The sequence below is a fragment of the Pleomorphomonas sp. JP5 genome (assembly GCF_023721815.1).
Taxonomy (GTDB): Bacteria; Pseudomonadota; Alphaproteobacteria; order Rhizobiales; family Pleomorphomonadaceae; genus Pleomorphomonas.
The window spans coordinates 227,520-282,735 of the sequence record NZ_JAMDLI010000021.1; the positions used below are offsets into that span (position 1 = coordinate 227,520).

At 64.3% G+C, this 55,216-nt stretch carries 56 protein-coding genes, 1 tRNA gene, 1 pseudogene and 1 riboswitch (2 of these 59 only partly in view); of the genes and pseudogenes, 27 read left to right on the top strand and 31 right to left on the bottom strand.

Annotation, left to right across the window (positions count from 1 at the left end):
* From M4J40_RS18990 to dapF, 6 genes are all read right to left on the bottom strand, one after another.
* On the bottom strand, positions 1-204 hold the 5' end (the start) of the coding sequence (locus M4J40_RS18990) for a DsbE family thiol:disulfide interchange protein (protein WP_251755978.1). It extends 381 nt beyond the left edge of the window; 204 of the gene's 585 nt are visible here — the first part of the coding sequence; the start codon lies at positions 202-204; the stop codon falls past the left edge of the window.
* The gene (gene ccmD / locus M4J40_RS18995) at positions 201-425 is read right to left on the bottom strand and encodes a heme exporter protein CcmD (RefSeq protein ID WP_251755979.1); all 225 of its coding nucleotides are present in this window, start codon (positions 423-425) and stop codon (positions 201-203) included. The genes M4J40_RS18990 and ccmD overlap by 4 nt, the downstream gene beginning before the upstream one ends.
* Positions 422-1,150, bottom strand: a complete 729-nt coding sequence (locus M4J40_RS19000; RefSeq protein WP_251755980.1) for a heme ABC transporter permease — start codon at positions 1,148-1,150, stop codon at positions 422-424. The genes ccmD and M4J40_RS19000 overlap by 4 nt, the downstream gene beginning before the upstream one ends.
* Positions 1,151-1,274: 124 nt before the next feature.
* On the bottom strand, positions 1,275-2,306 hold the full coding sequence (gene ftsY / locus M4J40_RS19005; RefSeq protein WP_251755981.1) for a signal recognition particle-docking protein FtsY: 1,032 nt from the start codon (positions 2,304-2,306) through the stop codon (positions 1,275-1,277).
* A gap of 18 nt (positions 2,307-2,324) precedes the next feature.
* Positions 2,325-3,581 (bottom strand): tRNA (N(6)-L-threonylcarbamoyladenosine(37)-C(2))-methylthiotransferase MtaB, encoded by a 1,257-nt coding sequence (gene mtaB, locus M4J40_RS19010; RefSeq protein WP_251755982.1) that lies wholly within the window; start codon positions 3,579-3,581, stop codon positions 2,325-2,327.
* 193 nt (positions 3,582-3,774) lie between these two features.
* Positions 3,775-4,626 carry a diaminopimelate epimerase gene (gene dapF, locus M4J40_RS19015; protein WP_251755983.1) on the bottom strand — a complete coding sequence of 284 codons (852 nt, stop codon included), beginning with the start codon at positions 4,624-4,626 and terminating at the stop codon, positions 3,775-3,777.
* A 305-nt stretch (positions 4,627-4,931) separates the two neighbouring features.
* On the opposite strand from dapF, the gene ffh reads away from it, so the two are divergent.
* The 7 genes and pseudogenes from ffh (at position 4,932) to M4J40_RS19050 (ending at position 9,984) form a co-directional block, all read left to right on the top strand.
* Positions 4,932-6,488: a signal recognition particle protein gene (gene ffh / locus M4J40_RS19020; protein ID WP_251755984.1), complete on the top strand. Its 1,557-nt coding sequence runs from the start codon at positions 4,932-4,934 to the stop codon at positions 6,486-6,488.
* Positions 6,485-6,778: a chorismate mutase gene (locus M4J40_RS19025; protein ID WP_251755985.1), complete on the top strand. Its 294-nt coding sequence runs from the start codon at positions 6,485-6,487 to the stop codon at positions 6,776-6,778. The genes ffh and M4J40_RS19025 overlap by 4 nt, the downstream gene beginning before the upstream one ends.
* A gap of 61 nt (positions 6,779-6,839) precedes the next feature.
* Positions 6,840-7,199: a 30S ribosomal protein S16 gene (gene rpsP / locus M4J40_RS19030; protein WP_251755986.1), complete on the top strand. Its 360-nt coding sequence runs from the start codon at positions 6,840-6,842 to the stop codon at positions 7,197-7,199.
* Between the two features lie 75 nt (positions 7,200-7,274).
* The gene (gene rimM / locus M4J40_RS19035; RefSeq protein WP_251755987.1) at positions 7,275-7,820 is read left to right on the top strand and encodes a ribosome maturation factor RimM; all 546 of its coding nucleotides are present in this window, start codon (positions 7,275-7,277) and stop codon (positions 7,818-7,820) included.
* Positions 7,817-8,527 (top strand): tRNA (guanosine(37)-N1)-methyltransferase TrmD, encoded by a 711-nt coding sequence (trmD, locus tag M4J40_RS19040; protein WP_311134166.1) that lies wholly within the window; start codon positions 7,817-7,819, stop codon positions 8,525-8,527. The genes rimM and trmD overlap by 4 nt, the downstream gene beginning before the upstream one ends.
* Positions 8,528-8,684: 157 nt before the next feature.
* A pseudogene (rplS, locus tag M4J40_RS19045) lies at positions 8,685-9,077 on the top strand (50S ribosomal protein L19); the annotation flags it as partial.
* A 94-nt stretch (positions 9,078-9,171) separates the two neighbouring features.
* Entirely contained in the window at positions 9,172-9,984 is an 813-nt protein-coding gene (locus M4J40_RS19050) for an exodeoxyribonuclease III (RefSeq protein ID WP_251755989.1), read from the top strand.
* Positions 9,985-9,996: 12 nt separating this feature from the next.
* Here M4J40_RS19050 and M4J40_RS19055 read toward each other — a convergent pair whose 3' ends face one another.
* Positions 9,997-10,458 carry a Crp/Fnr family transcriptional regulator gene (locus tag M4J40_RS19055; protein WP_251755990.1) on the bottom strand — a complete coding sequence of 154 codons (462 nt, stop codon included), beginning with the start codon at positions 10,456-10,458 and terminating at the stop codon, positions 9,997-9,999.
* Positions 10,459-10,617: 159 nt separating this feature from the next.
* Positions 10,618-11,301 (bottom strand): response regulator transcription factor, encoded by a 684-nt coding sequence (locus M4J40_RS19060; protein WP_166903377.1) that lies wholly within the window; start codon positions 11,299-11,301, stop codon positions 10,618-10,620.
* Positions 11,302-11,477: 176 nt separating this feature from the next.
* Between M4J40_RS19060 and M4J40_RS19065 the strand changes: the two genes are divergently transcribed.
* Positions 11,478-12,029, top strand: a complete 552-nt coding sequence (locus M4J40_RS19065) for a L,D-transpeptidase (RefSeq protein WP_251755991.1) — start codon at positions 11,478-11,480, stop codon at positions 12,027-12,029.
* Positions 12,030-12,032: 3 nt separating this feature from the next.
* On the opposite strand, the gene M4J40_RS19070 is transcribed toward M4J40_RS19065, so the two are convergent.
* Complete coding sequence (locus M4J40_RS19070; protein ID WP_251755992.1) at positions 12,033-13,262, bottom strand: ubiquinone biosynthesis hydroxylase; 1,230 nt, start codon at positions 13,260-13,262, stop codon at positions 12,033-12,035.
* A gap of 404 nt (positions 13,263-13,666) precedes the next feature.
* On the opposite strand from M4J40_RS19070, the gene M4J40_RS19075 reads away from it, so the two are divergent.
* From M4J40_RS19075 to holA, 10 genes are all read left to right on the top strand, one after another.
* On the top strand, positions 13,667-14,005 hold the full coding sequence (locus M4J40_RS19075) for a P-II family nitrogen regulator (RefSeq protein ID WP_251755993.1): 339 nt from the start codon (positions 13,667-13,669) through the stop codon (positions 14,003-14,005).
* A 101-nt stretch (positions 14,006-14,106) separates the two neighbouring features.
* Positions 14,107-15,453 carry an ammonium transporter gene (locus M4J40_RS19080; RefSeq protein ID WP_311134167.1) on the top strand — a complete coding sequence of 449 codons (1,347 nt, stop codon included), beginning with the start codon at positions 14,107-14,109 and terminating at the stop codon, positions 15,451-15,453.
* A gap of 247 nt (positions 15,454-15,700) precedes the next feature.
* A complete protein-coding gene (locus tag M4J40_RS19085; protein WP_251729470.1) occupies positions 15,701-16,039 on the top strand; it encodes a P-II family nitrogen regulator in 339 nt (112 codons plus the stop codon).
* A 123-nt stretch (positions 16,040-16,162) separates the two neighbouring features.
* A complete protein-coding gene (locus M4J40_RS19090; RefSeq protein WP_251755994.1) occupies positions 16,163-17,359 on the top strand; it encodes an aminotransferase class I/II-fold pyridoxal phosphate-dependent enzyme in 1,197 nt (398 codons plus the stop codon).
* Between the two features lie 8 nt (positions 17,360-17,367).
* Positions 17,368-20,199 (top strand): DNA translocase FtsK 4TM domain-containing protein, encoded by a 2,832-nt coding sequence (locus M4J40_RS19095; RefSeq protein WP_405030770.1) that lies wholly within the window; start codon positions 17,368-17,370, stop codon positions 20,197-20,199.
* 61 nt (positions 20,200-20,260) lie between these two features.
* Positions 20,261-20,788, top strand: a complete 528-nt coding sequence (locus tag M4J40_RS19100) for a DUF523 domain-containing protein (RefSeq protein ID WP_251755995.1) — start codon at positions 20,261-20,263, stop codon at positions 20,786-20,788.
* 57 nt (positions 20,789-20,845) lie between these two features.
* The gene (locus M4J40_RS19105; protein ID WP_251755996.1) at positions 20,846-21,688 is read left to right on the top strand and encodes an NAD(P)H-binding protein; all 843 of its coding nucleotides are present in this window, start codon (positions 20,846-20,848) and stop codon (positions 21,686-21,688) included.
* 180 nt (positions 21,689-21,868) lie between these two features.
* Positions 21,869-24,487, top strand: a complete 2,619-nt coding sequence (leuS, locus tag M4J40_RS19110) for a leucine--tRNA ligase (RefSeq protein ID WP_251755997.1) — start codon at positions 21,869-21,871, stop codon at positions 24,485-24,487.
* Entirely contained in the window at positions 24,474-25,007 is a 534-nt protein-coding gene (gene lptE, locus M4J40_RS19115; protein ID WP_251755998.1) for an LPS assembly lipoprotein LptE, read from the top strand. The genes leuS and lptE overlap by 14 nt, the downstream gene beginning before the upstream one ends.
* Before the next feature lie 4 nt (positions 25,008-25,011).
* On the top strand, positions 25,012-26,055 hold the full coding sequence (holA, locus tag M4J40_RS19120) for a DNA polymerase III subunit delta (protein WP_251755999.1): 1,044 nt from the start codon (positions 25,012-25,014) through the stop codon (positions 26,053-26,055).
* A 4-nt stretch (positions 26,056-26,059) separates the two neighbouring features.
* Here the strand turns inward: holA and M4J40_RS19125 are convergent, their stop codons facing one another.
* From M4J40_RS19125 to rplU, 15 genes are all read right to left on the bottom strand, one after another.
* On the bottom strand, positions 26,060-26,632 hold the full coding sequence (locus M4J40_RS19125) for an RNA pyrophosphohydrolase (RefSeq protein WP_251756000.1): 573 nt from the start codon (positions 26,630-26,632) through the stop codon (positions 26,060-26,062).
* A complete protein-coding gene (locus M4J40_RS19130) occupies positions 26,629-27,135 on the bottom strand; it encodes an RNA pyrophosphohydrolase (RefSeq protein WP_251756001.1) in 507 nt (168 codons plus the stop codon). Before M4J40_RS19130 ends, M4J40_RS19125 begins: the two co-directional genes overlap by 4 nt.
* 12 nt (positions 27,136-27,147) lie before the next feature.
* Positions 27,148-28,269, bottom strand: a complete 1,122-nt coding sequence (locus M4J40_RS19135; protein WP_251756002.1) for a divergent polysaccharide deacetylase family protein — start codon at positions 28,267-28,269, stop codon at positions 27,148-27,150.
* Positions 28,270-28,407: 138 nt separating this feature from the next.
* Positions 28,408-29,739 (bottom strand): S41 family peptidase, encoded by a 1,332-nt coding sequence (locus tag M4J40_RS19140; RefSeq protein ID WP_251756003.1) that lies wholly within the window; start codon positions 29,737-29,739, stop codon positions 28,408-28,410.
* Positions 29,736-31,091 (bottom strand): murein hydrolase activator EnvC, encoded by a 1,356-nt coding sequence (locus tag M4J40_RS19145; RefSeq protein WP_251756004.1) that lies wholly within the window; start codon positions 31,089-31,091, stop codon positions 29,736-29,738. The genes M4J40_RS19140 and M4J40_RS19145 overlap by 4 nt, the downstream gene beginning before the upstream one ends.
* 100 nt (positions 31,092-31,191) lie before the next feature.
* Positions 31,192-31,674 (bottom strand): 23S rRNA (pseudouridine(1915)-N(3))-methyltransferase RlmH, encoded by a 483-nt coding sequence (rlmH, locus tag M4J40_RS19150; protein WP_251756005.1) that lies wholly within the window; start codon positions 31,672-31,674, stop codon positions 31,192-31,194.
* A 163-nt stretch (positions 31,675-31,837) separates the two neighbouring features.
* Complete coding sequence (gene rsfS, locus M4J40_RS19155) at positions 31,838-32,257, bottom strand: ribosome silencing factor (RefSeq protein WP_257235293.1); 420 nt, start codon at positions 32,255-32,257, stop codon at positions 31,838-31,840.
* 117 nt (positions 32,258-32,374) lie between these two features.
* Positions 32,375-32,980 (bottom strand): nicotinate-nucleotide adenylyltransferase, encoded by a 606-nt coding sequence (locus tag M4J40_RS19160; protein WP_251756006.1) that lies wholly within the window; start codon positions 32,978-32,980, stop codon positions 32,375-32,377.
* Positions 32,977-34,254: a glutamate-5-semialdehyde dehydrogenase gene (locus tag M4J40_RS19165; protein WP_251756007.1), complete on the bottom strand. Its 1,278-nt coding sequence runs from the start codon at positions 34,252-34,254 to the stop codon at positions 32,977-32,979. The genes M4J40_RS19160 and M4J40_RS19165 overlap by 4 nt, the downstream gene beginning before the upstream one ends.
* A gap of 2 nt (positions 34,255-34,256) precedes the next feature.
* A complete protein-coding gene (gene proB, locus M4J40_RS19170) occupies positions 34,257-35,429 on the bottom strand; it encodes a glutamate 5-kinase (protein WP_405030771.1) in 1,173 nt (390 codons plus the stop codon).
* Positions 35,392-36,486, bottom strand: coding sequence for a GTPase ObgE (gene obgE / locus M4J40_RS19175; RefSeq protein WP_251756008.1), 1,095 nt, complete (start codon positions 36,484-36,486; stop codon positions 35,392-35,394). The genes proB and obgE overlap by 38 nt, the downstream gene beginning before the upstream one ends.
* Before the next feature lie 167 nt (positions 36,487-36,653).
* Positions 36,654-37,256 carry a GNAT family N-acetyltransferase gene (locus tag M4J40_RS19180; protein WP_251756009.1) on the bottom strand — a complete coding sequence of 201 codons (603 nt, stop codon included), beginning with the start codon at positions 37,254-37,256 and terminating at the stop codon, positions 36,654-36,656.
* A gap of 151 nt (positions 37,257-37,407) precedes the next feature.
* The gene (locus M4J40_RS19185; RefSeq protein WP_251756010.1) at positions 37,408-38,106 is read right to left on the bottom strand and encodes a GNAT family N-acetyltransferase; all 699 of its coding nucleotides are present in this window, start codon (positions 38,104-38,106) and stop codon (positions 37,408-37,410) included.
* A 129-nt stretch (positions 38,107-38,235) separates the two neighbouring features.
* Entirely contained in the window at positions 38,236-38,505 is a 270-nt protein-coding gene (gene rpmA / locus M4J40_RS19190; protein ID WP_251729490.1) for a 50S ribosomal protein L27, read from the bottom strand.
* Between the two features lie 112 nt (positions 38,506-38,617).
* Complete coding sequence (rplU, locus tag M4J40_RS19195; protein ID WP_251756011.1) at positions 38,618-38,932, bottom strand: 50S ribosomal protein L21; 315 nt, start codon at positions 38,930-38,932, stop codon at positions 38,618-38,620.
* Positions 38,933-39,246: 314 nt separating this feature from the next.
* Here rplU and M4J40_RS19200 point away from each other — a divergent pair.
* A tRNA-Ser gene (locus tag M4J40_RS19200) sits at positions 39,247-39,336 on the top strand.
* A gap of 118 nt (positions 39,337-39,454) precedes the next feature.
* Positions 39,455-40,426: a LysR family transcriptional regulator gene (locus M4J40_RS19205; protein ID WP_251756012.1), complete on the top strand. Its 972-nt coding sequence runs from the start codon at positions 39,455-39,457 to the stop codon at positions 40,424-40,426.
* A gap of 7 nt (positions 40,427-40,433) precedes the next feature.
* On the opposite strand, the gene M4J40_RS19210 is transcribed toward M4J40_RS19205, so the two are convergent.
* Positions 40,434-40,922 (bottom strand): nucleoside deaminase, encoded by a 489-nt coding sequence (locus M4J40_RS19210; RefSeq protein WP_251756013.1) that lies wholly within the window; start codon positions 40,920-40,922, stop codon positions 40,434-40,436.
* 192 nt (positions 40,923-41,114) lie between these two features.
* Here M4J40_RS19210 and M4J40_RS19215 point away from each other — a divergent pair, with 192 nt between their 5' ends.
* The 4 genes from M4J40_RS19215 to M4J40_RS19230 all read left to right on the top strand — a co-directional run bounded on the left by M4J40_RS19215 (position 41,115) and on the right by M4J40_RS19230 (position 45,031).
* Positions 41,115-42,197, top strand: coding sequence for a PotD/PotF family extracellular solute-binding protein (locus M4J40_RS19215; protein WP_251756014.1), 1,083 nt, complete (start codon positions 41,115-41,117; stop codon positions 42,195-42,197).
* A gap of 115 nt (positions 42,198-42,312) precedes the next feature.
* Positions 42,313-43,389 (top strand): ABC transporter ATP-binding protein, encoded by a 1,077-nt coding sequence (locus M4J40_RS19220; protein ID WP_251756015.1) that lies wholly within the window; start codon positions 42,313-42,315, stop codon positions 43,387-43,389.
* A complete protein-coding gene (locus M4J40_RS19225) occupies positions 43,386-44,246 on the top strand; it encodes an ABC transporter permease (RefSeq protein WP_251756016.1) in 861 nt (286 codons plus the stop codon). The genes M4J40_RS19220 and M4J40_RS19225 overlap by 4 nt, the downstream gene beginning before the upstream one ends.
* Entirely contained in the window at positions 44,243-45,031 is a 789-nt protein-coding gene (locus M4J40_RS19230; RefSeq protein WP_251756017.1) for an ABC transporter permease, read from the top strand. The genes M4J40_RS19225 and M4J40_RS19230 overlap by 4 nt, the downstream gene beginning before the upstream one ends.
* Positions 45,032-45,035: 4 nt before the next feature.
* Here the strand turns inward: M4J40_RS19230 and M4J40_RS19235 are convergent, their stop codons facing one another.
* The 5 genes from M4J40_RS19235 to M4J40_RS19255 form a co-directional block, all read right to left on the bottom strand.
* Positions 45,036-45,857, bottom strand: a complete 822-nt coding sequence (locus tag M4J40_RS19235) for a creatininase family protein (RefSeq protein ID WP_251756018.1) — start codon at positions 45,855-45,857, stop codon at positions 45,036-45,038.
* Positions 45,854-47,371 carry a class I adenylate-forming enzyme family protein gene (locus tag M4J40_RS19240; RefSeq protein ID WP_251756019.1) on the bottom strand — a complete coding sequence of 506 codons (1,518 nt, stop codon included), beginning with the start codon at positions 47,369-47,371 and terminating at the stop codon, positions 45,854-45,856. Before M4J40_RS19240 ends, M4J40_RS19235 begins: the two co-directional genes overlap by 4 nt.
* A 145-nt stretch (positions 47,372-47,516) precedes the next feature.
* The gene (locus M4J40_RS19245; RefSeq protein WP_251756020.1) at positions 47,517-48,386 is read right to left on the bottom strand and encodes a YjjW family glycine radical enzyme activase; all 870 of its coding nucleotides are present in this window, start codon (positions 48,384-48,386) and stop codon (positions 47,517-47,519) included.
* Positions 48,379-49,917 (bottom strand): YjjI family glycine radical enzyme, encoded by a 1,539-nt coding sequence (locus M4J40_RS19250; RefSeq protein WP_251756021.1) that lies wholly within the window; start codon positions 49,915-49,917, stop codon positions 48,379-48,381. Before M4J40_RS19250 ends, M4J40_RS19245 begins: the two co-directional genes overlap by 8 nt.
* Before the next feature lie 141 nt (positions 49,918-50,058).
* Positions 50,059-50,802 carry a potassium channel family protein gene (locus tag M4J40_RS19255; protein ID WP_405030772.1) on the bottom strand — a complete coding sequence of 248 codons (744 nt, stop codon included), beginning with the start codon at positions 50,800-50,802 and terminating at the stop codon, positions 50,059-50,061.
* Positions 50,803-51,265: 463 nt separating this feature from the next.
* Here M4J40_RS19255 and M4J40_RS19260 point away from each other — a divergent pair, with 463 nt between their 5' ends.
* Both M4J40_RS19260 and M4J40_RS19265 read left to right on the top strand, forming a co-directional pair.
* On the top strand, positions 51,266-52,036 hold the full coding sequence (locus tag M4J40_RS19260; protein ID WP_251756023.1) for a 2-keto-4-pentenoate hydratase: 771 nt from the start codon (positions 51,266-51,268) through the stop codon (positions 52,034-52,036).
* A 155-nt stretch (positions 52,037-52,191) separates the two neighbouring features.
* Entirely contained in the window at positions 52,192-52,335 is a 144-nt protein-coding gene (locus M4J40_RS19265) for a hypothetical protein (protein WP_251756024.1), read from the top strand.
* 228 nt (positions 52,336-52,563) lie between these two features.
* Here M4J40_RS19265 and dps read toward each other — a convergent pair whose 3' ends face one another.
* Positions 52,564-53,037, bottom strand: coding sequence for a DNA starvation/stationary phase protection protein Dps (gene dps / locus M4J40_RS19270; protein ID WP_251756025.1), 474 nt, complete (start codon positions 53,035-53,037; stop codon positions 52,564-52,566).
* Positions 53,038-53,322: 285 nt separating this feature from the next.
* Positions 53,323-53,521, top strand: a riboswitch (cobalamin riboswitch).
* Positions 53,522-53,633: 112 nt separating this feature from the next.
* Between dps and M4J40_RS19275 the strand changes: the two genes are divergently transcribed.
* On the top strand, positions 53,634-55,216 hold the 5' portion of the coding sequence (locus M4J40_RS19275; protein WP_251756026.1) for a ribonucleoside triphosphate reductase. The gene runs 436 nt beyond the window's last position; 1,583 of the gene's 2,019 nt are visible here — the first part of the coding sequence; the start codon lies at positions 53,634-53,636; its stop codon lies off the right edge, out of view.

The following is a 55,216-nucleotide window of genomic DNA, read 5'->3' on the forward strand; positions in this document are numbered from 1 at the left end:
ACCGGGAACCGGCACTCCGTCCCGCATCAGGCCGGCGATCGGTTCGAGTTGGAACTCCGGCACGGGTTTGTCGATCAGCGCCGAGGGTATCTCCGATGGATCGCCTGCACCGAGTTTCGCGTAGAAGAGGACCGCGAGCGCCAGAAACAAGGCGAGGGGGACGAGCGCCAGAAGTTTGGCGCGGCGGCGCGTTGGTTGGCTCACGCCTGCGTCTCCAGCTTGCCGTCCACGGGAGTTTCGGGCGCTATACGGGCGGCGGCGCGCGCCGAGCGGCGGGTCAGGCCGCGCGCTTCGAGGGCCGAGAGCGTATGTCTCAGCCTGCGGTGATCCAGAACCACCCAAAGTGTGAGGCCGAGAGCTGTGAGTGTCGCCGCGCCGTAGCTCAGAAGAATGAAATCGGCGTAGGGGCCGAGAGAAGTGATCATCGGGCGGCTCCGGCGGCGGTCAGGCCAAGGGCGCGAATGCGTCGGCGCAGAATCTCGTTGCGCATCGCGGCCAGATGCAATGTGACGAGAAGCGCCGTGAAGGCCAGGGCCATGGCTGCGAGCGGCAGCAGCATGGTGGCGTCTATGGTCGGGCCGTCCATGCGGAACACCGATGCCGGCTGATGCAACGTGTTCCACCAATCGACCGAAAACTTGATGATCGGCAGGTTGACCGAACCGACCAGAATCAGGATCGCGGCAGCCCGTGCGCCGCGCGTCGGGTCCTCAATGGTGCGCCAGAGCGCGATGAGGCCTAGATACATGATGAACAGAACCAACACCGAGGTCAGGCGCGCATCCCACTCCCAATAGGTGCCCCACATCGGCCGGCCCCACAGCGAGCCGGTCACCAGCGCCAGCGCCGTGAAGGTGGCGCCGATCGGAGCTGCGGCTCGGGCCGCCACGTCGGCAAGCGGGTGCCGCCAGACCAGCGTACCGAGCGCGGAGACGGCCATGATGCCGTAGGTCAGCATGGAGAGCCAGGCAGCGGGCACGTGGATATACATGATCCTGACCGTCTCGCCTTGAAGATAGTCGGCCGGCGAACGGACGACCAAGACGAGGCCCGCAGCAAACAAGGCGACTGTGAGGCCGGCAAGCCAAGGGATCAGGCGGCTCGCAAGAACCAGGAAACGTGAGGGGTTGGCGAGATCGGCGAGGAGCATGCTTGCCTCGAGGCGTGGTGCGCGACCGCCAGTCGCGGCTTCGACGTATTCCAGACTGCACAAATAGCGGCTTCGTCGGCGACCGGCAATCCACACCAGCGAGAAGGGTGTCTCGCGCGAGCCGTCAGTCGCCAAGCCCGGCGATGGCGCGGGCGAAGTCGCGGGCGGCGAACGGCTCGAGATCGTCGATCCCTTCGCCAACGCCGATGAAGTGGACCGGCAGGCCGAACTTTTCGGCGATGGCGACCAGGATGCCGCCGCGCGCCGTACCGTCGAGCTTGGTCATGACGAGACCAGTAACACCGGCTGTCCGGCCGAAGGCTTCCACTTGCGAAACGGCATTCTGTCCAGTCGTGGCGTCGAGGACCAGGAGCACGTCGTGCGGCGCGGTGGGGTCGATCTTGCGGATGACGCGGATGACCTTCTCGAGCTCGGCCATCAGTTCGGCCTTGTTCTGAAGGCGCCCGGCCGTATCGATCATCAGGACGTCGACACCCTCGGCCTTGGCCTTGGTCAGCGCATCGAAGGCGAGGCCGGCCGAGTCGGAGCCGACGTCGCGGGCAATGATCGGCACATTGGTGCGCGCTGCCCAGACCTTCAACTGGTCGATGGCGGCGGCACGGAAGGTGTCACCTGCCGCCAACATGACCTTCTTGCCCTCGGCAGTGAACTTCGAGGCAAGCTTGCCGATGGTGGTGGTCTTGCCCGAACCGTTGACGCCGACCACGAGAACCACCTGCGGCGTTTCGTTTGGCTTCAGCGCAAAAGGAACGGCGACCGGAGCTAGAACCTTCTCAACCTCGTCCGCCAGAATGGTTTTGACCTCTTGGTCGGTGACGTCCTTGCCGTAGCGCTCGGACGACAGGCGATCGGTAATGACCGAGGCGACGGCGACGCCGAGATCGGCCTGAATCAGAACATCTTCGAGTTCTTCAAGCGTTTCGGCGTCGAGCTTGCGCTTGGTGAAGATGGAGACGATTCCGCCGCCAATCGCCTGCGAAGATCGAGACATGCCGGAAGTGAGGCGATGGAACCAGGACGGACGGTCGGCGGCGACGGGTGCCTCCGGCTCGACCGTTGATTCACGTGTATCCGGCGCTTCGCGTCCACCACCAAACCAACGCCCGATGAGGCCAGGCTTCTTGTCGTCCGACATGCTCGTTGGTCCTTCGCCTCAGGCGGCCTTGGAAATAAGGGTGCGGTCGGTCCGGCCTATGACGACGGCCGGGACGATCTCGCCCGGTGCGCCCCGGTCGATCTCGGTGAGCGTGAACTGTTCGGTGCGGCCGAGCCCGTCTTTCTCGACGAGTACGGCGTGATGCCGACCGGTCTCGGCGTCAAGATGGGCGCGGAATGCGAGGTCGCCCTTCTCTCTCAATCTAGACGCGCGAATCTTGATATCGGCTCGCTCTACTTGTGGCATGCGAGCGGCCGGCGTACCCGGGCGAGGCGAATAGGGAAAGACATGGAGATGAGTAAGGCCGCAGTCATCGACGATGGCGAGAGAGTTGCGGAACATGTCCTCGGTCTCGGTGGGGAAGCCGGCGATGATATCGGCGCCGAACACCATGTCGGGTCTGAGGCGTCGCGCTTCGTCGCAGAAGCGGATGGCATCCGCCCGCAGATGGCGGCGCTTCATGCGCTTCAGGATCAAATCGTCGCCATGCTGAAGAGACAGGTGCATGTGCGGCATCAGCCGCTCTTCCTCGGCGATCGCCGCCATGAGGTCCGGGTCGGCTTCGATCGAGTCGATCGAGGAAATGCGCAGGCGGGAGAGCTCAGGCACCTCCTTCAGGATGGATCGGGTCAGGCGACCGAGGCGCGGGTTGCCCGGCAGATCGTCGCCGTAGGAGGTGAGGTCGACGCCGGTCAGCACCACCTCGGCGTAACCGTTTTCCACGAGGCGGCGCACCTGGGCGACCACATCGCCCATCGGGACCGAACGGGAGTTGCCTCGACCGAAGGGGATGATGCAGAAGGTGCAGCGGTGGTCGCAGCCGTTTTGCACCTGAACGAAGGCCCGGGTGCGCCCCTCGAAGCCGTCGACCAGGTGCAGTGCGGTTTCGCGCACGCTCATGATGTCGTTGACGCGGGTCTTTTCCTCTGCCGACACGCCGAAATCGGGGATCGCCTGATAGGCCGCCTCGGTGAGCTTGTCGGCGTTGCCGACAACGAGATCGACCTCTTCCATGCCGGCGAACAGTTCGGGCGTGGTCTGGGCGGCGCAGCCCGTCACGACGATACGGGCCTCTGGATTGGCGCGACGGGCGCGACGGATCGCCTGCTTGGCCTGTCGCACCGCTTCCCCGGTGACGGCGCAGGTGTTGACCAGCACGGCCTCGGACAGGCCTGCCTCGGCCGCTTTTCGCCGCATCACTTCCGATTCCGCCGTGTTGAGGCGGCAGCCGAAGGTGATCACCTCGATTGCCATGCTTTCGTTCCGATGCTGATGTTCAAACCGGCTATATGGCGGAAAGGCGCGAAAATTGCCAGAGCGGAAACCAAGCGTCCGTTGTCGCGATCCCGGCGTCGGACGCCAAGCCAGTAAGGCCCGAAGTCACCATAGCCGGTTGAGGCACCGCCAAGACAACGCCAACCGAGCGTGTCCGGACCGACGAGGCGCCTCAGGCAGCGGCCGAGACGAAGATGTCTTCCGGGAGCAGGCCGTCGTGCTCGAACTCGGTGGCGCCGGTCATCATAATGCGGTTCTCCGCCGTCCACTCGATGACGAGATCGCCGCCCGGAAGCGTCACGCGGACCTTGCGCCCCGTCCGTCGTGTGCGAGCAGCCGACACGGCGGCGGCACAGGCGGCCGAACCGCAAGCGCGGGTCAGGCCAGCCCCGCGTTCCCATACCTTCAGCGTCAAGGCGTCGGGCGCCGTCACATGGGCAAGCGAGATGTTGGCTCGCTCGGGGAAAATGGGGTGATTTTCCAGCATCGGCCCTATTGCGGCCAGATCGTAGGCCTCGACGTCGTCCACCCAGAAAATGGCGTGTGGGTTGCCGATGTTGGCGACCGAGGGGGAATGAAGGATCGGCGCGTCGATCGGTCCGATCTGCAACTCGATGGCGCGGGTGTCGGCAAAAGGCTCGGCGAGCGGAATGTCGTTCCAAGCGAAACGCGGCTCGCCCATGTCGACGGTCACCAGACCACCGTCGGCCTTTTCGACGCGCAACAGGCCGGCGCGTGACTCGAGACGGAAAGTTGAAGGGGCGCCGCCCTCGAAGAGACGCGTGCCAACGCAACGTGTGCCGTTGCCACACGCAAAGCTCTCAGACCCGTCGATATTGAAAATGCGCATGAAGGCCAGTGTATCGGGCCGACGTGGCGCATAGAGCACCATGAGCTGGTCAAAGGGTTCCTTGGCTCCGATTGCACGAGCCGCCTCGGCCGTCACCTTTTCCGGGCGATCCCGCAGATCCAGCACGACGATCTCGTTGCCGATGCCATTCATCTTGACGTAGGGGATGCTCATTGCGGCCTCGTTCTTTCGATTCTTCATAGACGATCGGAGGCGGTGGCGGAAGCGGTCGGCGGGGACAGAGCCGCGAAAGAGCCTTTCGGGTCAGGCAAAAGCCGGTTTTCCTTGACTTGGAGCCGCCGTGCCGCTAATGGCGCTTCATTCTCGTCCTGTTGCGACAGCCGAGCCGCCGACCGGGGCATGATCCCGGAGGTCAACATCCGCCAGCGCGTTGCGCCCGCGGATGCGCGTGGCGCTTGGGTTTCGTGGCGGGTGGGGCCATATGAGCGGTTCGACAGACCGTTCGACGAGGACCGCCGATGTTTGAAAGCCTTTCCGATCGCCTTGCCGGCATTTTCGACAAGCTGACCCGTCGCGGTGCGCTGTCGGAAGCCGACGTCGCGGAAGCCATGCGCGAGGTACGCCGGGCTCTGCTCGAGGCCGACGTGGCGCTCGACGTCGTCAAGTCCTTCACCGACAAGGTGAAGAACCGCGCTGTCGGCGTCGATGTGGTCAAGTCGGTCACGCCTGGCCAGATGGTGGTCAAGATCGTCCACGATCAGCTCGTGGAGACGCTGGGGTCAGATGCCCAGCCGATCGATCTCGAAGCGCCGGCACCGGTCGCCATTCTGATGGTCGGTCTCCAGGGCTCCGGCAAGACGACGACGACTGCCAAGATTGCGCGCCGCCTTACCGAGCGTCAGCGCAAGAAGGTGCTGATGGCGTCGCTGGATACCCGGCGTCCGGCTGCCATGGAGCAGTTGAAGGTTCTTGGGCAGCAGAATGGCATCGATACGCTGCCTATCGTCGCCGGGCAGTCGGCGCAGGAAATCGCTGCGCGGGCGATGACCGCGGCTCGTCTCGGCGGTTACGACGTGGTTCTGCTCGATACCGCCGGTCGCGTCACCGTCGACGATGCCCTGATGAACGAGGCTGCCGACGTCAAGCGCATTGCCCAGCCGCACGAAGTGTTGCTGGTCGCCGACGCGCTGACCGGCCAGGACGCCGTCAATACGGCGCGCGCCTTCGACGGACAGATCGGCATCACCGGTATCGTGCTGACCCGCGTCGACGGCGACGGTCGTGGCGGCGCCGCGCTGTCCATGCGTGCCGTCACCGGCAAGCCGATCAAGCTGATGGGTGTCGGCGAAAAGGCCGATGCCCTCGAGGATTTTCATCCGCAGCGGGTGGCCGACCGCATTCTCGGCATGGGCGACATCGTGGCGCTGGTCGAAAAGGCCGCTGCCAACCTCGACGCCGAAAAGGCGGCCCGGATGGCCGCCAAGATGGGCAAGGGCGAGTTCGACATGAACGACCTCGCCGAACAGCTCGGGCAGATGCAGAAGATGGGCGGCATGAGCGGCATCCTCGGCCTGATGCCCGGCATGGCCAAGATGAAAAACCAGCTCGCCACCGCCGGCTTTGACGATCGCCTGCTGAAGCGACAGCTCGCCGTCATCCAGTCGATGAACAAGAAGGAACGGGCCAAGCCCGCCGTCATCGATGCCAAGCGCCGCAAGCGTATTGCAGCCGGCTCCGGCACCGAGGTCTCCGACGTCAACAAGGTGCTGAAAATGCACCGGCAGATGGCGGACATGATGAAGGCGATGGGCAAGCAGAAGGGTGGCCTGTTCGGCGGCCTTGGCAAGCTTGGCGCCATGATGGGCGGCGGGGGCATGCCCGACCCGTCCAAGATGGATCCGGCGCAGCTCGAGAAGATGGCCCGCGACATGGGCATGGGTGGTGGACTTGGCGGAAAGGGCGGCTTGCCGCCTGGAGCGCTGCCGCCCGGTCTTTCCGGCCTTCCGGGTCTGCCAGGCGGCCGCCTTCCGGGATTGCCGGGTCTCCCGGGCTTGCCGAAGGGACCGAAGAAATGACGACCCCCGATCCGGTGATGGCCGAACTCCTGGAACTGCGCGGTTCGATCGACAATATCGACGCGGCGCTGGTCCATCTTCTCGCGGAACGCTTCAAGTGTACGCAGAAGGTCGGCCAGCTCAAGGCCGAGCACCGTCTGCCACCGGCCGATCCCTCCAGGGAGAAGGTCCAGATCGAACGGCTGCGGGCCCTTGCCGCCGATGCCCGTCTCGATCCCGATTTTGCCGAGAAATTCCTGAACTTCATCATCACGGAAGTGATCAGGCACCATGAGGCGCTCCGCCTCTAGGCGGCGCTCCATTCCCACCCAAGACAGCCAACCTCAAGACAACCAAGCTGGAGTAATCACAATGTCCCTCAAGATCCGTCTCGCCCGTGGTGGCGCCAAGAAGCGCCCGCACTACTCGATCGTCATCGCCGACGCCCGTTCGCCGCGCGATGGCCGCTTCATCGAGAAGATCGGCACTTTTGACCCGATGCTGGCCGACGACGCCGAAAACCGCGTCGTGCTCGACGCCGACCGCGCCAAGTACTGGCTCGATCAGGGCGCCCAGCCGACCGATCGCGTGCTGCGCTTCCTCGACAAGGCCGGTCTTGCCAACCGTCCGACCCGCAGCAACCCGAAGAAGGCCGAGCCGGGCGACAAGGCCAAGGAGCGCGCCGCCGAGCGTGCCGAGAAGGCCGCCGCCGTCGAAGCTCCGACCGAGTGATTTCGGCCTGAGATCATCTCATAATGGACCGTCCCGTCCCGCGGGGCGGTCCTTTTCGTTGATGGAGGCAGGCCCGTGGCCGAACCGCAGAAGTCCGTTGTCATTGCCGAAATCGGCGCCGCCCATGGCGTGCGCGGCGAGGTGCGGGTCAAGTCGCATACAGCCGATCCCCTGGCCGTGGCCGACTACGGCCCTCTGTACGACAGCCGTGGGGCTGTCTTTCGCGTCAAGTCGATGAGGCACCTCAAGGACGACATGCTGGTCGTTTCCTTTGAGGGACTGACTGACCGAACCGCTGCCGAGAAGCTCAACCGCACCAAGCTTTACGTCGATAGGTCGGCACTGCCGCCGCCGGACGAGGAGGAGTTCTACCACACCGACCTCATCGGTCTCGCGGTTGAGACGACGGCCGGCGAGGCGGTCGGCACGGTGGTTGCGGTGGCCAACTTCGGAGCTGACGATCTTCTGGATGTGCGGCGTCCGGGACGCGCGTCGGTCTATGTGCCGTTTACGCGCGCTGTCGTGCCGACCCTGGACTTTGCCGCAGGCAAGGCCATCATCGAACCGCCGGAAGGTCTTCTGGACGAGCCGGGCGAACCGGAAGGGGAGGGCGCATCGTGACCGGCTTTGCCGCCGACGTGCTGACGCTCTATCCGGAGATGTTCCCCGGCCCGCTCGGAGCCAGTCTTGCTGGCCGCGCGCTAGCCGACGGGGGCTGGTCCCTGAAGGCGACACAGATCCGCGATTTTGCCGAAGGACGGCACCGCAACGTCGACGACACGCCGGCCGGCGGCGGACCCGGCATGGTGATGCGCGCCGACGTGTTGGCGCGCGCCATCGATGCGGTGTCGCCGGCGGATGATCCCCGACCGCGCCTTTTGATGACGCCGCGCGGGGCGCCGCTCAAGCAGGCGCGCGTACGCGAACTCGCTGCCGGTCCTGGCGTCGTGATCGTCTGTGGCCGTTTCGAGGGCGTCGATGAACGGCTGATTGGTCGCCGGCGGCTCGAAGAAGTCTCGATCGGCGACTATGTGCTGTCGGGTGGAGAGGTGGCGGCCATCGTGCTGCTCGATGCGGCGGTTCGACTGCTGCCCGGCGTCATGGGCAACGACCTCTCGGGCGTCACCGAAAGCTTCGAGGAAGGCCTTCTCGAGCATGCCCAGTACACCCGGCCGCCGGTCTTTGAGGACGAGCCGGTCCCGCCGGTTCTTCTGTCCGGCGACCATGCGAAAGTGGACGCTTGGCGCCGTGACGATGCCGAACGGGTAACGGCCGAGCGGCGTCCCGACCTCTGGTCTGCGCATCTTGCCGCCAAAGGCCGGAAATGAGCAGTTTCCAGCAAAGAATCTGGCGGGAAGTGGTCGACAAACCTGTCCGCCTCGTGTAGGAACCCCGCCCATAGTTGATTGACGTATCCGCCCCTTCGCTCCGCTGTGACGATGTCCGGGCGCTCTGGTCGGCTCAGGAAGAAGAAGGAATCCAAAGATGAGCAAGATCATCCAGGAGCTCGAGGCCGAGCAGATGGCCGTGGTCAAGGCCCAGCGCGAGCTGCCCGAGTTCTCCCCCGGCGACACCGTTCGCGTCAACGTGAAGGTCACCGAAGGCAGCCGTACTCGCGTGCAGGCCTATGAAGGCGTCTGCATCGCCCGCAAGGGTGGCGGCCTCAACGAGAGCTTCACGGTCCGCAAGATTTCCTACGGCGAGGGCGTCGAGCGCGTCTTCCCGATCTACTCGCCGATGATCGACTCGCTCGAGGTGGTGCGCCGCGGTAAGGTGCGCCGGGCCAAGCTCTATTATCTGCGCGATCTGCGCGGCAAGGCGGCCCGTATCTTCGAGGCGAACAACGCCCGCGCCCGCAAGCTCAACGAAGCCGCCAAGGCCGACAAGTGAGCTCAGCCCAAGGCTGACCGATCGTTTCAGGCCCGCGTGCTTTGCTCGCGGGCCTTTTCATATTCGGAGATCCCGAGAGCCCATGCGACAGGTCAAGATTGCCACCTGGAACATCAACTCCGTCCGCATGCGCCGGCTCATCGTAGAGCGGCTGCTCAACGAGACGGCACCCGACGTGTTGTTCCTGCAGGAAACGAAGTGCCAGGATGCCCAGTTCCCGACCGCGGACTTCCGCAAACTCGGATACGAGCATTTCGCCCTGAATGGCGGACGCGGGGGCTACCACGGCGTCGGTATCGTGTCGCGCCTGCCGCTTGGCGACATTCGCGTTCATGAGTTCTGTGAGAAAGCAGGCGACCCGCGTCACATTTCGGCAGTGATCGGCGAGGGAAGCTCTGCTTTTCGTGTCCATAACTTCTATGTGCCAGCTGGCGGCGACGAACCCGATGCCAGCATCAATCCGAAGTTCGAGCACAAGCTTCGCTTCCTCGACGAGATGAAGGACTTCCTGCCGACGGCGAGCGACGGAGTGCCGGACGTGGTGGTCGGCGATCTCAACGTGGCGCCCTATGAGCACGATGTCTGGTCTCACAAGGCGCTCTTGAAGATCGTCAGCCACACGCCGATCGAGTGCGAGAAGCTGGAAGCGGTGCGCGCCGCCGTTGGTTACGTCGATGTTGCTCGACACTTCGTGCCAGCTGACGAGAAGCTCTATTCCTGGTGGAGCTATCGCGCCAAGGACTGGCGGGCGGCCGACAAGGGCCGACGGCTTGACCATATCTGGGTCCACCCGGACATGGTCTCGCGCGTACGCGACTTCCGCATTCTGAAGGACGCGCGCGATTGGGAGCGCCCGTCGGATCACGCGCCGGTCATGGTCGGCATCGACGTCTGAGTTCAGGCGGGATCAGTTTCCGAGGCGATCGAGACGGTCGCGCACCGTCATCAGGCGCGACGTTGTCTCGCGCACATTGGCCGACAGGCGGCGATGAAGGTTGGCGGCGATCTCTGGAAACTCGTCGAGCATGCGCCGGAACAGCGGCCGGCGGATCAAAATGGTTTCGACCCGGCCGCGCGCCACGGCGGTCATGGTCCGCTCGCCATCGACGATCAGGGCAAGTCCGCCGAGCAGGGCGCCGCGTCCGATCACTTCAGCGGCGGTTTCGGAATCGCCCGGTGAGAACAGAGCTACTTCGCCCGAAGATATGACGTGAGCGCAATCGGCGCGATCGCCTGCCGAGTAGAGGCGTTGCCCGTCCCTGAAGTCGCGGTTCTCGGCCGAGAAGGCGAGCAGGCGCAGTTTGTCCTCCGTGAAATCGGAAAGCATGGACACCGTGCCGAGCAGCTTTATATCGGACTCGAGACTCATGAATGGCCTGGCGCGGGCGGGACAATGTTGAGGGCGGGACACCCGGGCATGCGCCACCCACGCGGCGCACGCCCCAGATTCCCTAGCATGTCATCCAGGGAAGGTTAACCGCCCAATCCCCGGCCGGCTTGCGTCGGCCGGGTTTTCCACCCTGAACGGTTATGGCACAAGCTTGTAGCCGCCACCTTCGGTGATCAGAAGCTGGGCGTTGGCCGGATCCTTCTCGATCTTCTGGCGCAGCCGGTAGATGTGCGTCTCGAGCGTATGGGTGGTGATACCGGCGTTATAGCCCCAGACCTCGTGCAGCAGCACGTCACGGGTGATCACCTTGTCGCCGGCCCGGTAAAGGAACTTCAGGATCGACGTTTCCTTTTCCGTAAGACGAATCTTGCCCCCCTTGGCGTCGACCAGAAGCTTGGCCGATGGGCGGAAGGTATAGGGACCGATGGTGAACACCGCTTCTTCCGACTGCTCGTGCTGGCGCAACTGGGCGCGGACGCGAGCGAGCAGGACGGCGAATTTGAACGGCTTGGCGACGTAGTCGTTGGCGCCGGCCTCCAAGCCGAGAATTTGGTCGCTGTCGGTATCATGTCCCGTCAGCATGATCACCGGCGCAGCAAACCCGCCTTTTCGCAGGATCTTCACTGCCTCTCGGCCGTCCATGTCGGGCAACCCGACATCCATCAACACGAGGTCGACGTGAGCCGTGCGGGCGAGTTGCATGCCCTTGGTGGCGGTTTCGGCCTCGATCGGCTCGAATTCGTCGAACAGCGACAGCTGTTCGAGCAGCGCCTCGCGGAGGTCCGGGTCGTCGTCGACGATCAGAATTTTTCGAGCAGTCATGTCATCCCCGTCAAAGATGATCGCTGCCAGAGAGCCCGCCCCTCGTCTTCGGGGTGCATCGCGCCGGCTTGGCGATTCATCCGATCTCTGCCAGATTATCATGGCGGACCGGATACTTCACAAAATTATACCGTCTGTCGGTCCTTCGCGACCGTCTGTCAAGCAAGGCGGAAAATATGCACGGCAAGTTGAAACCGAAAGGGCTGGCGCTCACACGCCTTCACGTTCGCGTGACGTCGCCCCATTCCACGCACGGCCGACTTGTCGGTGGTGGTGTTGACATGGCGGCGACGATCGGGCGGTCAGGCCTTACGGCGTTGAAGCGGGAAGGAGATGGTGCAAGTCCGCTGGGGCGCTTTCGCATCGTCGGCGGCTTTTACCGGCCAGACAGGTTTCCTGTCCGGCCGCGCGCCGGCATCCCGCTCATTCCCCTCCGACATGACGACGGCTGGTGCGATGATCCAACCGATCGCAACTACAACCGGCCGGTTCGCCATCCCTATCCGCGAAGCCACGAGACGATGTGGCGTGCCGATCACGCCTATGACATCGTGCTGATCCTCGATTTCAATCTCCGGCCCCGCATTCGTGGCGGCGGCAGCGCCATCTTCTTTCATCTCGCGCACGCCGATTGTCGGCCGACTGCGGGTTGCCTTGCGCTGAGCGGCCCCGACATGCTGAAACTGCTTCCGCGGCTGTCGACCCGCACGATGATTTCGTTTGGCTAAGCCCTAGATCGGCTCGCCGTCGATGAGACGCGGCGATGGCCCAGGCGCGCCTGCGGCGGCATCGGCGAAGACGCGCTTGATCGACGGCAGCCGGTCGACCAGACCAAGGCCGAAATCGCGGATCAGCCGCAGCGGAACGAAATCGTTGGAAAACAGCCTGTTGAGTCCATCGGTCATCGCGGCCATGCGCAGCGTGTCGAATCCGCGCCAGCGCTGGTAGTCGTCGAGAACATCGGCGGCGCCGGGGTCGCGACCGGCGCGCAAGGCCATGGCCACGACCTCGGCCAGCGCGGCTGCGTCCTTGAAGCCGAGGTTGAGGCCCTGGCCGGCGATCGGGTGAATGGCGTGCGCGGCATCGCCGATCAGTGCCAGTCGATCGGCCGTGAAGCGACGAGCCAGCGTCAGTCCGAGCGGGAAGGCCTGGCGTCGCCCGACCGCTCGCACTTCACCGAGGTGGTGGCCAATGCGACGGAGGAGTTCGGCATCAAACAGGAACTGGGCGCCTGCGACGAGACGGTCGGCGATTTCTGTTCGCTCGCTCCAAACGAGTGACGATCGATAACCGCCCTTGAGCGGCAGCACGGCGAAGGGACCGGCTGGCAGGAAGTGCTCCTCGGCGCGTCCCTCGTGCTGCCGATCGTGTTCGATGGTGGTGACGATTCCCGACTGCCCGTAACTCCAGGAGTTGATGCCGATGCCGGCCTCCGTCCGGAGGCGCGAGCGCGCGCCATCGGCGGCAATCACCAGGGAAGCGACGAGCGTTCTTCCGGATGCAAGCGTCACGCGACGGCCGCCCGGGGTTTGCTCGGTGGCCAACACACTGTCGGGTGTCAGGAAGCGCACTCCGGCCGCCTCGGCTGCGGCCCCGAGCGCAGCGATCAGTGGCCCGTTCGGCAGCATGTGGGCGAGTGGATCTCCCTCCTGCTGTCGCTCGAAGGTCAGGAACACCGGCCGGATCAAGTCGTTCAGACGAGAATCGGTGACGATCATCTCGCGAACCGGCTCCGCTTCGCCGACGAGATCGTCCCAGATGCCAAGGGCCGAGAGCATGCGTCGTCCAGCGGCAGCCACCGCGAAAGCGCGCAGGTCGCCCGACGCCTCGCGCCAGGGGCGAGGATCGACGAGCGCCACGCGGGTGCCGGGCGCCGAAGCGGCAATGGCAAGAGCGGCGGAAAGGCCGACATAACCGCCGCCCGCGACCAGCACGTCCACCCTTTCGATGTTCTCGATCATCTCGTTTTCCCTTCGCGACCGCCGCGGACGACGCCAGCATAGTGGGATTGCGGATACCGGCCAATAACCCGCGTGGTCACTTTCTGAGCGCTTTCTGATGGCGCTGGAGCGGGATGGCGCTCCATACGGGCAATTACTGCCCATCGAATAGGCAGTCTCAGTCCGCCAACCTGATTTCAAGATGAGCACATTCGAGTTTTTGCCGGTGAATTGGTCACCAGCAATCGAATGGCGGGCGTGAAAACCGGCGAAAACAAGGCGTTTGGTTAAGAAAAAGCAGAATGTGCCGCATCCTCGGTCGGCTTGGCACAAAGATTGATTCTATCGAGGGCATCGAGTTCCGCGACGGGGCGCATCGCGGGGGTGCGCGTTCGGTCCGGGGACCAATCGATGGAAGGAACCCCATGAAAATCGTCATGGCCATTATCAAGCCGTTCAAGCTGGACGAGGTGCGCGACGCGCTCAACGCGCTCGGCGTGCACGGCCTCACGGTGACGGAAGTCAAGGGCTATGGTCGCCAGAAGGGCCATACCGAAATCTATCGCGGCGCCGAATACGCCGTCAGCTTCCTGCCCAAGCTGAAGGTGGAAGTCGCGGTCGCCACGGATCAGGTCGAAAAGGTCGTCGAGGCCATTTCCACGGCTGCGAAGACCGGCCAGATCGGCGACGGCAAGATTTTCGTCACGTCCATCGAACACGCCGTCCGTATCCGTACCGGCGAGACCGACGGGGAGGCGCTCTGACCCATTCGGGAGGCCCATGCGGGCTTCCAAGGCACACCGCCGGTGTTTCGCCCAAGGGCGACGTCGAGCGGACAGTCGACAACCGATCCAAGAGGATTTCGATGAAGTATCTCAAGCCACTTCTCGCGGCTGCGCCTGTACTGGCGCTCTCGGCTGCTGCGGCTTTCGCCCAGGATGCCGTCGCGCCGGCCGTCGAGGCCGCCGCCCCTGCTCCCACCGCCGATCCCGGACATACGGCGTGGATGCTGGTTTCCACCGTCCTGGTCATCATGATGACGGTGCCGGCGCTGGCGCTGTTCTATGGCGGTCTCGTCCGCTCCAAGAACGTGCTGTCGATCCTGATGCAGTGCCTCATCGGCTTTGCGGTGATGGCCATTCTGTGGATCACCTACGGCTATTCGATCGCCTTCACCATGCCCGGCGAGGCAACCGCGCTTTCGCCGTTCATCGGCACCCTCGACAAGGTCATGCTGGCCGGCATTACGCCCGACTCGTTGTCCGGTTCCATTCCGGAGATCGTTTTCGTCGCGTTCCAGATGACCTTCGCCTGCATCACTCCGGCGCTGATCATCGGCGCCTCGGCCGAGCGCGTTAAGTTCTCGGCGGTGATCTTCTTCCTGATCCTGTGGTTCACCTTCGCCTATCTGCCGATGGCCCACATGGTTTGGGGCGGCGACGGGTCCTATATCGGTTCCGGTTGGGGCGCCCTCGACTTCGCCGGTGGCACCGTGGTGCACATCAATGCCGGTATCGCCGGTCTGGTCATCGCCATCATGGGTGGCAAGCGCATTGGTCTCGGTCGCGACAACTTCGCCCCGCACAACCTCGTGCTCACCTACATCGGCGCCATGCTTCTGTGGGTCGGCTGGTTCGGCTTCAATGCCGGCTCCGAGCTCGCGGCTGACGGCGTCGCTGGTTATGCCCTGGTCAACACCATTGTTGCCACTGCCGCCGCGGCCATCGCCTGGCCGTTCGCCGAATGGCTTACCCGTGGTCACGCCTCGCTCCTGGGCGGTGCCTCGGGCGTGGTTGCCGGTCTCGTCGCCATCACTCCGGCTTGTGGTACCGCCGGTCCGTTCGGTGCGGTGATCATCGGTCTCGCCGCCGGTGCGATCTGCTTCTGGGCCTCGACCTGGGTCAAGTCGAAGTTCGGCTACGACGATGCGCTCGACGTGTTCGGCGTTCATGGCGTTGGCGGTATTGTTGGCGCCATCCTGACCGGCGTGTTCGCCAATCCGGCGCTGGGCGGCATCTATGCCGACTATCCCGGTTTTGGCACTCAGGTCACCGCGCAGGTCGTGGCGGTCATCATCTGCATCCTGGTGTCGGGTATCGTGTCGGTGATCGCTCTCACCATCGTCAAGGCGATCGTCGGTCTTCGGGTCACCGAGACTGCCGAGCGCGAGGGTCTCGACGTCACGACCCACGGCGAACGCGCCTACAACTGAGCCTCATTTCGGCTCAACGGCAATCTGCGGGCGGGCGGGACTCCAGACGGAGCCCCGCCCGTCGGCGTTTTGGCGGGATGTGCGAGATTATCCTTTCGGCGCAGTGGCCGCGGAAGTTCGTGGGTCGGTTGATTTTCACCCTATTTCCCTCTTGGCGCTCGCGTTCGTCACGCTATGGTCGTCGCATCGACCGGAGGCGGCGCGCCGCTCCGAACAATCTCGAGACAGACCGGAAAAGAGGTGCCCCATGAAAATCGTGACGGCCATCATCAAGCCCTTCAAGCTCGACGAGGTTCGAGACGCCCTGACCTCGCTCGGCGTCCACGGCCTGACGGTCACGGAGGTCAAGGGTTACGGTCGCCAGAAGGGCCACACCGAGATTTATCGCGGTGCCGAGTATGCCGTCAGCTTCCTGCCCAAGCTGAAAATCGAGGTGGCTGTGCCGACCGTTGAAGCGGAAAAGGTGGTCGAAGCCATCGCATCGGCGGCCAAGACGGGCCAGATCGGCGATGGCAAGATCTTCGTCTATGCGATCGAGCATGCCCTTCGCATCCGCACCGGCGAGCAGGACGAAGAGGCACTCTGAGGAAGCAGGGCGCATAGGGTTAAAGAGCGTTTAACCTTGGATGCCTAGAGTGGCCGGCAACAGAAAAGGTCCGGCCGCCTTCGGGCGGCGGGCCGAATCACCCGTTGCCCGAGCCCTGGTTTCATGTCGTCCTGCGCGCCGCTTCCTCTTTCTCCCTTTCAGCGTCTTGGCCGGTTGATCGCCGGTGTCGAGCCGGGGCTTTCGCCGATCGACGTTTCGGTCGGCGAGCCGCGTCATGCCGTGCCGGACTTTGTCGGCCCGGTGCTTTCAGCCGCGTTGGCTGATTTCGTCCGCTATCCGCCGATCAAGGGTACGCCGGCCTTTCGCGCCGCCGTTGCCGGCTGGGCCGAGCGGCGTTTTGACCTCCCTGGCGGCACCATCGATCGAGACGACGGCGTGCTGCCGCTCAACGGCTCACGCGAGGGGCTTTTTCACGCGACGCTCACCGCCGTGCGGCTTGCTGGGGACAGCAAGAGCCAGCGTCCGGCTATCCTGTTGCCCAATCCCTTTTACGCCGTCTATGCGGCGGCGGCCGAGGCTGCGGGCGCCGAACCGGTACTTGTCGCCGCCAGTCGCGATGACGGCTTCCTGCCGCGTTTTGAAGACCTGCCGGCCGATCTTCTAGCTCGAACCGTGGCTGCCTTCCATGCCAGCCCGGCCAACCCGCAAGGAGCGGTTGCCGATCTCGGGCGGCTTGAAGGGCTGGTTCGGCTGGCCCGGGAGCATGGCTTTCTTCTGTTCTCCGACGAGTGTTACTCGGAAATCTGGCGCGGCCGGGCCCCGGACGGCGTCCTGAACGCCGCTTTCGGCATCAGTGGCGATTTCTCCGGCATCGTCGCCTTCAACTCCTTGTCCAAGCGGTCCAACCTTGCCGGCGCCCGGTGCGGCTTTGCGATCGGTGATCCGGTCTTTCTGAAGGCGTGGGCCGCCTTGCGGAACGTGACGGCGCCACAGGTCCCGATGCCGATCCAGGCGGTCGCGGTCGCCGCTCTCGCCGACGAGCAACACGTTGCGGAGAATCGCCGGCTTTACGATCTCAAGTATGCCGCAGCCCAGGAGATACTGGGTGATCGGTTTCCGGACCTCGTGCCACCGGGTGGTTTCTTCCTTTGGCTCGACGTCGGTCGCTGGGGCGGCGGTGAAGTCGTGACGGCCCGCCTTTGGAAAGACCGGGGCGTCAAGGTGGTGCCAGGTGGCTATTTGTCCGCGAACGGCGCCGATGGCGTCAATCCCGGCGCGGATTTCATTCGAATCGCCATGGTTGAAAGCCTGGAGACGAGTCGCGAGGCGTTGAGTCGTCTCTCGGAGGTTCTGTCATGAGAGCAGAAATGAGAACCAGCCCCCGCTTTCGCGAAGCCGGCGGCCGGCTCGACGGCCCTTATGAGCCGCGTCCGGTCAATGCTCGCCGCGCCGCCAATCTCAAGGAACTCGACAAAAGGATGCGTCGCGCAGCGCCGACGCGCGAGGATCGCTTGCGCCAGGCGATGCTCCGCAACATTGCCGGTGCGTCCGGCCTGGTGCTGATCGCCGGTGTCGCGGCGCTATCAGCGGCGCTCGCCACTTGGTCGGTGGACGATCCGAGCTGGAGTCACATCGCCGATGGTCCGACCCGCAACGTCATGGGGTCGGCGGGTGCGGTGGTCGCCGATCTGATCATGCAGCTCATCGGTCTCAATGCCGCGTTATTCCTGGCGCCGGTGGTGATCTGGGGCTGGCAGCTGACCATCGGGCGCATTCCGCATGTGGCGCGCAACAGGCTGATCGGATGGTTGATCGGCACGCTGATCGGCGCCGCATTCATGGGGGCCTTGCCGCCCACGACCGGTTGGCCGTTGCCTACCGGTCTTGGCGGCGCAATCGGCGACCTCTTGCTGCAACTGCCGGCCGCTTTCAACAACGGCGTTCTCACCGATACTCTGCGGCTCGTCGTCCTGATCGTCACCGGGCCGTTGGCGCTGGCCGCCATGATCTACGCCTCGGGTGTCCCCGGCCATCGTATCGTCAGTCCGGTTGCGACTGTCGATGACGAGGACGACGATGAGGAAGAGGATGACGGCGAGACACGCCTTGGAGCTCTCGTCGGCATAGCTGGCCATTGGTGGCTGACACTGCGTGCGGGCCTGTCCCGCCGCCTCTTCCATCGTCCGGCCTTTGCCTATCCGGGGGAGGAGTATGAGGACGAGGAGGACGACTACGAGCCGCCGGTTGCCAGGAGGGCCGAGCCGACCCACGCTGCCCGGTCCCGCCCTGTCGCCGCGCCCGCGGCCTACGAGGAAGATGAAGACGACTACGAGCCGCCGGTCGTCGAGCGGCGCGGTCGAGTGGAGCCGTCTTTCTCGCCCGTCGAACGCTCGCGTTCCGTCGCCGACGAGCCCGTGTTTGAGGAAGAAGAGAGCGATCCGCCGCCGTTCGACATGGCCGATCGCCTGTCCGATTATGATGAGACGGAGCTGATCGCACCGCCGGAGCCTGTCGCCGTCGCGCCGGCGCCGAGAACCTTCGAACCGCGTCCCGCCCCGCTTCGTGGCCCGGCTTCGCGCATAGGCAAGCCGGCCGCCCAGCCGGAGAAAGCGGCCGCCCGCGTCAAGGCGCCTGCACCGCCGATGCAGCCCGGCAAGCGGGCCAAGGGAGGGATGCAGCTGTCGCTGCTGGACGAAGATCGCTTCGAGTTTCCCGCCATCGAACTGCTGGCCGAGCCCAAGGGTGGAACCGGTGTCCAGTATACTCCGGACAGCCTCGAACAGAACGCGGGCCTGCTGGAAGGCGTGCTCGAAGACTTCGGTATCAAGGGTGAGATCTTCAATGTTCGCCCCGGTCCGGTGGTGACGCTCTACGAACTGGAACCGGCGCCCGGCATCAAGTCATCGCGAGTCATCGGCCTTGCCGACGACATTGCCCGCTCGATGAGCGCGGTCGCCGCTCGTGTCGCCGTCATTCCCGGCAAGAATGCGATCGGCATCGAGCTGCCCAATCAGCGGCGCGAGATGGTCTACCTTCGCGAGTTGATCGCCAGCCAGGACTTCGAGAAGTTCAAGGGTCGTCTGGCGTTGGCCCTCGGCAAGACCATCGGTGGCGAGCCGGTTATCATCGATCTCGCTCGCACACCGCACATGCTGGTGGCTGGCACGACGGGTTCGGGCAAGTCGGTGTCGATCAACACCATGATCCTCAGCCTTCTCTACCGGATGACGCCGGAGGAATGCCGGCTGATCATGATCGACCCGAAGATGCTGGAGCTCTCTGTCTACGACGGCATTCCACATCTGCTGACGCCGGTGGTCACCGATCCGCGCAAGGCGGTCGTGGCTCTCAAGTGGACGGTCCGGGAGATGGAGGACCGCTACAAGAAGATGTCCAAGGTGGGTGTGCGCAACATCGAGGGTTTCAATGCCCGGGTTGCGCAGGCGATCGAGCGCGGCGAGAGCATCAACCGGACCGTTCAGACCGGCTTCGACAAGGAAACCGGCGAGCCCATCTTCGAGACGGAGGAAATGGAGCTCAAGCCGCTGCCATTCATCGTCGTCATCATCGACGAGATGGCGGACCTGATGATGGTGGCGGGCAAGGAAATCGAGGGTGCGGTGCAACGTCTTGCCCAGATGGCGCGCGCCGCCGGCATTCACGTCATCATGGCGACGCAGCGCCCGTCGGTGGATGTGATCACGGGAACCATCAAGGCCAACTTCCCGACCCGAATCTCCTTCCAGGTCACGTCGAAGATCGACAGCCGCACCATCCTCGGCGAGCAGGGAGCCGAGCAGCTCCTCGGCCAGGGCGACATGCTCTACATGCAGGGTGGCGGTCGAATCCAGCGCGTCCACGGGCCGTTCGTTTCCGACGGTGAGGTCGAGGCGATCGTCGCCCACCTCAAGACCCAGGGTACGCCCGATTATCTCGATGCCATCACGGCAGATGACGAGGAAGACGGCGGCAGTGCCGGGGAGGCCGCGCCGGTCGACGAGAACGCGGACCTCTTCGATCAGGCGGTGGCGCTGGTGTTGCGCGACAAGCGCGCCACGACGAGCTACATCCAGCGCCGGCTCGGCATTGGCTACAACCGCGCCGCCTCGCTCATCGAGCGCATGGAGAACGAAGGATTGGTTGGTCCGCCCAACCACGCGGGCAAGCGCGAAATCCTGATGCGCACCGACGAAGATTGACGGCGACCCCTCGGGGCGAGACAAAGGCGTCCTTCGCCGCAAGGCGGAGGGCGCCTTTGTCATGTCTCCGGTGGTACCTATGGGCCGTATCCTGATTTCCGCTTGCCTGCTCGGCCGACCGATTCGCTATGACGGCACCGGAAAGCGGCTCGACGATCCGCGTATCGAGCAATGGTACGCCGAAGGGCGGCTGGTGCCGGTCTGTCCCGAGCTCATGGGCGAGCTTCCCGTGCCGCGCCCGGCAGCCGAAATCGTCGGCGGTTCCGGAAGCGACGTTCTGGCCGGTCAGGCGCGCGTCATAACGGCTACCGGTAAAGACGTGACGGCGGCTTTCCTTGCTGGTGCCGAAGCGACGCTCGATCTTGCCCTTAGCACGGGCTGCGGCCACGCCCTTCTTATCGACCGCAGTCCTTCCTGTGGCAGTCTTGCCATTTACGACGGAAGCTTCTCCGGGCGGCAGATCCCGGGAGAGGGCGTCGTCGCCGCACTTCTTGCCGCCCATGGCATCAGCGTTTTCGCCGACCATGAGATCGATCGCCTTGCCGAGGCCGTGGCCGCTTCGCCATGGCGGGAACCCAACGCAGGCTGAGGACGTTTCTCTTCAGGTGGCCCTCGGGCCGGTACGTTCGTCCTGACGGAGATTCCAATGGCAGACAGCATTCTCGTTCTTGGCGCCACCGGTACAATCGGACAGCTGGTCGTTTCCGAACTGGTGGCGAAAGGCGAAACCGTGAAGGCGGCCGCTCTGGACGGTCAGGCGCATCCGGACGCCTCGGTGCTTCGGTTTGACTACCGCGATCCCGCCAGCATCGCACCACTGTTCGAGGGCGTGGACCGCGTTTTCGTGCTGATGCCTGCGGGCCCGCTCGATGTCATCGCCGCGTTGATGCCGGTGATGCGGCACGTGGTCGATCGCAAGGTGAAGGCGGTCCTTCTGTCCACCATCGCTGCCGATGCATCCGAGGACACTCCGTATCGCCAGCTCGAACTGGTCCTGGAGAACTCCGGCCTGCCGTTCGTCATTCTTCGGGCCAACTGGTTCGCCGACAACTTCCGCACAGTCTGGAAGGATGCCGTCCAGGCCGGAGAGCTCACTTTGCCGATCGACGAGGGGCTCATCAGCTTCATCGATGGTCGCGACGTCGCGGCGGCCGCCGCCGCGGCTCTGACCAGTTCTGACTTTGACGGACAGACGCTCGTGCTCACCGGCCCCGCCGCGTTGCCATTGTCGCGCGCTGCCGAGGTGATGAGCCATGTGACGGGCCGTTCGGTCGTCTTCCGGCCGATCGCGATCGCCGATTACGAGGCGCGCCTCGCCGCGGAGGGCCTGTCGGAAAAGCTCATCGCCGAGCGTGTCGCCGAGTTCGACACTATCCGTGGCGGCAAGGCATCCATCGTCAGCCCGGCCGTGGAGAAGATGACAGGCCGGCCACCCCGCTTCTTCGAAACCTTCGTCAAGGACCATGCGACGGATTTCGTTGACGCCTGATCGTTGATTCGATTCTGGCGATCTCGCCGTGACCGGGCGGAAAACACCGGCATCGGTGCTCCAGAGCATTGACCCTAGGGACCGTTTCTGATGATGGTCATGCCGTGAGTTTTCGCGCGGCCGTGCGCCCTTGGCGCCGCCGACCCGCGACAGGCGTGGATCAGAGCAGAAGACGAGACGATGGCGACCGAGCGATACAATGCCCGTGAAGCGGAAACGCGCTGGCAAAGGGCCTGGAACGAGGCCAAGGTTTTCGAGACGAAGAACGACGATCCGCGTCCGAAGTATTATGTCCTCGAGATGTTTCCCTATCCGTCGGGTCGCATCCACATGGGGCACGTGCGCAACTACACCATGGGCGACGTGGTTGCCCGGTACAAGCGCGCCAAGGGTTTCAACGTCCTGCATCCCATGGGGTGGGACGCATTCGGCATGCCGGCCGAGAACGCGGCGATGAAGGGGCACGTCCATCCCAAGACGTGGACCTACGAAAACATCGCCACCATGCGCGGCCAGCTGAAGAGCATGGGGCTTTCGCTCGACTGGAGTCGCGAGTTCGCGACCTGCGACGAGGACTACTACACACAGCAGCAGAAGCTGTTCCTGGACTTCATGAAGGCCGGCCTCGTCAGCCGCAAGAAGTCCAAGGTCAACTGGGATCCCGTCGACATGACCGTGCTCGCCAACGAGCAGGTCATCGACGGTCGCGGCTGGCGCTCTGGCGCGCTGGTCGAGCAGCGCGAGCTGACGCAGTGGTTCCTGAAGATCTCCGACTATTCGGATGAGTTGCTCTCCGCTCTCGATACGCTCGACCGCTGGCCGGAGAAAGTCCGGACCATGCAGAAGAACTGGATCGGTCGGTCGGAGGGGCTGCGCGTGCGGTTCGAGATCGACGGCGCGGCGGTGGCTGGCGAGCCGACGATCGAGGTATTCACAACGCGTCCGGATACGCTGTTCGGCATGAGCTTCCTGGCGCTTTCGGCCGATCACCCGGTCGCAAAGGCGCTTGCCGAGAAGGATCCGGCGACGGCTTCGTTCTGTGAGGAGTGCCGGCGCATCGGTACTTCCGCGGCGGCGCTCGAGACGGCGGAGAAGAAGGGCCTTGCAACGGGCCTGTCGGTGAAGCATCCCTTCAACGGCAAGAGCTACCCGGTCTACATCGCCAATTTCGTGCTGATGGACTACGGCACCGGCGCCATCTTCGGCTGCCCGGCGCATGACCAGCGCGACCTTGATTTCGCTCGCAAGTACGCTCTCACCGTTACGCCGGTGGTTCTGCCCGAGGGAGGCGACCCGGCCGCCTTCGCGGTGGGCGATGTCGCGTATACCGACGATGGCAAGCTCTATAATTCCGCTTTCCTTGACGGCATGGAAGTCGAGGCGGCGAAGGATCTCGTGGCGAGCAAGCTCGAGACGACGATGCTCCATGGGGCACCGGCGGCCAAGCGGCAGGTGAACTATCGCCTGCGCGACTGGGGTATCTCGCGCCAGCGCTACTGGGGATGTCCGATTCCGGTCATCCACTGCGAGTCCTGTGGCGTCGTTCCGGTTCCGGCCAAGGATCTGCCGGTGCGGTTGCCCGAGGACGTCGAGTTCGATCGGCCCGGTAATCCGCTCGACCGGCACCCGACGTTCACGAAGTGCGTCTGTCCCGAGTGCGGCAAGCCGGCCCGGCGCGAAACCGACACCATGGATACTTTCGTCGACTCGTCCTGGTACTACAGCCGGTTCACGGAGCCGCGCGCCCAGACGCCGACGGTGCCGGAAGTGGTCAATGCCTGGCTTCCGGTCGATCAGTATATTGGCGGCATCGAGCATGCCATTCTGCACCTCCTTTATTCGCGCTTCTTCACACGCGCGATGAAGAAGTGCGGGCATGTCGGCTTTGACGAGCCGTTCCGGGGGCTGTTCACCCAGGGAATGGTGGTGCATGAGACCTACCAGTCGGCGGACGGCGAATGGCTGTCGCCGGCCGATGTCGAGATCGTCGAGGAGACCGGAGGCCGTACGGCGCGATTGATCGCCTCCGGTGCGCCGGTCAAGATCGGCCCGATCGAGAAGATGTCGAAGTCGAAGAAGAACACCGTCGACCCAACCGATATCATCGACAGTTTCGGTGCCGACACCGCGCGCTGGTTCATGCTGTCCGACAGCCCGCCGGAGCGTGACGTCGAGTGGACCGAAGCCGGCGCCCAGGGTACTGCTCGCTTCCTGCAGCGCGTCTGGCGCATCGTTTCCGAGGCGTCCGAACTGGTGCCGACCGATAGCCGGGCCGAGGGCGGCGACAAGCTGGCGCTCGCGTTGCGCAAGGCGGCGCACAAGGCGCTGGCCGCTGTCGAAGAGAGCATCGAGGGACTGCGGTTCAACGTGGCGCTGGCCAAGATCTATGAACTGGTCAACACGCTGGGGAGCGCACTCGCCAACGAGAAGGCGGTGCTGGCCGCCGACGGCACGGCCGCTGCCGCTCTGAGCGAAGCGGCTGGTCTGCTGGTCCGCATGATGGCGCCGATGACCCCGCATCTCGCCGAGGAGAGCTGGGCGGCTCTTGGCCATGACGGTCTGGTCGCGAATGCCGATTGGCCGGTTGTCGACCGGTCCCTTCTCGTCGAGGACGAGGTGACCATGCCGGTGCAGGTCAACGGCAAGAAGCGCGCCGACGTGACGGTGGCGCGTACCGCGTCGCCCGCCGATGTTGAGGCTGAGGTGTTGAAGCTCGAAGCCGTGATCAAGGCGCTCGACGGCAAGAGCCCGAAGAAGGTCATCGTCGTCGCCCAGAGGATCGTCAATGTGGTCGTCTGATCTCCTCCGCCGCGGTGTGTTGCTGCTCGCCGCTGCCAGTTTTCTCGCCGCCTGCCAGGTTCGGCCCGTTTACGCGCCGGCCGGCTCGGTGGTGGCGGGGGACAACCCGGCCATGGTCACCGAGCTCGCTTCGATTGCCATCAAGGGGCAGACGGAGCGCGTGGCGCAGGCGCTGATCAACGAGCTGATCTTCCAGCTGCGTGGTGGCGGAGCGCTGGTGGAGCCGAAGTATCGTCTGGATCTCATTCTGACGACGCGTGTTTCGGACCTTGCCATTCGCGCTCGCGAGGATATCCCGGTCGCCAAACTGGTGTCGCTCACGGCTACCTACACGCTGACGGAGGTCGCCACGGGCAGAGTGGTCACGTCGGACAACGTCTATACCACGTCGTCTTTCGACGTCAGCTCGCAGCGTTATGCAAATGTCAGGGCGCAGCGGGATGCCGAGGATCGGGCGGCGCGTGCGGCGGCGGCCGACATTCGGCTGCGTCTTGCCTCGGCGCTGATCGGCAAGGGGTAAGGCCATGGTGGCGGCGCGCGCCCAGGAGGCCGATCGCCTCGTTGCGCGGCCGCCGCAGGACATAACCTTCTATCTGGTCTACGGGCCGGATACCGGGCTCGTTTCCGAGCGGGCAAGAACGATCGCCAAGGCCTTCGCCGATCCCGGCGATCCCTTCGCTTTGGTGCGGATCGAAGCTTCGGAACTCACGGCAAATCCCACCCGGCTCGCCGACGAAGCTTACGCGGTTTCGATGTTTTCGAGCCGGAGAGCAATTCTCTTGCGCGACGCCGGCCGCGCCGACGTGGCCGGCCGGGTGCGTCCGCTGTTCAAGAATCCGCCGGCGGACACGGCAATTGTCGTCGAGGCGGGAGATCTCAAGAAGTCCAGCCCGCTCAGGGTGTTGTTCGAGCAGGAACGCCAAGCCTATGCCATCCCGTGCTTCGCCGACGACGAGCGGGCGATCGGTGCGCTGGTGGACGATGAGGTTAAGGCGGCAGGGCTTTCCATTTCCTCGGAGGCTCGCGCGCTGCTTGTGTCTCTTCTGGGCGGCGACCGGCTGATGACACGCGGCGAGATTCAGAAACTCTGCCTGCACGCCCTTGGAACGGGGACCATTTCGATCGCCGACGTCGAAACGCTGATCGGCGACAGCTCCACCTTCGCCATCGACGAGGTGATCGATGCGACAGCGAGCGGGGCTCTGCCCGCGTTGGTCGAGGGGTTGGCCAAAGCGCGGACCGAAGGGGTCGATGCTGGCCAGATCGTCGGGGCGGCTCTTCGACACTTCATGCTGCTCGACGAGTTGCGTGCAGCCGTCGATGGCGGCGTTTCTCCAGGCGATGCGGTGAATGGCGCCCGGCCGCCCATTTTCTTCAAGCGAAAAGGCAAGGTGGAGACGGCGCTCGGGCTATGGTCACCGGCACGGCTTGCGCGGGCGATCATCGTTCTTGGCGAAGCGGCGCGCGATGCACGCCTCAATCAATCGCTTGCCGCCGATATCGTCGGCGAAACGCTTCTGACGCTTGCCCGCGCGGCCGATCAAGCGGCCGGTCGGCGTCGGCGGTAGAACCTCACACCGGGCCGATGTTGCCGAACGCGTCCAACACGCGGGCGTATTGCTGTCTCCGATGCAGCGGGGCCAGGGCCGGCAGTTCCGAGAGCGGCCGCCAGCGCCATTCCAGAAACTCCGGCGGCTCGTCCGTATGGGTGGCGGCCACCGTGATTTCGTTCTCCGCGCCGGTAAACCGAAACGCCGCCCAACGTTGCCGTTGGCCCCGAAAGGGATACAGCTTGTGGATTCTCGAACCACGGGCTGGAAAGTCGTAGGTCCACCAGTCGTCGGTAACGGCGATCAGCTCGGTACTGGTGACGCCGGTCTCCTCCCAGAGCTCTCGGCGCGCAGCCGCGACGATATCCTCTCCGGGGTCGATTCCGCCCTGCGGCAATGCCCAGTCGGCTCCCTCCGAGAAGACTTCCGGATCCGGCCAGCCGAAGGGGTTGGCGAAGGCCTTGCCGCAGAAGACCAGTCCTTCGGAATTGAACAGGCAGATGCCGACATTCGGGCGATAGGGAAGATCGGGCAGGAGAGGCTCGCGCTCGGCCGGGTCCGGCGGAGCGATCGCAGCCGGAAGGCGGGCGGTCACGCGGGCACCGCCAAACTGGCGAAGGCCGTTGCAACTTGTTCGTAGATTGGCCGCTTGAAGGCGACCACGAGGCTTGGAACCTCCGACAGCGGCTTCCAGGCCCAGCGGGAGAACTCCGCCGGATGGGCGCCGCCGCCTGGATTCAGGATGTCGATCTCACTGTCTTCGCCGAGAAAGCGGAAAGCGAACCACTTCTGTGTCTGGCCGCGCCACTTCTTCTGGAAGCGTCCGGTGGCGAGACTATCGGGGACATCGTAGCGATACCACTCGGGCGCTTCTGCGAGGAGTTCGACCGAATGCGCCGAGGTTTCCTCCCACAGCTCGCGCCGGGCGGCTTCGAGCGGGGTTTCGCCTTCGTCGATGCCGCCTTGAGGCATCTGCCAGGGTGTCGCGTCCGGTGTGCCCTCGAGATCGGCACGGTGACCCACGAAAACGAGGCCGTCACGATTGATGAGTACAGCCCCGGCACAAGGGCGATAGGGCAGGTCGGCGCGGGAGGTCATTGATTGAGCGTCTCAGTTCTGCTGGGTGACTGCGGTGATCGGCACAAGCGTTATGCCGCGCTCGTCGAGGCCGCTTGTCCATCCGGATAGCGCCTTGAGCGTTGCAGGTCGAGCGCTGGCGACACCGACGGCAAGGCCGCGCGTACGGGCAATCTGCTCCAGCTGGGCCAGGCGGGCGGCGATCTCGGTGGGGGTCGGCACGGCATCGATGACGAGATCGGCCTTGGCGAACTCCGTCTTGAACTTGGCGGCCGACTGCTCGGCGACGCTGCGGGGTGAACTGCCATCATCGAGATAGAGGAGGCCGCGCAACGCGATTTCCTGCATCACCGGATCGAGTGCAGCGGCTTCGGACGTGAAGCGGGCGCCCATGTAGTTGACGATTCCGACGTAGGTGGAAAGGCGCCCCATCACCCGATGCAGGTTTTCGATGTTCTGGCGCGCATCCTTGCCGACGAGCAGCGTGTTCTCGCCCGGATCGTTGTCAGGGTAGTCGAAGGGCTCCAGCGGCACCTGCAAGAGCAACTCGTGGCCATCCTGTCTCGCCTTGGCGGTCCAGCGATCGAGGCTGGCGCCATAGGGTGCGAAGCCGAGTGTAACCTCGGGGGGCAGGATCTTGATCGCTTCCTGAGTTCCGGTCTGGCTGAGACCGAGATCCCCGACAACGATGGCGATCTTCGGGGAGGCGCCCACGAAGCCGGGTACCGGTCGGGCGTAGACATCGGCTGGGCGGCGACCGTCGGCGCCGACGCGCGGCAACGGGCCGAATGGCGAGGTTTCGATGAGGGCAGCGTCGGCTTCGACGGGCAGCGCCACGGCGGTCTCTGCGCTCGAAGGTCCTTCCAGCGTCACCCCGGCGTCTGGCTTGGTTTCGCTCAGCGGCGGAAGGAGCTCTCCGGTGCCGGACTTCACGCCCACCGTTGCAATGTCGGCGCGGGCATAGCCGGTTTCCGAGGTCTCGATCTTGGCGCGCGCATAGGGTTCGCCGCCGAGCGGATCGTTCACGACCATCAACCAGACGGCGAGACCGGCAAAGAGGCAGGCCGTGATGACGGCGGCTATGGCACCCACCGGCACGCGAAGCTTACGGCCACCGGAGCCGCCGAAGCCTAGAGGATTGGTGAGGTCGTTCATGGCACGAGATCCGGCTATAGGCGACCGCCCTGATTCGGTCCCTTGGAGCTTAGTTCAATCCTTGGCGGCACGGTATGCCGCCGAAATGCAACGGGCCGGAGAAGATCTCCGGCCCGGCTTCTTTCGCTGGTCGTCGCCTCAGTTGGCGACGTGATCTTCGCCCTTGGGCGGGAACGCGGCGTTGGCCTGCAGCCCGCGCAGCAGATCGAGCGCCAGGTTGAGCTGCTTGTCGTCCTTGGGATCCGGCGGCACGTAGGCCTGGCTGCCCGATGCCTCGGCCCCCTCGGTCTCGCTCTTGAGGTGGCCCTTCAGCGATGCCTCGCCCTTGGTTTCGGTTATCTGGTTCTTGAGATCCTCGGGAAGATCCTGCAGGACCTCGATGTCCGGATGGATGCCCTTGGCCTGGATGGAGTTGCCCGAAGGCGTGTAGTAGCGGGCGGTGGTCAGACGGATGGCACCGTTCGAGCCGAGCGGAATGATGGTTTGAACCGAGCCCTTGCCGAAGGACCGCGTGCCCAGGATGGTGGCCCGGCGATGGTCCTGCAACGCACCGGCGACGATCTCCGAGGCCGAGGCCGAACCGCCGTTGATCAGCACGATCACCGGCTTGTTTCCGACCAGCTCACCGGCCTTGGCGGCGTAGCGACGAGTGTCGTTGTCCTGGCGCCCGCGCGTCGAGACGATCTCGCCCTTGTCGAGGAAGGCATCGGAGACGGCGATCGCCTGGTCGAGCAGGCCGCCCGGGTCGTTGCGCAGGTCAAGCACGTAGCCCTTGAGCTTGTCCTCGGGAACGGCAGCGTTGATCTTGTCGATCGACGTCTTGAGACCATCGAAGGTCTGGGCGGTGAACTGGGAGATGCGGATGTAGCCGACGTCCTCCTTCACCTCGTATCGTACCGATTGCATCTTGATGACGTCGCGAACGATCTTGACGTCGAAGGGCTTGTCGGTGCCGCGCGCAACGGTGAGGGTGATCGACGAGTTGACGGGGCCGCGCATCTTGTCGACGGCGTCATTGAGGGTGAGACCCTTCACGTCGGTGCCGTCGATGGCGGTGATCAGGTCGCCCGCGCGAATTCCGGCCTTGGCGGCTGGCGTGTCGTCGATCGGCGTCACCACCTTGACGAGGCCATCCTCCATGGTGACCTCGATGCCAAGCCCGCCGAACTCGCCCTTGGTCTGGACCTGCATGTCCTGGTAGCTCTTGGCGTTCATGTAGCTCGAGTGCGGATCGAGCGAGGTCAGCATGCCGTTGATGGCAGCCTCGATCAGCTCCGATTCATCGGGTTCCTCGACATAGTCCGCCCGGATGCGCTCGAACACGTCGCCAAACAGGTTGAGCTGACGATAGGTGTCGACGCCAGCGGCCACGGCCGACCCTAAGCCGGGGAGACGGTGTTCGAGGGTCAGGGTGGTGACGCCGGCACCGATAACGGCGCCTGCTGCGAGTAGCGACAGTTTTCTGATCATCCGCTGACCTTCCGATCCTGCGACGCGACCCACCAGGGAGAGGGGTCGATCGAAGTTCCACCTTTGCGAAATTCGACGTAAAGCACGGGCTGCGTAACGCTGGCATCCAGCACCGCCGCGCTGGCCAGCCGCTGGTTTCCCATGACACCGACGGGCTCGCCCGTCAAAACAAATTGATCCAGCTGGACGTCGATCCGCTCCATGCCGGCAAGCACGACATGATAGTCGTCGCCGGTGTCGAGGATCAAGAGCTGTCCATAGGACCGGAACGGACCGGCATAGACGACGCGGCCGTCGGCCGGCGATACCACGCGCGCGCCGGCTCGGGTGGCAATCGCCTGTCCTTGAGAGATCCCTCCAAGGCCGTTGTCGTCCCCGAAGGATTGCAGGTTGACGCCACGCACCGGTGGGATCAGTCGCCCCTTGGCCTCGGCAAAGGCAATGGCTGGTCCCAGGCGGCCACCGGCACTCGGCGTGGGCGAGGTGGTGGCAGGCGACTCGGACCGGGCCACCGGAAGTGCCTTCTTCATGCCTGCGATCAGTTCTTCGAGGCTCCGGGCATTCTTCGCGAGTTCCTCGGCCTTTGCCTTCTCGGCGGCGAGATCGGCGGCGCGCGCCTCGCTTTCCTTCGTCTTCTTGTCGATGAGCAGCGTGAGACGCTGGCGCTCCTCGGCAATGGAGGCGGCGTCGGCGCGAAGGCGATCGCGCTCGGCGGCCGCGCGGGTTCGTTCGGCGACGAGGGCGTCGAGATCGGATTGCAGCGCTTCGGCCTCAAGGCGAATCTCGGGCAGCACCGCCCCGAGCACCACCGCTGAGCGGACCGCTTTCAGCGCGTCTTCGGGGCTGACCACCAGTGCCGGCGGCGGTTGACGGCCAATGCGCTGCGCGGTGGAGAGCACGGCAATCAGCACGTCGCGGCGGGTGGCAAGCGAGGCGCGGATGCGCGCTTCGTTTTCGGCCCCGCGGGCGAGGCGCTCTTCACTGTCGGTGATCGATTGCTCGAGCGCTTGAACGCGGGCGGCGGAGGTCACGAGTTGGTCGTGAAGCGCCTGCTGATCGCGGGAGAGGCCGGCAATCTCGGCGGCAATTTCCGCCTGTTTCTCCGCCGACAGCTCCATGGCATCGCGAAGCTTGGCAAGCTCCTGGTCCTTCAACGCCCGTTCGGCCTGTGCCTGCTCGACGCTGGTCGTGCTGCCTGAGAGAGGCGAAGGGCGCGTCATTTCGGTTGCCGGCGCAAAGGCCGTCGCCTCGGCCGGCAGACCGTCCTGAGATGCGGCGTGACCGGGCAACGCCGCCAGAATGGCAGCGAAGACAAGGCGGCGGGCTCCTGGACGTCGCGTTTCGAGCGGCATGGACGAGATGAGCTGTCCGGTGGCGGTACGGTCGAGCGGCTGACCCTATCGACCTTTCCGTTAACGCTCCGTCAACCAAGGATAACGAGACGGCGGCGGGTCAGGAACGGTGGTAGGGGTGACCGCTCAAAATGGTGACCGCACGATATATCTGCTCTGCGGCGAGAATGCGGACGATCTGATGGGGCCAGGTCAGCCGGCCAAAGGAAATGCGATGACCGGCGCGCGACAGGAGTTCCTGGCCGTGACCGTCCGGGCCCCCGATCATCAGAACGGCATTCGGGGTGCCACGGTCGCGCGCTTGGCCCAGCATCTCGGCGAATCGTTCGGAGGTCGGGGAGTCGCCACGCTCGTCGAGGGCGATCAGCAGAGCGCCCGGCGGCAGATCGGCGAGCAGGCCTCGAGCCTCCTCCTCCTTGCGCTGCATCGCTTCGCGCGCTCGGCTTTCGATGATCTCGCGGGACGTGACCGAGGAAAAACCGATGGCTCGCCCTGCCTTGTCGGCGCGATCGAGGTAGCGGTCGGCCAGCTCTCGCTCGGGACCGGCCTTCAGTTTTCCAACGGCGTGAATGGCGATGCGCATGTGTTTCTTCTGGTTCGGGCGCACGCGCAATCGGCGGGGCCAGCGGCCCCGCATACCGGGGTCATCGAGAAGGGTCCGCTACTTGAGGAAACGCGACATTTCCGAGCGGACCGATCCAGCCAAGGCGTCTTCTGCCTGGAAACCTGGATCTGTTGGCCGTTCGTCAGCGACGGCCGTTGGTTGGCGCCGGATCTGGCGCCCACATCTTCTCAAGATGATAGAACTCGCGCACTTCCGGGCGGAAGACGTGAACGATGATCGATCCCGCGTCGATCAGTACCCAGTCGCAGGTCGGCTGGCCTTCGACTGCGACGGTGCCGAAGCCGGCATCCTTCAGGTCTTTTCCCAGATGATCGGCGATGGCGCCAACGTGGCGGCTGGAGCGGCCCGTGCAGATCACCATGTGGTCGGCGATCGGCGTCTTGGCGGCAACGTCGATGTCAACGACATCCTCCGCCTTGGCATCGTCAAGGCTGGCGAGAATCGTGTCGAGGAGGGATCGCGGAAGAGGAGTGGCATCGCCGGAGAACGCAGCGACGTCGGAAAATGAGTTGGCGCTGAAGGCGCCCTCGGGGAAGGGCATGCTCAGGGGTGCACCTCGTGAAGTAGCCTGCGATATCCGGCCCCATGCCGGCAATCGCGGATGAATGAAAGGATGAACCTTGATGGTGACGTTTTCAAGATCGACCGTTGCCAATGGTTAGGCCAGGCCGGTGGATCGGCGCAGATCGCTTGACGACAGGGGGACCTTGACGCCGGCGATGAACATCCAGGCGGGTGGGGCGAGGAACGGCAGCAAGGCGCCATCGCGTTCGGCGACCCGCGCACCGGCGAAGGTCCGGGCGGCTGGCGATGCCAAGGCGGCGAAGGTGGCTCCCGGTCGATCCACGACGGCAATGGGCACCGTTCGGGCGATCTCCCTCCAGCCACCCCAGCGATGGAATGTCGCCCAGTTGTCGGCGCCGATCACCAGCACAAATCGAACGGACGGCCTCAGCGTTTTCAGCCTGCGCACAAGGTCGATGGTGTAGCGCGTGCCGAGCCGGGATTCGAGATCGGTGACGATGGCGCGCGGATGGTGTGCGACCTCCCGCACGGCGGCCAGCCTTTGGTTGACGTTGGGCAGACCGTCCACCGACTTCAGCGGATTGCCCGGCGTGACAAGCCACCAGATGCGATCGAGCTGAAGCCGCTGGAGAGCCAGGCGTGCGACGTGGGCGTGGCCCCGATGCGGCGGATTGAACGAACCGCCGTAGAGACCGACGCGCATGCCGGGTAGCGTGGCGGGAAGGCGAGGTGTTGTCACGGTCTCGTCTGGCCACTGCCGCGTACGCGGTACTTGAAGGAGGTGAGCTGCTCCACGCCGACCGGGCCGCGTGCGTGCATCTTGCCGGTGGCGATGCCGATTTCGGCGCCCATGCCAAACTCGCCGCCGTCGGCGAACTGCGTCGAGGCGTTGTGCAGCACGATGGCCGAGTCCACGGCGGCAAGGAAATGGGCCGCCGTGGACTCGTCGGCCGTGATGATACTGTCGGTATGATGAGAGCCATGGGTTTCGATGTGCTCGATGGCGGCATCCACGCCGTCGACAAGCGTCACCGAGATGATCGGCGCCAGATATTCGGTGGACCAATCGGCTTCGGTCGCCGGTACCGCCGCCGGGAAGCGAGCTCGGATTTCGTCCGTGGCTCGGATTTCGCAGCCGCCCTCGTGGAGCGCTTTCAGGATCGGCAGGAGATGGCTGTCAGCCACGGACCGATCGACGAGTAAGGTTTCGGCCGACCCGCAGACGCCGACCCGCCTCAGCTTGGCATTGACCGTCACACTGACGGCCATGTCGAGGTCGGCGGCTTTGTCGATGTAGACGTGGCAGATACCTTCGAGATGGGCGAACACAGGCACGCGCGCCTCGGCCTGTACGCGGGCGACGAGGCTTTTGCCGCCGCGCGGCACGATAACGTCGATCGAACCATCGAGGCCGGTCAGCATCTCGCCGACGGCGGCGCGATCCTTGGTCGGCACCAGCTGGATGGCATCCTCGGGAAGGCCGGTCGCGCGAAGACCGGCCGCGAGAGCGACCAGGATCGCCTGCGAGGAGCGAAGCGAATCGGAACCGCACCGGAGGATGGCCGCGTTGCCTGCCATCAGGCAGAGGGCGCCGGCGTCGGCGGTCACGTTGGGGCGGCTTTCGAAAATGATGCCGATGACGCCGAGTGGCGTGGCCACGCGCTCGATGGCAAGACCGTTCGGTCGAGTCCAGGACGCCAGTACGCGGCCGACAGGGTCTGGCAGCGCGGCGATCTCCTCGAGGGCTTTGGCAATGGCCTCGACGCGCGCGTGGTCGAGCGTGCCGCGATCAAGGAAGGAGGCGGCGGCGCCGCTCTCTTTCATGGCCGCGACGTCGGCGGCGTTCGCCTCGAGAATATCGGCCTCGCGGGCGCGCACCTCGGCGGCCATGGCGACAAGGGCGGCTGTTTTCTCCTTGCCGGAGGCGCCGGCCAGGCGGCGGGCCGCCACGCGGGCACGCCGGCCGATGTCGGCCATCAGGTCGTGAACGGAAACGTCGGTCAGTGTGGTCATGGTCAGTCTCCGAAGTCGCCCTTCAGAACAAGGTCGTCGCGATGGATCATTTCGGTGCGGCCGGGTGCTCCAAGGATGTCCTCGATCACCGCAGAGTTCTGGCCGCGAATACGGCGTGCGTCGACGGCGTCATAGGCAACGAGGCCGCGCGCCAGCTCTACGCCGGCTTCGTCGACCACGATGACGGTGTCGCCACGATGGAAGTCGCCGTCGACGCGGGTGACGCCAGGAGGCAGCAGGCTGCGTCCCTGTTTCAACGCGCGGACGGCGCCGGCGTCGATGGTGATAACGCCCGGTGCTTCGATGTGGCCTGCGATCCAGGCCTTGCGCGCCGTGACCGGGGCGGCCTCGGCGCGGAACAGCGAATGCGGCCCGCCGGCGTCGATGCGCGATAGTGGCGCGGCGACCTTGCCGGAAGCGATGATCATCGCCGCTCCGGCTACCGTGGCGATCTTGCCGGCATCGATCTTGGTCTTCATGCCGCCGCGCGACAGCTCCGAGGCCGCGCCGCCTGCCATCGCTTCGATCTCCGGCGTGATGCGGTCGATCACCGGGATCAGCGTAGCATTCGGGTCGACCTGCGGTGGGGCGGTGTAGAGACCGTCGATATCCGAGAGAAGGACGAGGAGGTCGGCGCCCATCATGGCGGCGACTCGAGCGGCGAGCCGGTCGTTGTCGCCATAGCGGATCTCGGTGGTGGCTACCGTGTCGTTCTCGTTGATCACCGGCACGGCGCCGAGCTTCAGGAGCTTGCCGATGGTGGCGCGGCCATTGAGATAGCGGCGGCGCTCCTCGGTGTCGCCAAGGGTCAGCAGGATCTGGCCGGCCGTTATTCGATGATCGCCAAGCACCTCGGCCCAGGCCCTCGCCAGCGCGATCTGGCCGACTGCGGCGGCGGCCTGGCTATCCTCAAGTTTCAACTTGCCCTTCGGCAGCTTCAGGACACCGCGCCCCATGGCGATGGCGCCCGAGGAGACGAGCAGTACGCCGGCTCCGCCTGCCCGAAGGCGGGCGACGTCGGCGGCTACGCCTTCCATCCAGCTGCGTTTCAGCGTGCCGGTGCGTCCCTCCACGAGCAGCGCCGACCCGATCTTGATCACCACGCGGCGGTAGCCGGACAGAGGCCCGGTGAAGGCTTCAATAGTCGTCGTCGTCATCATCGTCTCTGTCGTCATCGCGATCGCGGTGAAGGGGCTGCCAGATGTGGGTGGCGGTGGCCGCCCGCGACTCGTCGTTCTCGGCGCGGCTTGCCTCCACGGCCGAGGCCATTGCCCGCAGCACCGCTTCGACACCGGCGCCTGTCACGGCGGACAACAGGATGGGCGTCGTCTTGGCGGCGCGCTTCAGTTTCTTGACTTTGGCGGCGAGCTCGTCCTCCGGCACGAGTTCGCACTTGGACAGGGCAACGATTTCCGGCTTCTCGCCCAGCGCCTCGTCATAAGCCTCCAGTTCGGCCCTGACCGTACGCCAAGCGTCGACCACATCTTCCTGGCTCGCGTCGATGAGATGCAGAAGAACGCCGCAACGCTCGACGTGGCCGAGGAAGCGATCGCCAAGGCCGACGCCTTCATGGGCGCCCTCGATGAGGCCAGGAATGTCGGCCAGAACGAACTCGCGGGCGTCAATGCGCACGACGCCGAGGCCGGGATGCAGCGTGGTGAAAGGGTAGTCGGCAATCTTGGGCTTGGCAGCGGTGGTCCGCGCAAGGAAGGTCGATTTGCCGGCGTTGGGAAGACCGACGAGGCCGGCGTCGGCAATCAGCTTCATGCGCAGCCACAGCCACTTTTCCTCCCCCGGCAGACCCGGGTTGGCGCGGCGCGGCGCCTGGTTGGTCGATGTCTTGAAATAGGCGTTGCCGAAGCCGCCATTGCCGCCTTTGGCGAGCAGCACACGCTGACCGATCTCGACCATGTCGGCAAGGAGCGTCTCGCCGTCTTCCTCGATGATCTGGGTACCCACGGGCACCTTGAGCACGATGTCGCCGCCCTTGGCGCCATGGCGATCGCGTCCCATGCCATGGCCGCCGGTCTTGGCCTTGAAATGCTGCTGGTAGCGGTAGTCGATCAACGTGTTGAGGCCACCGACGCATTCGGCCCAGACGTCGCCGCCCCGGCCGCCATCGCCGCCGTCCGGCCCGCCGAACTCGATGAACTTCTCACGCCTGAACGACACGGCACCGGCGCCACCATCGCCGGATCGGACGTAGACCTTGGCTTGATCGAGGAATTTCATCGGGGCTTTCCTGGAATGGCGTCACGACCGCGCCTATGCGCCGTCGGCAGCCTGGATGTAGGGCATTGGCCGCTCCGCCCCACGATTTTCACGCGGGTCGCTGTCTGCCCTTTAGAGCATCGCGCGGCGAAAATGAACGGAATTTTGGGCTTAGGCGAGGCGAAGGGTCACGGTCGCCACGGTCGGGCAGCATGACGCGCCCGCGTAAGCCGTGTGTCGACATGGTCGAGCAGGCGTTCCTCGATCAGGGACGGGCGGCGGCTCATTCCGATAACCTCGAAGCCCTGACGGGCCTGGATGGAAAGGGATGCGACATTGCCCTGGAAGGCGCCTGCGACGATTGCATCAACGTCGAGCTCGGCATAGGCCCAGGCAAGCGTTGCCTCCACCGCTTCGCTCATCAGCCCGTTGCCCCAGAAGGGACGTCCGAGCCAGAAACCGACTTCCGGTCGCGTGTCGAGGCTATGCAAGGCCACGATACCGCGCACGATTGCCCGATCGTCGCCGCGCAACACGATGCCGAGAGTCGTCGCGGTGCCAAGGCTGGACGTGGCGCAACACTGGCTGATGAAGGCGGTCGCGTCCTCAACGGTGAAGGGGTGGGGCACGCGGACCAGCCAGCGTGCGACCTCTATGTCGTCGAGATAGGTGGCAACAGCCTCGGCGTCGATCGGTTCGATCGGTCGAAGAACCAGACGACCGGTCTCGATGCGCGGAGAGAGAGCCGTGCGTGGTCGCCAAGAGCCTAAGGCACCGGAAAGCAGTTTCATTCCGTACTCACTCTCTAGTGGTCCGATCCCGACACTTGCGCCGACGATGCAGGCCTTCGCATGAACGCAGGACGCAGACCACTAGTACGCTTTATTTCCAATGGAGAAACTTCTCAGTCGATCGGTAGCGCAAAGGCCGTCCGATGTCAGATCAAATTCGCTCCACTGGGGCCTGAAACTCGGCCTGTTGCTCTTCCCACTCGGCTTGTTCGGCCTCACGGTTGTGAACACGCAGCGGCTCCCAGGCCCTGATACTCTCCCAAGTGCTCCGGTCAATGCGGAACCGGTCGATGGCTACCGCGATGCCACTGCCGACCGCTGAGGCCAGCTCTTGCGCCACCATCTGGAAACCGCACTTCTCGATCACCCGTCTGCCCGTCTGGTTGGTCACCCGGCAGGCAAACAACAACCTCTCATGCCTTTGGTGAAGAAAGGCATAATCGATTGCGGCATGGCAGGCCTCGGTCGCATATCCCTGTCCCCAGTGACGCTCGCCCAGCCAACAGCCTATCCAACCGGGGCCGACGCGCCCGCGCATGTCGAGCGTCAGGACACCGATGGGAGTCGGCGCCGCGTCGAAGCCCTTGCGGCAAATGAGGTGACGCTGACCACGCGGGTCGACCGGCTCGGCGAGCCAGGCGCGTGCGTGCTCGATGCGATAGGGGTAGGGCATGCCGACGAGGTTCCGGGCAACGGCGGCCGAGTTGGCGAGCCGGGAGATCGCCGCGGCGTCTTCGTCGTTCGGCGACCTCAGGATGAGTCGCCGCGTCTCAATGGCTGGCCTCACCGCTGCCATCAACGGCCAGCCGCAGGGACTGTCAGGTTCTTCAGTCTCGCTCAGCTCCGACATGGGGCTCTCCTAGCGCTCCAAATGAAATCAGGGGAAGTGGTGCCCCACTTCCCCTGTCACATCGCGCGCTGGGAGCGCGATCCGCTCGGGTCCGTGGGACGCCGGCGGGTCGCTTTCGCTCCATCCGGCTTACTCTGCTGCCACCGCCGTCGGCACAACCGAGACATAAACTCGGCCGTTGCTCTTCGTGGCGAAGGATACGTTGCCTTCCGTCAGGGCGAAGATCGTATGATCGACGCCCATGCCAACGTTGGTGCCCGGGTGCCACTGGGTGCCGCGCTGGCGAATGATAATGTTGCCGGGAATGACGGCTTCGCCGCCGAACTTCTTCACGCCGAGGCGTCGACCGGCCGTATCGCGACCGTTGCGGGACGAACCGCCTGCCTTTTTATGAGCCATTTCAGTCTCCTGTCTGTCGTATCGTCCACTGGCGGAGCCGTTCGGCGCTCGACACCTTGATGGACGGTGGTCGGGTCAGGTTCCGGCAGCAGTGAGCCGGAACGAAATTTCGTCAGGCGGCGTTGATCGCGGTGATCTTGACCGTGGTCAGAAGCTGCCGGTGACCGCGCTTGCGCTTGGAGTTCTGGCGGCGGCGCTTCTTGAAGGAGATCACCTTGGGGCCGCGAGTCTGCTCGACCACCTCGGCGACGACGGTGGCGCCGGCAACGGTGGGGGCACCAACGGTGACGCCAGCGTCGGAACCGACGGCCAGCACTTCGTCGAAGGTGACGGCGGCGCCGTCCTCGAGCTCGATCTTTTCGATGTTGAACACGTCGTCGACGGCAACCTTGTACTGCTTGCCACCGGTCTTGATTACTGCGAACATGGTCGTGCCAGTCCTTCTTCAGATGGTTCTTGGCCGCGCCGCACCTTCCGGGCGCGCGACTATTTGACAAAAAGAGACTATCCCGGACAATCGACCGGGCTCCCTTTCAGCCGCGTTTTCCCTACACGGAAAGCCTCCGCCGGTCAACGGCGAAGGGCGGCGGTTCCGGTCGTTTGCGGTCGGACCGTTTCGATCCGGTCGCGCTTCGTGTCAAAAAACCGTCCCAGACGGCTCTGGCCCCTCTTGCCAGCGGCTTTGCCCACGGTTATGGTCCGCGCCGCTTTCGACCGGGATCGCATCCCAAAAAGCACCGCGGAGAGGTGGCAGAGTGGTCGATTGCACCGCACTCGAAATGCGGCATACTCGCAAGGGTATCGGGGGTTCAAATCCCTCCCTCTCCGCCATTTTCCCTCATTGCGTTTGCAGGCCGGCCGGATCGTCCGGCGGTTGATTTTCGGCTTGGCATGCTTGGTGCTTCGTCACGGACGTTGTTGTTCCCCTCTTTCGAGGATCGAGTCGTCCATGGAGCCCGTCAACGGCGCCTTCGATGTCCGCCTGATGCGGACCCTTCTCCTGCTCGTCACCGAGTGCAGCGTGTCGCGCACCGCGGAGATTCTCGGCCAGACCCAGCCGACCGTCAGCCTGGCGTTGAAGCGGCTCCGCGAACTGATCGGCGATCCGATCCTGGTGCGGTCGGGCAGTTCTCTCGTTCCCACCGAACGTGGTCAGGAGCTCAGGGCAACGTTGCAGCGTCTCCTCGCCGATATCGACGCTCTTCTGGCCCCGCCGCCCAGTTTCGAGCCCGATCGGACCGAACGGCGGTTCCGCATCGCTGCAGCCAACTGTCTGGATGCCGAGTTCCTGCCACGGATCTTTGCCAGGCTTGCCGAGGAGGCGCCGAGGGCGTCCATCGACATTGCGACGCTGCCGGGACATGACGACCTGATGAGCCACCTTGCCGACGGCTCGCTCGATCTCGTGGTCGGCAACTGGCCGCGGCCACCGGAGCAACTGCGGCTGGCGCCTCTGCTCTCGACACCGATCAAGTGCGTGGTCGCCGCCGATCATCGGTTGGCTGGCACCATAGGCTCGCTCGACATGGAGTTTTATCTCGCGGAACGCCACCTGTCGCCGTCGGCTGACGTCATGAAGCAGTATAGTCCGATCGATGGCCGGCTGATGGAGCTCGGACTCAGCCGACATATCGCCGCCTCGGTGCCGGAGTATGCAATCGTTCCGCACATGCTGGCCGGGTCCGACCTGGTTTTCACGACAGGTGCGCCGTTTGCCGAGCAAATGGCGCAAGGAGGCGATTTTGCCGTCATCGATGCGCCCGTCGAGTTCGGTCGAATGGACTTCTATCTGCTCTGGCATGACTGCAAGCACCATTCGCCGGCCCATATCTGGTTCCGACATCTGGTGAAGGCCTCCGTTTCGCCTCTCCGCGATTCGGCCGATTCGGTGCCGCAGATACTGCGTGTCGCTGCCGAATGACGTGGCTTCAGCGGCTTGCCCAGAAGGCCCGGTGCAGCTCCGCAGCCTCGTCTTCCAGCATCGGACCGATTACTTCGACGGCTCGCTGACCGCTTTCCAGCACAAGCCGACAGGGCAGGTCGAGCGTCGGGTTCTCAGGGTGGTTGCCGGTGATCTGCCTCAGATTGCTTTCCGAAAGTCCATAGACGATGCGGCCAATGCCTGCCCAATAGGCAGCGCCGGCGCACATGGCGCATGGTTCGGCAGATGAATAGAGCGTCGCATCGACTAGCTCGGCCGGTCGGAAACGGCGAGAAGCACGCGTAGCCAGAACGCGCTCGGCATGGCCCGTCATGTCGTGATCCGGCAGATAGGCATTGCCCTGCTCCATCAGCAGCGTTCCGTCACTGCCGACGAGGATCGCTCCGAAGGGATGGCTGCCGGTGTCGGCCGCCGCCGCGGCGATGGCGAAAGTGCGCCGGAGATGGGTTTCGTGGTCGAGATCGGGAAGCGGCATGGCGATCCGGAAAGAGCTTGGTATCGCCGATCATCTTAGCTGAGATTTTCTTGCGGCAAAGGCGGTCCGCCTCGGTGGCTGCCTATAGTGTCTATTGTGACCGTCATATGGACGCTGCCCCTGAAGCCAATGCAAACTTCCTCAAAACAAGGGGAACAGGACCGCCTGATCGCAAGCGAAGAGGGGTTTCACATGCAGCGCTTTATTCTCAATCGTCGTCAGATGCTCGGAGGTCTCGCCGCCGGGGCCGGGCTTTCGCTTCTGGGCCCAATGAGCCGGGCCTCCGCAGCCGTTTCGGAAATCGTCTGGGCCACCTGGGATTCAAACGGTCATCCCGAATATGTCGCCGCTTTCGAGAAGGCGACGGGCACCAAGGTCAAGCTGTCGTTCCTGTCGAGCGAGGACGCGCAGTTCGCGGCCTTGAAGACCGGTTCGGCATCCGATTGGGACATCGTCAATCCCTCGCTGAACCAGGCCCGACGCTATATCAAGGCCGGCGAGCTGATGCCGCTCGACCTCACAAAGGTACCGAACCTTGCGCACATGTACGACGTGTTCAAGGCGACCGACAAGGTCAAGGGCGAAGACGGCCAGACCTATGCCATTCCCTATCTCTGGGGCCTCAACCCCATTGTCTATCGGTCGGACATCCACACCGAGGAGCCCACCTATTCGACGCTGTTCGATCCGAAGTTCAAGGGGCAGCTCGCCATGCGCGACTATGCCCTGGAATCGATTGCCATCGCGGCTCTGTACATCGGCATTCCGCGCGATCGCGCTTTCCTGCTGACCTCCGACGAACTCGTCGAGGTCAAGAAGGCGCTGATCGCCCAGAAGCCGCTGCTCAGGACCTACTGGCAAACCATCGGCGATCTCACGAACCTCTTTGCCACCGGAGAGGTGACCGCCGCTTTCTCCTGGCGCGTGCCTTACGATGCGCTGAAGGACAAGATGAAGGTGGCGATGGCCAAGCCCAAGGCTGGTATCATGGGTTGGTGCGACTGCTTCGGCATTCCTGCCAGCTTGCCGGAGGAAAAGATCGAGACTGCCTACAAGTTCGCCGATTACCTGCTTGGCGCGGACTACGCCTCGACCATCGCCGAAATCGGCAACTATGCCACCACGTCGTCGATCATCCGCGACACGCTCTCCACCGAAAAGCAGGAAGCCATCTTCATCGACGATCTCTCGGTGATGCAGAACTTCATGTGGCCGGAAGCCCCTGAGAATTACTCGGAGTGGCTGAAGGTGTGGAACGAGGTCAAGGCGGCCTGATCCATCGCCCGCGCCCTCGGCAAGCGATAGGGCGGTGCGGGATTTGCTTGTCGAACGAGGTCGGGCGAGATCGTCCGACCTCGGAGATCGAGGCGAGATGTTGGTGGAAAGCAGGATGGAAAAGCGAACGGAGCCGGCCTTGTCGCCGCTGCTTCTCGCAATGCGGGGCGTCGTCAAGACATTCGGTCGCTCGACCGCGGTGGACGGCATCGATCTCGACGTTCCCGAACGGGCGTTCTTGACATTGCTCGGCCCGTCAGGGTGCGGCAAAACGACCGTTCTCAGGATGATCGCCGGATTCGAGACGCCGGACGCCGGCGACATGCGCCTCGACAACACGCCGCTGGCCGACGTGCCGCCCGAACGGCGTCCCGTCAATACCGTCTTCCAGTCCTATGCTCTTTTCCCTCACCTCACCGTCAATGAGAACGTCGCTTTCTCGCTGAACCTTCGGGGCGGCATTCCGGATATTCCGGCGCGCGTGCGGCGTTCGCTCGAGGCCGTTCATATGGCGGACTTCGGCGACCGCTATCCGCACCAGCTTTCCGGCGGTCAGCAACAGCGCGTCGCCGTGGCGCGTTCGATCATCGCCGAGCCACGCCTTCTCTTGCTGGACGAGCCGTTGTCGGCCCTCGACCGCAAGATGCGCGGCCACCTCCAGATCGAGTTGAAGGCGCTTCAGCGGCGTCTCGGCATTGCCTTCGTCTACGTGACGCACGACCAGGAGGAAGCCTTCGCGCTGTCCGATATCGTGGTGGTGATGAACAAGGGCCGCATCGCCCAGAAGGCCGATCCCCAGACGATCTACAGCCGCCCGGCCGACAGCTTCGTTGCCGACTTCATCGGAAATTCGACGCTGGTGGAAGGGCGGATCCGAGAGCGTCGCAGTGACGTGGCCACAATCGGCACCTCGCTCGGCGATATCACGGCGCCGGTTGCCGATGGTCTCGCCAGCGGCGATGCCGCCATGCTGGTCATTCGGCCCGAGCTGCTGGCGACGCAGGGCGAGGGCAAGGCGACCTTCACCGGTACCGTCAGCAACTGCGTCTTTCAGGGCGAACGGAACATGATCCAGGCGGAAGTCGCCGGCGTGTCCCTGCGATTTGCCGCCGAGGCGCCTCAAGCGGCTGGAGCGCCTGTCTCGCTCTGGCTCGACGCCGACCACAGCTTCATCACGAGAATCGCCGCATGACCTTCCGTCAGCGCCATCTCGCTCTGCCGGTGGCGGCGGCGATCATCGCCGGCTGCATAGCGCCGCTGGCCGTTCTCGTCGCCTTCAGCTTCTACGAGGTGGAAGACTTCGATCTGGTTCCGGCCTTTTCATTCCGGGCGTGGGGCGAGCTTGCCACGTCGACGACCGACTGGTTCCTGATCGGCAAGGCGGTGTTGTCGGGTGTCGCAACCACGCTGTTTACCGCCTTGCTCGGCTATCCGGTGGCGCTGGCGCTGACGCGACTTGCCGCGTCGGCCAAGGGGATCGCCATCATCGTGCTGCTGACGCCGCTTTACACCGGTGAGATCGTCCGCATTTACGCTTGGCGGATCGTGCTCGGCGGGGAAGGGCTGATCAACACGGTGTTGCTGGGACTCGGATTGATCGACGAGCCGCTGAAGTTCCTGCTGTTCTCGCCGTTCACCATCGGTCTCGTCCTCACCTACAACAATCTGCCCTTCATGGTGCTCGCCATCTGGGTGTCGGCCGAGATGGTCGACCGGCGATTGATCGAGGCGGCGCGCGACCTTGGCGCCCGGCCGGTCGACGCCTTCTTCCGTGTGATCTTTCCGCTGACCACGCCGGGTCTCGCCGCGGGCAGCCTCACCGTCTTTGCGCTGTCGGCTGGAGAAATGCTGACGCCCAATCTTCTTGGGGGCACATCTGGCGCCACCGCCATGGCGCTCATCGACAACCTGTTTGGAACGGCCTTTGATTGGCCGCTTGCCTCGGCGCTGGCCCTGGCGTTGCTCGCAACGCTTTTTCTCGTTGCGTCGGCCATGGCCGGGTTGCTGCTGCGTCTCAAGGGCGCGCGCGCCATGATCGGGAGGACATGATGGGCCGGATCGGCTTCTCGGTACTGATCGTCGCGGCTGGATTTCTTTATCTGCCGCTCGTCGTGCTGGCGATGTTTTCCTTCAACGATTCAGCATTGATGGCGTTCCCGCTGTCCGGCTTCACGCTCGATTGGTACCGGGAGCTGGCGCAGAGCGACAACTTCCTCAGCGGGTTCGTCACCTCTTTCCTGATCGCCCAGCCGGTCGGAATTCTCGCCATGCTGTTCGGGCTGATGGCTTCCCTTGCCCTGACGGCGCCAGGGTTCCGTTGGCGCGGTCTGTTCGCCGTTCTCTTGCTGACCCCGTTCCTGGTGCCGAAGAGCGTCCTGTCTATTGCCCAGGCGATGATCATGAGCCGCATCGGCTTCGAGCGCGGGGCCACGGCGTTGATCCTGGCGCAGTCGCTGGTGGCGCTGCCGTTTGCCACGGCACTCATATCGGCAGTGATGGTGCGATTCGATCGACGGTTGATCGAGGCGGCGCGCGATCTTGGGGCCTCCCCCTGGCAGGCTTTCCTGCGTGTGCTGCTGCCGCAAATCAGGCCGGCACTGTCGGGGGCCTATTCGGTTGGAGTCATCCTGTCGCTGGCCGATCTGACCATCGCCATGTTCCTCGCCGGCCGGACGCAACCGCTGTCGCTGATGGTCGCTTCGGAGTTTCGGCGAGAACTGCGCCCCGACCTCAACGCCATGCAGGTGGTTGTTCTGGTGGTAACCGCGCTGCTGGTCGGCCTCAGCGAAGTCTACCGCCGCCGACGGCTGCGCAGGTTGGCGGCGGCGGCCTGATCTTTCAGCGGGTAAAGGCGGTTCTCGCCGTCAGACGGTCGAGATCGAACGCCGCGACATCGGCAAGAAGCGAGACGAAGGCGGAGCCGGCGCGGTCGACGATGATCCGTCCCTTTTCCGCTGTCGCGGCTCTGGCGTTACCGGCAACGCCCTTGGGGTGGAGATCCTGCGCCTGCCAGCCAAACCCGACGGCGCCCTCGGCGGTCAGCAGACTGCCGGACGCCTCGATCTCGACGGTCAGCGGCACGAAGTCTTCCGCCTTGTCCATGGAGACGAGATCGCCATGCAGATGCAGCATGGCGCTGGTCTCGAGGTCGCCCCCATGGATGCCGTGGGCCGATTCGGCGGCAGGAATGATGTCATCGATCGCGGTGATGCGGAACCATGAGCAGGCGACTGCCAGCATTCCGAGTTTCACCCGGATGTCGCGGCAGACGATGTCGATCAGCGCGATCTGACCGCCATGGGCATTGAAGAAAACCAGCTTGCGGACACCGGCCCGATGAACGCTCTCGGCGATCTCGAACCAGATGCGCGCCAGCGTTTCGCCCGACACGGCGATGGTGCCAGGAAAGGCCAGGTGTTCGTCGGATTTGCCGTAGGGCAGCGGTGGAAGCACCAGCACGTCGGCGTTGGCACCGAGCTTGCCTAGTGCGTCGGCAAGCACACCCGCATTGATCGCGGCATCGACGCGGACGGGCAGATGCGGCCCGTGCTGCTCGATGGCGCCGACAGGCAGCACGACAACTGTTTTCGAGAGATCACGATTGGCGAAGTCGGCGGTTGATAGGTTCCACCAGGAGAAGGAGGGCATGGCGCTACTCATTTCGCGGCTTCGGCGGCGAGCGTCGCCTTGGCGATCTTGCCGGTCGGCGTCATGGGCAGGCTTGCCGCCTTGCGGATGACGAGCGGCGTCAGGTCGTAGGGAAGGAGAGGTGCAATCGCTGCCTTGAGGGTGTCGGGGTCGACCGTCTGGCCGGGGCGCTCGGTGACGAAGGCGATGGGTGAGGCTCCTCCCGTCGGGCTGGGAACGCCGACCAAAGCTGCCAGCAGGACGCCAGGCTGGGTGGACAGCGCTTCTTCGACATCACGCGGGAACCAGTCGATGCCATCCACTGTGACAAGTTCGGCGAGGCGACCGCGCATGGTCACGTAGCCATCGGCATCGATGCTGCCGAGATCGCCCGAATGAAGCCAGCCGCCCCGCGTCGTTTCCGCCGTCTTTTCAGGCCGCCCCCAATAGCCGGCCATGAAGCCGCCTCTCAGGCATATCTCGCCAACGGTACCGATCGGCGCGCGCGAGCCAGAGGTGGTGAGGATGGCCACTTCCTTGTCGGGAGTGCCCGGGCCGATGCGCATCAGCTTGGTGTCATCCGGTTCGAGTTCGGGAAAGCCGAGCGCAAAGAAGCCCCCGATTTCGCTTTGTCCGAAGCTCTCCACCAGGGGCAGTTTCAGGGTGTCGCGGAATGCCTTGCGCAGGGTCGGTGGCACCGGCCCACCGCCCGAGAGGCCAAACCGCAGCGGCGATGGCAGCCGGCCGCGTGCCTGCGACTCCTCGAGAAGCTCGGTCAGCACCACCGGGTTGCCGACAAAGACGGTGGCGCCGGTCCTCTCGAGGGCTTCCCAGCCGCTTGTCTGGGTCCATTTGCCCATGACGTTGACGGTGGCGCCGACGGCCATTGGTGGCAGCAGGTTGGCAACGAGCTGATAGGAACTCGACAGCGCTGTCGGCCCGAAGGAGCTGTCTGTGGCGCGGATGCGCAATCGCTCTCCGATGCAGCGGGCAGCGGTCACCGTCGGCTCATGGGCGAGACAGGCGCCCTTCGGTTTGCCCGTCGTGCCGGAAGTATAGGACAGGTGGGCGATTGCCGAGGCGTCCTCGGGATCGTTCGGTGGGGTGAGCCGGGCCGCCATGAGTTCGGGCAAGGCGTGGGCGCCGTCCTGAGGACCGTCCATGCAGATGAGATGAGAAACGCATCCCACCGCAGCCGAGGCGGCCTTCACCGGCTTCTCCATGTCGTGCGTGTAGATGATCGCCTTGGGGCGATGGTCATCGACGTAATAGGCGAGATCATCGGCGTATTTGACATTCACCAGTGCCGATATGGCCCCGAGCCGCCACGTCCCCAGCATGGCGAGGAGATAATCCATGCCGTTGTGGGCGAAGATCAGGACGCGATCGCCCGGTAGGATGCCGAGGTGAGCGAGAGCCCCGGCCATCCTCTCCATTCCGTCCACGGCCTCAGCGGCGGTGAGTGCCAGATTTCGATCGACCCAACGGAGCGCAACGGTGTCTGGCTTACGCTCGGCAATGCGGTAGAGCAGATGGTGCATGAGCATGGTCTGGCGGGCTCCCTGGGCGAACAGCAAAACATGCGTCGACCATGGGCAAGCCGGTGGGCGAAGGAAATTCGACGCCCGACATAGAGTTCATTGCGTGCCGCCAATTGACGTCGTGCAAGTAGCCACCGCAGACCTTAGCGCCCTACGGTAGCCAGACCGATGGCAAGACGACCTCGGCAATGCCATTGGCTCTGAGCACCTCCGCCGTGGCCTCAACGGCGGCACGCGACATGGGAGCCCAGGTCGCTGCCGGCCCACGCACACCATGGTGCTGGAAGGCGTTGAGGCGGAGGTGCGTGTCCGGGCCGAGTTCATGCACCAGGTTGGAAAGCGCCGCGATCTCTTCGGGGCGGTCGGTCTCGCCGGGAATCAGAAGGAAGCGCAGTTCGCAGAGTTTGCCTGCCTCGGCAAGAAGCCTAGCCGAGGCGAGCGACAAGTCGTTGTCGGCGCCGGTAAGCCGGCGGTGGCGCTCGGGATCGAAGGCTTTGATGTCGAGCATCACGCCATCGGTAACCGGCAAAACCCTTTGCCAGCCCTCGCTGGGCAGATTGCCGTTGCTGTCGATGAACAGCGTCAGATGGGCCAGGTCCGGCGCTGCCCGGATGGCCGTGAACAGATCGATCAGGAAATCGAGATGCACCGTCGCCTCTCCGCCGGATACGGTGAGGCCGTTGAGAAAAGGTGCATTGCGGCGAAGAAGAACAAGCACGTCTGCCACCGTCATCCGCCGCACCATGGGGTTGGCGCGGGTAGGGCAGGCGGAAAGGCAGCTGTCGCAGGAAATGCAAGGGCCTGGATCGTGGACGACCTTGCTGCCGGACTTCTTCAGGGCGCCGGACGGGCAAACGGAAACACAGGCGCCGCAGTCGCTGCAGACGCCGATGGTGTGCGGGTTGTGGCAGGTGACGCAGCGGTAGTTGCAGCCCTGCAGGAACAGCACGAAGCGGTTTCCCGGCCCGTCGACGACCGACCAGGTCAGGAACTTGCTGACGGCGGCGACGCCGTCAGACACCCGAACCTGCCATCAGCTCAAGTCCGACGACGCGTGGCTTGCGGTCGAGAATGTGCACGGTCTCGGCCGCTTCGGCGCCGAGCGCCGTGGTGTTGACGCGCGATCCCCTGGCCGCATTGTAGAGTTTGACGTCGGACAGGCGAATCATGAAGCCGGTGACGCGAACCAGGTCGTTGCCGGTGACGTTGGCTGTGAACTCGCGGAACCCGAGCTGCAAGGCGCCCTTGGCGAGCTGGAACACGGCTTCCGGGTTGGACCGCACCGTCTCGTCGAGAGTGAGGATTTCCGAGACGCCCGAGAGATAATACTGGTGGTGCGGCAGGAGAGCCTGCACGTGGCTCACCGGATCCGGCTCGCTTCCGTAAGGAATGCGAACGCCGGGTGTGGTGCCGGCATCGCTGGACAGGCCGGCCTGGGCGTGCAGCATGGCGACACCGCGCCAGACGTGCTCCATCGGCTCTCGATCGACCAGTTCGGCGAGCCGCGCCGAAATGCGGTGGCCAAGTTCGTTGGCGGTGGCATCGTGTCCGTATCGGCCAGGGCGACCGGCGAGATCCTGCAAATGGTTGACGGCCTCCGCCATGGCGAAGATGCCGAACATAGCCGTAAAGCGGTCCTTGTCGATCCAGCCTTCCTCAATGAGGAAGTTGCCGTCGAAAAAGCCCGACTGCCGGAACAGATAATCGACGCGGGCACGCATCAGGCGGGCGTTGAGGTTGACGTAGCGCGGCAGCTGGACGTCGAGGAAATCGGCTTCGCCAGAGCTTGCCTCGGCCACCTTTTTGAGATTGACGCGCGCGAGCGATGCGGCGCCACCGCGAAGCGGTAGGGCATTGTAGCAGCTGACGATGGCATATCCCGGCTCGTCGAACACTTCCCGGTGGATCGGGTGGTTGGCGATGTGCGGCTTGGAACAGGCGATGATGTTGTCGGTGCAGAGCCGCAGGATGGCGTCGCCGCTCACTTCTGGATCGTAGAGGAAAGTCAGGTTGGGGGCCACCTGCTTCAGCTCGGCGTCTGCTTTGAGGACTGCCCGAGCGACGCGGTTGTCGGTGGGGCCGATGTCGGCATGCAGGAAGGCGTCCGGCAAGACGCGGTCGATATAGCGCCAGAAGAGCTTGATCTTGCGATAGAGCTCGTCATCCGAAACGCCGTCGCAGAAGGGCAGCAGCAGTGCGTCGATGTGGCCGATGAACACCGGCATGCCGGTGACCGAGGGGACGTGGTGATAGGCAATCTGCAGCGTGTTGATCGCTTCGTCGAGAGTTTCGGGCTTGGGCAGCTCCAAATGCGCGGAACCGTTCTTCAGCACCACTTCATAGTCTGGCAGCACATAACGCGGCTTGTAGGGTGCGTTGCCCTCGTACATGTCGCAGATGATGCGCGCGTCGAGAGCGGCGCGCGTCTCGGCGTCGAGCAGCACGTAAGGCAGCATGTTCTCGGCCTCGACCGCCAGCGCATGTTCCTTTTGCTTGAAGCTCAGGGTCGGGTTCTGCGCGATCCGGCGCAGCTGGCTCAGCGTTTCGGTCATGGCGGTTCCTCGTTGTCGGGCGCGAGCATGATACGCCGCTCAAGGAGCGGAGACCATGATCTGGCGCATCAAGCGAGATAAACGAAGGCTTGTCCAGCCGGAGGGTTACCGATCACCTCTCCATGCGTGCCACTCGGCAACTCACCCGCCGCCTTCGTCCGGGATCGCCAGAAGATGGCCGCAGGCCTTGCAGTGGACGGCGTCGGGCTCGTGCCGCATGAGGGCGCATTTCGGGCAGCGGAAGGTGACCTTGTAGGGCCGGAACAAAGCTTGCGCGAGGCGCACGAACAGCGAAATGCCGACGATCATGGTGACGATGGAGGTCAGTTTTCCGGCTGTGCCGGGGAGGGTGATGTCTCCGAAGCCTGTGGTGGTCACGGTCGCCACCGTGAAATAGAGGGCATCGACCCAACCTTCCATACCCGAGCCCGGTCTCGCAAAGGCGGTGTAGACGAAGCCGGTGATGACGAAGAGGCAGGTTACGAGGTTGATCGCGGCCCGGCCAACGTCTTCCCACTCCCGATAGCCATGCCGGCCAAGAGAGCGCCAGAAGAGCCCCTTCTGGGATAGAGTCCACAGACGCAAAATGCGCAGGAAACCGAGATTGGCGAGCCAGAGGGGCGCCAGCAGCGTTGCGAGTACGACGAAGTCCACCCAGACCGCCGGGCGTCGCAGCCACTGTCGGATACTGATGGCCGCCGCCGCCCGAGCCGTCAGGTCGGCGACAAGCAGGAGTGCGACGGCGTAATCGAACCAGAGGAAGGCGCCCAGGTCTTGCAAGACGGGGCTGAGGATAAAGAAGCCGATGATGACGAGATCGACAGTCGCGACCGCCCACTGGAAGCGGGCCGCGACCGGGTCCGTTCCAACGTAAAGCTGCCGCAGACGCTGACGCCAGGCCGCGCGATCCGGTGCCCCCTCTGGCTCTTCGTCGTAATCGTGTTGATAGTCTAGGAGCGACGCGACGGTGGGATCGTCGCTGGAATAGGTCTCGGAGGTGCCGGGTGGTGTGTCCGGAGGCTCGGTCGTCACGATGGATCAGATCCTTCCCATGGCGCCTTCGCGAGGCAAAGAGTGGCGGGGATCGTCGAAGCGAATTTCAGCACGCCGGACGGCAGCCTGCAATCATGCGAACAACGATCGCTGCAATATGGGTCGCGTTCACGCTTCGCCGAAGGTCATCGCCGGCCATTCATGACACGGATCGGTTCATTTTCGGGGCGAGCGACCAGCGGATGAGTTGACAAGCGTAGGGACGACAGCCTAGCGCGGCATATGAGCACAGCCGCCTGCCATGGACGCCTGCCATGGAAAACTGGCCGGTCGGCCCAAACTGGGAGTTTTTCAAGTGTCAGAGACAAATGAGGCCGCCACCAGTCTTGCCGAGCTGTTGATCGCAGCACGCCGCGAAGGAAGCAAGCTCACCGCGGAGGCGGTCGGAGGACTCGAACCGACGGACGCCGCTGCAGCCGATGCGGCGCAGCTCGCGGTCGTCGAGAAGCTTGGTGCGATCGGCGGCTACAAGGTGCTTCAGGCCGGCGATGCTCCCGGCAGTTGGGGCGCTATCCTTGCCGATCGTGTCTTCGAGGCTCCCGCCGAGGTGGCCTATTCGATATCCTCGCTCAAGGTGGAAGCCGAGATCGCCTTTGTGTTCGGACGCGCCCTGCCCGGCAAGCCGGGCGGGGCGGCCTACACGGCCGAAGAGGTGACCGAGGCGGTTGCCGGAGCTTTCGCCGCTTTCGAGATTCTTGAAAGTCGCCTCGCGGACGATCCGCGTCCGTCGCCGCTTCTGGCGCGCGCCGACTTCATGGGCAACTGGGGCCTCGTGCGCAGCTCGCCCGTCGCGGACTGGCAGCGCCTCGTCCATGCCGACGTGGCCGTGCGACTGGAAGTCGGGGGGCGCGTTGTCGTCGATCAACGGGGTGGCCATCCCTCCGGCGTTCCGTCGCATCCCCTGACGTGGCTTGCCAACATGCTGGCGGCGTCCGGGCATCCGCTTCGAGCGGGTGACGTGGTGACAACCGGTGCCTTTGGTGGCGGCCACATCATCGCGCCGGGCGAGACGGCGGTGGCGACGATCGAGGGCTTCGAGCCCATTCGGTTCGTGTTGAGAGGGTGAGTCCCGGGACGTTCGGGAATGGTAAAGGATAAGCTAATGCCGCCTTTAGATTTTCTTTGGGCGGCATTCAGTGAATTCGACTTTCGTATATGTGGGCGAACGCCTATATGAGGGGCGTCGAACGAGGTGTTCGGCATAACGAAAGGAAAACCGAGATGTTCGCCCAGGCTCCCCTCAACAGGACGTTCCGCGAGTCTCGCGCCGTCGAGCGGGACACCACTTATGTGCGCGGTTTCGGTTCCGAGTTCCGTGAGCGTCAGTATGTCCGTGCCGGTGGCAACCGGGTCTCTGGCCTCTGACCGACAAGCCTTTTGCTTTCGACTGCTCTTGTCGAGCGCCCGATCCGCGAGGATTTCGGGCGCTTTGCCTTTTGGGCTTTTGAAGGGGCTCGGTCGGAGACGGCGGCGTCCCCTGCCGGGGCGTGCTGCGAGCGGAATGTCGTGAGGACCGACAAACCGGTGCCTAAAACCGATCCGGTTGAACGAGGCCGGTTTTAGGGGGCGTGAGCCGCTTCCGGGTCCCTGCGGTCAGTTCTGCAGATGCGACTCGAGGAACCACACCGCCTTGTCGAGCGCGCGCGAGTAGGCGGTCAGGATATCGGCCGTGTCGGCATCTCCTGCTTCGTCGGTCTGGTCAATTCCATCTCGCGCGCCTGTCGCTGCCTTGGCGTAGCGTTCGGTCAGAGCCTTGAGGTGCTCATCCTCGGCCGTGATGTCCGCAGGATAGGCGGGAAGACGACTCGCCGTCGCGACGCCTTGCAGCGTGCCATTGGCAATCCCACCCAGCTGAACGATACGCTCGGCCACCGTATCGACGTGACCGTCGACTTCGGTCCGGAACCCGTCGAGCATCTCGTGAATGGCGATGAAGCGCGGGCCCTTCAGGTTCCAGTGCGCCTGCTTGGTCAGCAGAGCCAAATCGATGCCGTCGGCAAGCAGCGCACCGAGAACCTCGATCGAGACCTTCTTGGCGTTCGATTTCAGCGTATTGTGGGTCTTCATTTCACTCTCCTTCGCTCGTGGCTTTCCAAGCCGACAAAGCGCGTTGCCTTGTCGTGGACCGGCCTCTGTCGTCGGCCGCTGATCTCGTCGGGCGAGATGCTCGGATGTGGTTATGGTTGCAAAACTCACACGGGCCCGGAGGGTTCCTCTTTCCGTGTTTTTACGGAAGAAGTTGAGAGTTTTGCGTGGGGCAAGGGAAAGCGATCCACAGGGCAGGGCGAACCTTCCTCAGGAAAAATACGATGGCCGCCTCTGTCGGATTGACCCGACTCACTTCCCGGTGGATACCAGCAATTGAGCTGAGGTTCTCCGGATGCACAATATCTGGAGCTAAGAGGGAAGCCGGTGCAATGCCGGCGCTGCCCCCGCAACTGTAGGCGGGAAGTGGACGATCCAGGAATGTCACTGGTGCGATGCACTGGGAAGACGGATCGGCCGCCGAGACCCGCGAGCCAGGAGACCTGCCCCGGCCTATGAGAAGTTTCCTCGGGCGGGGTGCACCGGTGGATCGTCGTCGATGCATGGCCGGAGCACGCTTCGCCCATGTCGACAGCGTTCCCTTTCGTTCCCTGCCCCATACCGGGTGCAGAAGAGCGATGTCGGAAATCAGTCCAGCCAAACCGCCTCAACACGTCCTCAAGCGTTCGGGGGCACTGGTTCCGTTCGATGCCGGCAAGATCCGCTCCGCCATGGAACGCGCCGGCGCCGCCTCCGGCGAGTTTTCCAGTGGCGAGGCCGAGCTTCTGGCGTTGCAGACCGTCAAGGTGCTCGCCCATCGCTTTGTCGGTCGCATTCCGTCGATCGAGGAGATTCAGGACGTCGTCGAGCAGGCGTTGATTTCCGCGAACCATTTCGCCACGGCGCGCGCCTATATCGTTTATCGGGAGCAGAGGGCGCGCCTGCGGCGCGATGCCGACACCGTCGTCGATGTCGTCGCGTCGATAGACGAGTACCTCGAACGGGCCGACTGGCGGGTCAATGCCAACGCCAACCAGGGCTATTCGCTCGGCGGCCTCATTCTCAACGTTTCTGGCAAGGTAACGGCCAACTACTGGCTGAGCCACGTCTATCCACCAGAGGTGGGACAGGCGCATCGCGCTGGCGACATCCACATCCACGACCTCGACATGCTGTCGGGTTACTGCGCCGGTTGGTCCCTCCGAACTCTGTTGACCGAGGGCCTCAATGGCGTACCGGGCAAGGTGGAAGCGGGGCCGCCGAAGCATCTTTCAAGCGCCGTCGGCCAGATCGTCAATTTCCTCGGCACGCTGCAAAACGAATGGGCCGGCGCCCAGGCGTTCTCATCCTTCGATACCTACATGGCTCCCTTCGTCCGCAAGGATCGGCTTTCCTACGAGGACGTCCGGCAATCGATCCAGGAACTGATCTACAACCTCAACGTCCCCTCACGCTGGGGTACGCAAACGCCCTTCACCAACCTCACCTTCGACTGGGTGTGCCCTGATGACCTGAAGGATCAGGCGCCGGTCGTCGGCGGCGTGGAGATGGGCTTTCGCTACGGCGATCTCCAGGCGGAGATGGACGTCATCAATCGCGCCTACATGGAGGTGATGACGGCGGGAGATGCCAAGGGCAGGGTGTTTACCTTCCCGATCCCCACCTACAACATCACCAGGGACTTTCCGTGGGACAGCGAGAATGCGGCGCGTCTCTTCGAGATGACGGCCAAATACGGGCTGCCCTACTTCCAGAACTTCCTCAACTCCGAACTGACGCCGAACATGGTGCGCTCCATGTGCTGTCGGTTGCAGCTCGATCTCAGGGAGCTGCTGAAGCGGGGTAACGGCCTGTTCGGCTCGGCCGAGCAGACCGGGTCGGTCGGTGTGGTCACGGTGAACTGCGCCCGGCTCGGCTATCTTCACAAGGGTGACGAGGCCGGATTGTTCGGTCGGCTCGACGAACTCCTGGCCATTGGGCGCACCAGCCTCGAGATCAAGCGCAAGACGATCGAGCGACTGATGGACGATGGGCTCTTCCCCTACACCAGGCGCTACCTCGGCACTCTGCGCAATCATTTCTCGACGCTCGGCATCAACGGCGTCAACGAGATGATCCGCAACTTCACCGGCGACGCGGAGGACATCACGACGGAGTGGGGCGAGTCCTTTGCCATCCGTCTGCTCGACCATGTGCGGGCACAGATGGTCCTTTTCCAGGA

Bases quoted from the DNA above. Each gene is read 5' to 3' on its own strand.
- ccmD (WP_251755979.1), bottom strand. From the start codon at position 425: ATGATCACTTCTCTCGGCCCCTACGCCGATTTCATTCTTCTGAGCTAC.
- M4J40_RS19000 (WP_251755980.1), bottom strand. From the start codon at position 1,150: ATGCTCCTCGCCGATCTCGCCAACCCCTCACGTTTCCTGGTTCTTGCG.
- ftsY (WP_251755981.1), bottom strand. From the start codon at position 2,306: ATGTCGGACGACAAGAAGCCTGGCCTCATCGGGCGTTGGTTTGGTGGT.
- mtaB (WP_251755982.1), bottom strand. From the start codon at position 3,581: ATGGCAATCGAGGTGATCACCTTCGGCTGCCGCCTCAACACGGCGGAA.
- dapF (WP_251755983.1), bottom strand. From the start codon at position 4,626: ATGAGCATCCCCTACGTCAAGATGAATGGCATCGGCAACGAGATCGTC.
- ffh (WP_251755984.1), top strand. From the start codon at position 4,932: ATGTTTGAAAGCCTTTCCGATCGCCTTGCCGGCATTTTCGACAAGCTG.
- M4J40_RS19025 (WP_251755985.1), top strand. From the start codon at position 6,485: ATGACGACCCCCGATCCGGTGATGGCCGAACTCCTGGAACTGCGCGGT.
- rpsP (WP_251755986.1), top strand. From the start codon at position 6,840: ATGTCCCTCAAGATCCGTCTCGCCCGTGGTGGCGCCAAGAAGCGCCCG.
- M4J40_RS19050 (WP_251755989.1), top strand. From the start codon at position 9,172: ATGCGACAGGTCAAGATTGCCACCTGGAACATCAACTCCGTCCGCATG.
- M4J40_RS19055 (WP_251755990.1), bottom strand. From the start codon at position 10,458: ATGAGTCTCGAGTCCGATATAAAGCTGCTCGGCACGGTGTCCATGCTT.
- M4J40_RS19060 (WP_166903377.1), bottom strand. From the start codon at position 11,301: ATGACTGCTCGAAAAATTCTGATCGTCGACGACGACCCGGACCTCCGC.
- M4J40_RS19065 (WP_251755991.1), top strand. From the start codon at position 11,478: ATGCACGGCAAGTTGAAACCGAAAGGGCTGGCGCTCACACGCCTTCAC.
- M4J40_RS19070 (WP_251755992.1), bottom strand. From the start codon at position 13,262: ATGATCGAGAACATCGAAAGGGTGGACGTGCTGGTCGCGGGCGGCGGT.
- M4J40_RS19075 (WP_251755993.1), top strand. From the start codon at position 13,667: ATGAAAATCGTCATGGCCATTATCAAGCCGTTCAAGCTGGACGAGGTG.
- M4J40_RS19080 (WP_311134167.1), top strand. From the start codon at position 14,107: ATGAAGTATCTCAAGCCACTTCTCGCGGCTGCGCCTGTACTGGCGCTC.
- M4J40_RS19085 (WP_251729470.1), top strand. From the start codon at position 15,701: ATGAAAATCGTGACGGCCATCATCAAGCCCTTCAAGCTCGACGAGGTT.
- M4J40_RS19090 (WP_251755994.1), top strand. From the start codon at position 16,163: ATGTCGTCCTGCGCGCCGCTTCCTCTTTCTCCCTTTCAGCGTCTTGGC.
- M4J40_RS19095 (WP_405030770.1), top strand. From the start codon at position 17,368: ATGAGAACCAGCCCCCGCTTTCGCGAAGCCGGCGGCCGGCTCGACGGC.
- M4J40_RS19100 (WP_251755995.1), top strand. From the start codon at position 20,261: ATGTCTCCGGTGGTACCTATGGGCCGTATCCTGATTTCCGCTTGCCTG.
- M4J40_RS19105 (WP_251755996.1), top strand. From the start codon at position 20,846: ATGGCAGACAGCATTCTCGTTCTTGGCGCCACCGGTACAATCGGACAG.
- leuS (WP_251755997.1), top strand. From the start codon at position 21,869: ATGGCGACCGAGCGATACAATGCCCGTGAAGCGGAAACGCGCTGGCAA.
- lptE (WP_251755998.1), top strand. From the start codon at position 24,474: ATGTGGTCGTCTGATCTCCTCCGCCGCGGTGTGTTGCTGCTCGCCGCT.
- holA (WP_251755999.1), top strand. From the start codon at position 25,012: ATGGTGGCGGCGCGCGCCCAGGAGGCCGATCGCCTCGTTGCGCGGCCG.
- M4J40_RS19130 (WP_251756001.1), bottom strand. From the start codon at position 27,135: ATGACCTCCCGCGCCGACCTGCCCTATCGCCCTTGTGCCGGGGCTGTA.
- M4J40_RS19135 (WP_251756002.1), bottom strand. From the start codon at position 28,269: ATGAACGACCTCACCAATCCTCTAGGCTTCGGCGGCTCCGGTGGCCGT.
- M4J40_RS19140 (WP_251756003.1), bottom strand. From the start codon at position 29,739: ATGATCAGAAAACTGTCGCTACTCGCAGCAGGCGCCGTTATCGGTGCC.
- M4J40_RS19145 (WP_251756004.1), bottom strand. From the start codon at position 31,091: ATGCCGCTCGAAACGCGACGTCCAGGAGCCCGCCGCCTTGTCTTCGCT.
- rlmH (WP_251756005.1), bottom strand. From the start codon at position 31,674: ATGCGCATCGCCATTCACGCCGTTGGAAAACTGAAGGCCGGTCCCGAG.
- rsfS (WP_257235293.1), bottom strand. From the start codon at position 32,257: ATGCCCTTCCCCGAGGGCGCCTTCAGCGCCAACTCATTTTCCGACGTC.
- M4J40_RS19165 (WP_251756007.1), bottom strand. From the start codon at position 34,254: ATGACCACACTGACCGACGTTTCCGTTCACGACCTGATGGCCGACATC.
- proB (WP_405030771.1), bottom strand. From the start codon at position 35,429: ATGACGACAGAGACGATGATGACGACGACGACTATTGAAGCCTTCACC.
- obgE (WP_251756008.1), bottom strand. From the start codon at position 36,486: ATGAAATTCCTCGATCAAGCCAAGGTCTACGTCCGATCCGGCGATGGT.
- M4J40_RS19180 (WP_251756009.1), bottom strand. From the start codon at position 37,256: ATGAAACTGCTTTCCGGTGCCTTAGGCTCTTGGCGACCACGCACGGCT.
- M4J40_RS19185 (WP_251756010.1), bottom strand. From the start codon at position 38,106: ATGTCGGAGCTGAGCGAGACTGAAGAACCTGACAGTCCCTGCGGCTGG.
- rpmA (WP_251729490.1), bottom strand. From the start codon at position 38,505: ATGGCTCATAAAAAGGCAGGCGGTTCGTCCCGCAACGGTCGCGATACG.
- rplU (WP_251756011.1), bottom strand. From the start codon at position 38,932: ATGTTCGCAGTAATCAAGACCGGTGGCAAGCAGTACAAGGTTGCCGTC.
- M4J40_RS19205 (WP_251756012.1), top strand. From the start codon at position 39,455: ATGGAGCCCGTCAACGGCGCCTTCGATGTCCGCCTGATGCGGACCCTT.
- M4J40_RS19210 (WP_251756013.1), bottom strand. From the start codon at position 40,922: ATGCCGCTTCCCGATCTCGACCACGAAACCCATCTCCGGCGCACTTTC.
- M4J40_RS19215 (WP_251756014.1), top strand. From the start codon at position 41,115: ATGCAGCGCTTTATTCTCAATCGTCGTCAGATGCTCGGAGGTCTCGCC.
- M4J40_RS19220 (WP_251756015.1), top strand. From the start codon at position 42,313: ATGGAAAAGCGAACGGAGCCGGCCTTGTCGCCGCTGCTTCTCGCAATG.
- M4J40_RS19225 (WP_251756016.1), top strand. From the start codon at position 43,386: ATGACCTTCCGTCAGCGCCATCTCGCTCTGCCGGTGGCGGCGGCGATC.
- M4J40_RS19230 (WP_251756017.1), top strand. From the start codon at position 44,243: ATGATGGGCCGGATCGGCTTCTCGGTACTGATCGTCGCGGCTGGATTT.
- M4J40_RS19235 (WP_251756018.1), bottom strand. From the start codon at position 45,857: ATGAGTAGCGCCATGCCCTCCTTCTCCTGGTGGAACCTATCAACCGCC.
- M4J40_RS19240 (WP_251756019.1), bottom strand. From the start codon at position 47,371: ATGCTCATGCACCATCTGCTCTACCGCATTGCCGAGCGTAAGCCAGAC.
- M4J40_RS19250 (WP_251756021.1), bottom strand. From the start codon at position 49,917: ATGACCGAAACGCTGAGCCAGCTGCGCCGGATCGCGCAGAACCCGACC.
- M4J40_RS19265 (WP_251756024.1), top strand. From the start codon at position 52,192: ATGTTCGCCCAGGCTCCCCTCAACAGGACGTTCCGCGAGTCTCGCGCC.
- dps (WP_251756025.1), bottom strand. From the start codon at position 53,037: ATGAAGACCCACAATACGCTGAAATCGAACGCCAAGAAGGTCTCGATC.